This window comes from Loktanella sp. SALINAS62, from assembly GCF_018263905.1.
Lineage (GTDB): Bacteria > Pseudomonadota > Alphaproteobacteria > Rhodobacterales > Rhodobacteraceae > Loktanella.
This window is the reverse complement of record NZ_JAAFZU010000023.1, coordinates 1-54,855: the sequence shown is the minus strand read 5'-3', so window position 1 is coordinate 54,855 and position 54,855 is coordinate 1. Positions and strand designations below refer to the sequence as shown.

Below are 54,855 nucleotides of genomic sequence, written 5' to 3'. Positions count from 1 at the left end.
GTTCCACGGCTACGGCTGGCAGCCAATCTTTGTCGAAGGCGACGCGCCGGAACAGATGCATCGCGACATGGCCGCAGCGATGGACGCTTGCCTTGATGCCCACGCCCGCATTGTGCGCGATGGAGAAGGGCGGCCGCCAATGATCGTCCTGCGCAGCCCCAAGGGCTGGACCGGACCGCAAGATGTCGACGGCCAGCAGGTCGAGGGAACCTTTCGCGCCCATCAGGTCCCCTTGGATGTGCCGCGCGAAGAAGGGCCGCATCTGCGCCAGTTAGAGGAGTGGCTGCGCCGCTACCGCCCCGATGACTTGTTTCCAGAGGGTCGGCCCTCGCCGCAGGTCTTGACGCTGGTCCCCGAAGGCGGTCGCAGGCTCGGCGCGACACCCCATGCGGACGGTGGGCGGCTGACTGTGCCGTTGGACCTGCCGCGGGCAGAGGACCACGCCCTGACGTTCGATGCGCCGGGTGCCGTAAATGGCAGCGCCACGACCGTTCTGGGCCACTGGCTGGCCGACCTGATGCGGCGCAATCCGCGCAACTTCCGCCTGTTCGGGCCGGACGAGACCGAATCCAACAAGCTTAACGCCGTTTTTGACGCTTCGCCGCGTTTCGCACCCGGTCCGGTGCGCGATACGGACGCTGCGCTGTCGCCCCAAGGCCGGGTCATGGAAGTGCTGTCAGAACATCTGTGCCAAGGTTGGTTGGAAGGCTACCTGCTGACCGGGCGGCATGGCCTCTTTAACTCCTACGAGGCCTTTATCCATATCGTCGGTTCGATGGCCAACCAGCACATCAAGTGGATGCGTGAGGCAAAAGAGACGGGATGGCGGGCGCCGATCCCATCGCTGAACTGGCTACTATCGAGCCATGTGTGGCGGCAGGAGCATAATGGATTTACCCATCAGGACCCCGGATTCCTTGATCATCTTGCGACCAAGGGTGCCGAAATGGTTCGGCTCTACCTGCCGCCCGACGCGAATTCCCTGCTGGCCGTGGTGGAACAGGTCATGGCGACCACTGACCGCGCGAACTGCATCGTCGCTGGCAAGCAGCAAGAGCCGCAGTGGCTGCCGCTTGATGCCGCGCGTGCCCACCTGTCGGCAGGCTTTGGAATCTGGGACTGGGCTGCGAACGATCACAAGCCTGAGGCGGTTATAGCCGCAGCCGGAGACGTGCCGACGCTGGAGGCACTGGCGGCGGTGACACTCTTGCGGCGGTTCTTGCCGGATATGGCGCTGCGCTTCGTCAACGTCGTTGACCTGATGGCGCTTCAGCCGCCCAGTCAGAACCCTGATGGCGCGAGCGACGACCGCTTCGACGCTGTCTTTGGCACCGATGCGCCGGTGATCTTTAATCATCACGGCTATCCTGGGCTGATCCACGAGCTGACGTATCGCCGCGCTGGCCACCATCTGTTCCACGTCAACGGCTACCGCGAAAAGGGCACGACCACGACGCCGTTTAACATGACGGCGATGAACGGGATTGATCGCTTCACGATTGCCCTCGACGCTTTGGACAGAGCAGGGCGAAGCGGTCATGCGGCTGATGCTTTGCGCGGCTACGTGAACGAAATGCGGCAACGGCAGCATGACTGGAGCCATCGCACCGGCGAGGACCTTCCAGAGATCAAGGAGTGGCGCTGGAGTGATGACCGCTGAACTGTGCACCCCCTGAAAGGACCGCGCGTCTTGCCGAAGTTTGCCGTAAAATGTCGGCCCCCATGCTGGCCTATGCGGCAGCGACGTGGCCCGGATCAGGCGGGCCATGCTTGAAAACGCGCTTTTTATAACCAGATGAAAACCCAGATAGTTATGGAGGACCGCATCTTGAAATGCCCACTTGACGGAACCGAACTTGTCATGACGGACCGTTCCGGCGTCGAAATCGATTATTGTCCGCAATGCCGCGGTGTGTGGCTCGACCGGGGCGAACTTGACAAGATCATCGAGCGTGCCTCCGCCCAATCACGGCCTCCGGCTGCACCGCAAGAGGCGCCCCGGCGCGCCGAGGGTCGATACGACGATGATCGACGAAGTGAAGATGACAGGCGTCGCTATCAGGGCGGATACGGCCACGAGAAAAAGCGAAAGGGCTTTCTGGGCGAACTGTTCGACTTCTAAGCGTAAAGTGCGCGTTGCTTTTCATCAGCGCCCTGGCAGCGAAAGAGTGCTGGTTTTTCCAACCGTGTGCCTGACTTCCTTGGGTCGCGCCCATATCAGATCGCGGTAATCGAAGCGACGCTTGCAGTAACCCGGCCCGATCCCCCAAGGGTCGGGCTTTTTCAGGGTCACGGATTAGACGCGCGGTTGGCAACGTCATCGAGTCTCACACTTGGGTTCAAGATGGCTTTATGACCTTTGCAACAGTGCGCGTTGCGCGTGTCAGCGATCAATAACAGCCCTGTTGATGATTGCGTCGCTGCTCTGTGCGCCACCTTTCGCATGGCGGCGCGCGGACGAGGTCAGAAATTCACTGCGATAAGGCAAAGAAACGCATGATCCGCATATTCAACACCGTCCAGAACCGACTGCAGCCCGGCGATATTGACGAAACACCAGACTTTGACGCCACCTGGATTGATCTTGTGAGCCCGAGCCCTGAAGAGGTTGCTACGCTGGGCGACCGCCTTGGGATCACTATTCCGGACCGTGCCGACATGGAGGAGATCGAGGTTTCGTCACGTCTTTACCGGGAGAACGAGTCATCGTTCATGACGGCGATACTGCCGGCACAAACCGATGATGACGATCCCGAGATGGCCCCCGTTTCGTTCATCCTGTCCGGCAAGCAGTTGATCACAGTGCGCTATCACGATCCCCGCGCCTTTACGACATTTCCGACCCAGGCACGCAAGACCGCGATGAAGCTGCCGGATGCGGATACTGTTCTGGTTGGCCTGCTTGAGGTCATTATAGACAGGCTGGCCGATGTTCTGGAACGGGCGGGGCGTGATATCGACGCGATATCTGCGAGTATCTTTCGTAAGTCTGACACAACGTCTGTGCGTCGGAATTTCCAAGGCGTTCTAGAAAAGATCGGGCGCAAGGGGGATCTGAATTCGCACATCAGGGACAGCCTGATCACGCTTGAACGGTTGGCGGGGTTCCTTGGTCATGTCGCGTCGGAACGCGGACTTGGGCCAGATTTGCGTGAGCGTATCAAGACGCTTTCGCGGGACGCGCGCTCGCTTACCGATCATTCCGGCTTTTTATCGCAAAAAATCACCTTCATGCTCGACGCCAGCCTTGGCATGATCAACATCGAACAGAACGCGACGATCAAGATTTTTTCGGTTGTTGCCGTGATCTTCCTGCCGCCGACACTCATCGCTTCGATTTATGGCATGAACTTTGAATACATGCCTGAATTGTCTTGGCTGTTCGGCTATCCTTTTGCGATCGGGTTGATGATCGCGGCGGCCATCCTGCCCTATCTTTACTTCAAATATCGCGGCTGGCTGTAAAGGTTCATCGGTTAATTTCGGGCGATCGGATCAACACATCTGCATCCGTGCCAGATTGTCTGGCAAATCCTTGCGCCGTACGACCGGGCGGGCTGTCGGGCCAAAGGCCTGCACGGCCCCAAAGTTCAGTTCCGGAAACAGCGAAAATAATTCCAGTATTTCCGGCGTCTTCATCATGGCCAGCGCTTGTGGGCCGGGAAAAAAGCTTTCGGTCCAGATGCCGTTTGATTTAACAAGCTGATGGCGTTCGAACATGATATGGATATAGCTGACGTGCCGTTTCCCACGCGCGATACGGACAGTACCGCCGTCCATCCGGGCCAGATGGGTCGCGCGGACAAGCTGCTGATCGCCGCTATCTGCGGACCGTGTCAAAATGGCATGCTGTGGCGACACAATAAGCGGAGCGGTGTTTCCGAATGCGCCGTCTTGAATAAGGACAGGGCGCAGTTTCGGATTTTCTGTCAGGGCAGTGGCGTCCAGATCACGGCGACCGACCCAGATCAATGGTTTCGGTCCGTTGTCCATGGTGTCGACCAGATCACCGGGGCGTAATGTTTCGACGGGGACATGGCCGAGGGGCGTCATGATCAAGGTGCCAACGGTAAAGCAAGGTATGCCTGCCAGAAAGCGTTGCCCGGCGGTCGCCATCTGAGCGGGGGCCACCCCCTGCAAGACGATGGTTTCGCCCTCGGGAAAGACCAAAACCGCATTGCCGTTTCCGTCGTCCAACACAGTAACATCGAACGCGCTGACGGGGCTGCCATCCAGATTCCGTAGCGCTGATACGTCCAGTTGGTCGTTGTAAAACCCGTCACCGTCGGCGTCGCCCAGATCGAAATCGGTGACAACATCATCCCCGCCGGACCGGTCAAAGCCGAATGTGTCGTTGCCGGTGCCCCCGGTCAGTGTGTCGTTTCCCGACCCGCCAAAAAGCTTATCGTCGCCGCTGCCGCCGGTCAGCGTGTCGTTGCCGGTGCCCCCGTAAATCGTATCGTTCCCGCCGCCCGCGTCGACGGTATCGTCGCCGCCATTGGCAAAAATCAGATCGTTTTCTTCGGTGACCTTGTCGCCATCGGCATCCGTATAACCGACTGTCATGCTTTCGCCGATTTCCGCGCCATCGACCGGTGCCTTGAAATCGCCCGCGATCCGGTCGGCATCCATGTCGCCGGTGCTGGACCCGCCGACAAAATCACCGGTATAGCTGGCGACTGAAACCAGTTGCAGCGACATGATCGGCATGGCGGTCAGTGCCGCCTGATCGCTGTTAAGCGTCAGTTCCGGGGCAAGGTAGGTGTTTCCGTTGACGTCCTGAAATACCACGGCTGTGATATCGGCTGTCGTTCCGTCGATATATGTGATCGTCGCATTGTATATCGCGACCGCATCGAAAAGCTGTGCAGAGCCGCCGTCGATGCTAAAGCTGTCGTAACCACCCACGTTGTCGACATCGTATGAATCGTTGTCGTCTTCCAGCAGGCGTTCGGGTGTCAGCGTGCCGATCTGATTATACAGCGGATCGGTTTCTGATCCATAAATGGCAGTCGGCCCGGCAAGGGCGTCTGCGTTTTCCGCAGTCTCTTCGTTGTTCTGTTCGGAATCTATAATCGCCAGCTGGCCAAGATAGATGACTTCGAATGTTGTTGCCATGGAACGTGCTTTTTATAATTTGACGACCGGATGACTATGCGCAAGCGACCTTTGCTTATGCGTTAACGGTGGCCAAAATTGGCTGTTTATATGGCGATTTCTTCTAACGGCATGGGTTGCAGCGAAGGTGCGTGCTGTACGCTGCGACTTTGGGTCAGACACGCTCCTTGGCGTTGGTTTGCCGGTCCGGCTTTTCCCCCGCGACGCGATGGGCTAGGACAGCCATGCATTGTGCCAATCAGGGGACCGGATCCGTGAAATTTTCTTTGTCGTGGTTGAAAACCCATCTGGACACCGATGCCTCTGTCGAGGTGATCGCCGAGACGCTGACCGATCTCGGGCTCGAGGTTGAAGGTGTCGAAAATCCGGCAGAGCGTTTGCGCGATTTCACCATCGGCCATGTGCTGTCGGCGGAAAAACACCCTGACGCCGACAAGTTGCAGGTCTGTCAGGTGGACACCCGCGATGGCACCCAGCAGATCATCTGCGGCGCGCCCAATGCGCGGGCCGGGATCACGGTCGTGGTGGCCCATCCGGGCGTCTATGTGCCGGGCATCGATACGACCATCGGGGTCGGCAAAATCCGCGGGATCGAAAGCTTTGGCATGATGGCGTCAGAGCGCGAACTGGAGTTGTCCGAAGAACACGACGGCATCATCGAATTGGCAAGCGGCGATGTCGGCCAAAGCTTTGCCGACTGGCTGGCGCAGAACGACCCGGCCCGCGTCGATCCTGTCATCGAAATTGCGATTACGCCGAACCGTCCCGATGCGCTGGGCGTTCGCGGCGTGGCCCGCGATCTGGCGGCACGGGGGATTGGTACGCTGCGGCCCCTGCCGGAACTGCCTGTGCAGGGCAAGGGCACACCCGCGGTCGGCGTCATGATCGCAGAGGATACGTCTGATGGCTGTCCTGTGTTCTGCGGGCGTCTGATCGAAGGTGTTACGAACGGCCCGTCACCGGACTGGTTGCAGCAGCGCCTGAAATCCATCGGGCTGCGACCCATCAGCTTTTTAGTCGATGTGACGAATTTCTACACTTATGACCTGAATCGCCCGCTGCATGTCTTTGATGCCGATAAGCTGTCGGGCGATCTGCGCATCCATCGCGCAAAAGGTGGCGAAGAAATCCGTACGCTGGATGAAAAGACATATACGCTTGCGGCAGGCCAAATCGTCATTTCAGACGACAGCGGTCCCGTCAGCATCGCGGGGATCATGGGCGGCGACGCGACCGGCTGCACGCCAGAAACGACGCGTGTCTTTGTCGAAAGCGCCTATTGGGACCCGGTGCAAATCGCCTATGCCGGGCGCGCGCTCAAGATCAACTCTGACGCGCGTTACCGATTTGAACGCGGGATCGACCCGGTGTTCACACCCACCGGGCTGGATCATGCCTGTGCCATGATCATGGACCACGCAGGTGGGCAGGCCAGCGACATGGTGACCGCCGGTGCCGTGCCGGATGTGGCGCGCAGCTATACGCTGGACACCGACCGCGTCGTCAGTCTGGTCGGGATGGATATTCCGGCCGATACGCAACGTGCGACACTGACCGCGCTGGGCTTTGTCATCGACGGCGATCAGGCGCATGTACCAAGCTGGCGCCCTGACGTGCAGGGCGAAGCCGACCTTGTCGAAGAGGTCGCGCGCATCGCGTCCCTGACAAAATTGCAGGGTAAACCGTTGCCCCGGACGCAGCCCGGTGTTCCGAAACCTGTCCTGACACCGTCGCAGGTGCGCGCGCAGGCAGCACGACGCACGGCGGCGGCGCTGGGCTACAACGAATGCGTGACCTACAGTTTCATTGATGCGGCGTCTGCTGCGCTGTTCGGCGGTGGCGCGGATGCAACGCGGCTTGAAAACCCCATCAGTTCGGAAATGTCACATATGCGCCCTGCGCTGCTGCCGGGGCTGTTGCAGGCTGCAGCCCGCAATCAGGCGCGCGGCATTGCCGACATGGCCCTGTTCGAGGTCGGTGACATCTTCACCGGCGGTGAACCCGGTGAGCAGGCACCATGTGTTACCGGTGTTCTGATCGGACGGACTGGTCCCAAGGATGTGCATGGTGCTTCGCGACCCGTCGATCTGTTCGATGCCAAAGCCGACGCAGAGGCACTGTTGGCCGCAATCGGTGCCCCGGCCAAAACCCAAGTGATGCGCGATGGACCGGCGTGGTTCCATCCGGGACGTCACGGCCAGATCTGCCTTGGCCCGAAAAAGGTGCTGGGCGTCTTCGGTGAACTGCATCCCAAGGTGCTGACCGCGCTGGGCGTCAAGGGACCGGCGGTCGCCTTTACCTTGTTTCCGGCAGAGGTGCCGTTGCCGCGTGCCAAGACGAACACGCGCCCGGCGCTGCAGGCCAATGATTTGCAGGCGGTCGAACGCGACTTTGCTTTTGTGGTCGATGCCGACGTGCCTGCGCAGACACTGCTGAATGCCGCAGCTGGCGCGGACAAGTCCCTGATTGCCGACGTGCGTCTGTTCGACGAATTTATCGGCGGCAGTCTGGGCGAAGGCAAGAAATCGCTCGCCTTTACTGTCCGTTTGCAGCCCACGGACGCCACTTTGACCGACAAACAGATCGAAGCGGTCGTGGCCCAGATCGTGGCCAAGGTGACCAAAGCCACGAACGGCACCCTGCGCAGTTAAGGAAAGGTTCCGACGATGAAGGTTTATCTTTCAGGTGAAATCCATACCGACTGGCGCGACCAGATCATTGCGGCAGCGCAGGGTCTGGACGTGGACTTTGCCGGACCGGTGACAGATCATGCGGCGTCGGATGATTGTGGCGTTGCCATCATGGGGGCAGAGCCCAAGAAGTTTTGGCACGACCACAAAGGGGCCAAGCTGAACGCGATCCGTACCCGGCATGGGATCGAAACCGCTGATATCGTGGTCGTCAGGTTTGGGGACCAGTACAAACAGTGGAATGCGGCTTTTGATGCTGGCATGGCCGCTGCGCTGGGCAAGTCGCTGGTCGTGATGCATGGCGCGGATCATCAGCACGCGCTTAAGGAAATTGACGCGGCTGCGCTGGCGGTGGTGGAAACGCCGCAACAGGTGGCCGAAATCCTGCGCTATGTGCTGACGGGCACGCTGTCCAAACCCTAGCCCGTTGCGGGCATTCGTTTGATGCGGACCGGCCTCTCACAAAAACTTGTTTCTTTTGTAATGGAACGTGGCTAATCCTTTTGGCGATCGCAGAGGGGCCGATCACTTCATAGGAAAAATTTATAATGCTACAAGAATTCAAGGACTTCATTGCCAAGGGCAATGTCATGGACCTGGCGGTGGGTATCATCATCGGGGCGGCATTTACCGCAATCGTGACGTCGCTGGTCAGTGATCTGATCAATCCGATCATTGGGCTGGTATTGGGCGGTGTCGATTTTACGTCGATGTACGTCGTACTGTCCGGCGATGTTGCAACGGGGACAGGGCTGGATGCTGCGCGCGAAACGGGCGCTGCAATCTTTGCTTATGGCGCGTTCATCACAGCTTGCATCAATTTTTTGATCATTGCTTTCGTCGTGTTCATGCTGGTCAAATCGGTCAACCGCCTGAAGGCTGCAGCAGAACGGCCCGATGACATCGCACCGGATGTTGAAACCGGACCGTCGCAACTGGACGTGCTGTTGGACATCCGCGACAGTCTTCGCAAGTAAAACAATAGTGCCTGACGCAAACCAAAAGCCTGCCATTATGGCAGGCTTTTTTGGCTTCGGACGAAGGTCGTGACGATCAGTCCTGTCGCCGCACTGCAGGTTTTGCATCACGATCCGAACGAACCGAACTGTTGCGTGCTTCCGTTCCGTCCGGCGCTCTTGTCAGGACATAGATCAACATCGCTGCCAGTCCCACGGCAGCCATACTGGCTAGAAAAACTTCGATAGTCATGCTTTGCCTCTCGGTTCGATCCCGGTTCAACACGGTTTCGCCGGCATGGTTCCGGGCTAATCTAATTAAAGTTTACGTGATCGCGATTGCGCTATTTTTACAACTACAATCCTGTTGCGGGTTTTCGTTCAGTAATCCAGCGCGTCAGGCAAGTTTGTTGTCACGGCAAACGTCAGGCACACGGTTCTTATCCCGTCTGTCTGTGTAATTTCGATGGTATTGCCCAGTTGCATTGCAAATGCGCGCATCAACTGCTGCCCAATGGTGCTGTCCGTATCCCGCGTGTCGTCCGGCACGTCGCTGCACGAGCTGCGGCATAGGACCATGGCCATACCGGGTGCAACGATCTTGAGGCTTATGTGAAAGACGCCTGCTTCATCCGACGGATCAGGCATCTTGCGGATCGCCTGTGCGCCGGCTTCTCCGACGAACAAGGCAAGCGGGACGGCTTGATCGGGGATAAGGCTGAAACTGTCAGCTTCCAGTAATATATCGGCGCCGGGATGGGTTATTGCCAAGCGATCGAAGTGCACATTGCAGATTTCTTCCATCAGCGGCGCGGCGTCGGTCCGGCCCAGATTTTCGCTTTTGTATAAATACCGGTGCACTGTGGCGAGTCCGATAATTCTGGCCTGCAACCTTTTCAACGTATCCCGCGCAAAGCTGTCGTTGCTGGCCCGCACTTCCATGTTGATGATCGACGATATCATCTGAAGATTGTTTTTCACCCGATGGTGGATCTCTTTCAGCAACACATTCTTTTCGCGCAGCGAATCTTCCATACGGGCTTCGTCGTCGAGCAGGTCGTAAGCCATGTTGCTGAACGTCTGTTCCAGTTCAAACAGTTCGGTGGGCAAGCGTTCTGTCTGGGCCGTTCCGGTCAGCGATCTGTTCACAGCGAACAGGCGCATCCGCTTTTGCAGATCCTGAACTGGCGCCACGACAAGTCGGTGAACGGCAAAATAGGCGACCAGCAGACTGGCCAGCCACATCAGGGCAGGCAAAAAGAACGTCGGGAACATGGATGCGCTTGATCCAAGGCCGCTGTTGCTTTCAGACCAGCTTCCGACAGCATAGGCCACACCGGGCACAAGCGACGTCGTCGTTAAAAGCTGGGCCCTGTCGTTCGCTGTGCGGTGCCTGATTACACGTCGTTGGGGATCAAAAATTGATCCGGTCTGATCAGGCGTAACAAGTGACTGGATCACATCGGGCGCAATGGGTTCACCCTGGGCAGAGATAATCTCTCCACCTTGGTTGTAGATGACCATCGAACGCGGTTCGCGGTCAAAGATCATGTCGCGTTGTTGGGACAGGACGTCGGCTGGCATGGCAATGGCAACCTGACCGATAACGGTGTCTTCGACGAATATCGGTTGCAGTAACACCGCATATTGGGATGGTTCCGCGTCCGGGATGACGACCGGCAAAAATGACTGCACGGTGGATTCCGTCAGCGCCATGACCCTTTGATCGAGAAAAGAATTTTCAAGTTCGGACCGTTGTGACGAACAGACGATCGAACCGCTTACAGGGATGAACCCGACGAAACGATAAATCGAACTGTGATCAACCAGATTACCCAGTGCCGCCCGACAACGTTCAGGATCATCCATCAGTGTTTCATACATTGCCGCTTGGGTGCGGGCCGATCCGACGGCGGCCTGAATAGCGCGCCGTTCGCCCGATGCGGCCAATTCCGTCAGCGCCACAAGGCTAAGTTCGGTGCGTTCCCGAAGCGTTTCGTCCAACCCCTTGGTTTGCCAGACGGCCAGCATACCGATCGGCAGCAATGCAAGCGACAGGAACGCTACGACCCTGAACGGCAGCCCGCGCAGAAACCGAAAGGTTTCTTCGTTATCGGGCTGACGATCCGGCATCAGAATGCAGAATTACCGTTGTTACTGACGACGGCGACCGTGGCTTTGTCGGTCAGCTCAACAGGTCCGTCTGAATCAAGATTCATCAGCTCTGCCAGTCGCTTGCGGCCACGATTGGCGCGGCTTTTGATCGTTCCGACGGCGACCTTGCACATTTCGGCGGCCTCTTCGTACGAAAACCCGGATGCACCGACCAGAATAAGGGTTTCACGCTGTTCGTCAGGCAGCTTTGCGAATGCTGTCTGAAAATCGGTCATCTGCAGGTGGCCATCGTGGGCTGGCTTTTCCGCCATATTCTCTGTGAAGATGCCGTCGACGTCCGCCACCTCGCGCTTTGCCTTGCGCCGGCTGGAATAAAACGTGTTCCGCAAGATCGTAAAAAGCCAGGCCCGCATGTTCGTGCCGGGCTCGAACTTTTCGATATTCGTCCAGGCCTTGACGACCGTATCTTGCACCATGTCATCCGCAGTCGACCCGTTTCGGGTCAGCGAAATAGCAAATGCCCGCAAGGCGGGCAAATGTTCGACCAGTTCGTCACGTGGATCAGCCGTCATTATTGACCCCCCGCAGCGTTATCTTGGGCCTTCAGTTTCTCTAGCAATTGTTTCAAACGATCGGGCAGCTCAGCCTGCTCTTGAGCTTGAAAGACGCGTTTGAGGTTGGCATCAATCTGCTGACGCGCCTTGTCGCTCGGTGGATCGTTGGACATTAAGGGGCCCGCTATTAATTAAGGTTCAGACATATTGTATGAGGAACCCAAACGCTTCAATCGGCGTTAGGTTCCAAAGACAGGGACATGACAGGAAAAAAACTTATGGCAACTTCGAATGCCGACCAGGACGTCACCACCGCCATTGGCACTTATCTTCCGTTTTTGCGGCGCTACGCACGGGCGCTGACCGGATCGCAGGCGAGCGGTGACGCCTATGCCGCTGCCACGCTCGAGGCGATTTTGGAGGATCGCAGCATTTTTGACACACAGATTTCTCCAAAATCTGCGTTATTCAAAACGCTACATATGATGTGGTCCAGCACAGACACGTCAGAACCCGGCGAAAGCCCGGTTGGCATAGAAGGTGCCGCGCAACGACATCTTGCAAAGCTGACGACCAACACCCGCGAAGCGCTGCTGCTGAACACCATCGAAGAATTTTCGTATCCTGAAATTGCAGACATCATGTCCATCGACGAGTCAGAGGTCGCGCATCTGGTCGGCGTCGCCCACCGCGAAATGGCGGACAGCATCGCCGGGCGCATCCTGATCATCGAGGATGAAGCGATCATTGCCATGGACCTCGAAGCGCTGGTGTCCGACATGGGGCACAAGGTGACGGGCATAGCCCGCACCCACGAAGGTGCGATCAAACTGGGTATTTCCGAACAGCCCGATCTGATCCTTGCCGACATTCAATTGGCCGATAACTCTTCGGGTATCGATGCGGTCAATGAACTGCTGGGCGCGTTTGGTGATATGCCGGTTATCTTTATCACGGCGTTCCCAGAACGTTTGCTGACGGGCGACAAACCGGAACCTGCGTTCTTGATCGCCAAACCCTATACCGAAGAACAGGTCAGGTCCGCCGTGGCACAGGCCATGTTCTTTTCGTCGACCGAAACGCTGAACGTCGGTTGATCAGATCGGCAGGGCGGTCGTCGCCCTGACCTTTCGCAACGCGAAACTGGATTGCATCTGCGCGACGCCGGGTAGGCGCGCCAGATGCTTTCTATGTATCCTGGCAAAATCTTCGGTGTCTTTTGCCAGAACCTTTAACAGATAATCGGCAGATCCTGCCATAAGGTGACATTCCAGCACGTCCGGAATCAGCCGCACAGCCCGTTCAAAGGCATCCAGCACCTCGTCCGCTTGGGCGGATAGCGTGATTTCGACAAAGACCGTTGTCGAAAGCCCGATCTTGCGCGCGTTGACCAGTGCTACGTAGCCATCAATCACCCCGATTTTTTCAAGACGCTGCACCCTGCGGTGGCAGGCGCTGGCCGACAGGTTCACCTTGTCCGCCAGTTCGGCATTGGTCATGCGGCCATCGCGTTGCAAAGCCGCCATCAGGCGGCGATCTGTGTCGTCAATTTCGATCATGCACGATATTTTCCCAGTAACTGCCCACCCGGTGCAATAATTGTGATCCTTGTCCGATCGCGATGGTAAAACAATCGAAAACTTACCACAGGCAAGACGCGATAGTGGATGAAACCGCAACACAGGAGCGTTCCATGCACATCGGCTGTCCAAAAGAAATCAAACCTCAGGAATTTCGCGTCGGCCTGACACCGAATGCCGTGCGAGAGGCCATTCTGCACGGTCACACCGTCACGGTGGAAACCGACGCCGGTCTGGGCGCTGGTTTTCCTGACGCCGATTATATTGCTGCTGGCGCCGCCATTGCAGGCACAGCGGCAGAGGTGTTCGCCAGCGCCGACATGATCGTCAAGGTCAAGGAACCGCAGGCGGTCGAACGCAAGATGCTGCGTGAAGGTCAGATTCTGTTCACCTATCTGCACCTCGCACCGGACCCCGATCAGACTCGTGACCTGATTGCGTCCGGGGCCACCTGTATTGCCTATGAAACTGTGACGGATCGTTTTGGCGGCCTGCCTTTGCTTGCGCCGATGTCCGAAGTTGCGGGACGTCTGGCACCGCAGGTCGGGGCGTGGACCTTGCAAAAAGCGAATGGCGGTCGCGGTGTTCTGATGGGTGGCGTGCCCGGTGTCGGCCCCGCGCATGTCGTGGTCATCGGTGGCGGTGTCGTCGGCACGCAAGCGGCCCGGATTGCTGCGGGCATGGGTGCCGATGTGACGGTTCTGGATCGGTCGCTGACCCGACTGCGTTATCTGGATGACGTGTTTGCCGGGGTGTTCAAGACCAGCTTTGCCAGTGCAGGCAACACGATGGAACTGGCGGTGCAGGCCGACATGATCATCGGTGCTGTCCTGATCCCCGGTGCCGCCGCGCCAAAACTGATCAGCCGCGCCCAACTGGCAGAGCTGAAGCCGGGCGCAGCGCTGGTCGATGTGGCCATCGACCAAGGCGGCTGTTTCGAAACCTCGCGCGCCACTACGCATCAAGATCCGATCTATGACGTCGACGGCATCATGCATTACTGCGTGGCGAACATGCCGGGGGCGGTTGCCCGGACCAGCACCATCGCGCTGGGCAATGCGACCATGCCGTTCATGCTGGCGCTGGCTGACAAGGGCTGGCGACAGGCCTGCGCCGACGATCCGCATCTGCTGGCCGGGCTGAACGTGCACGCCGGGCATGTGACCTATGCCGCAGTGGGCGCAGCACTGGGTCTGGACACGCTGGACCCGCAGGCCGCCATTCAAGCCTGATGTCTAGTCCGGCTGGTCAAGTTGCCTGACCAGCCGTTCCAGCCGTTCCGTCTGCGGGTGGTCGCGTCCGGCATCGTTGACCAGCGATCGGGCCAGCATCAGGTGCCGTGTGCGGGCCATGCGGTCGGTCACGGTATAGGCCGCACAGTTTTCAAACGGTGTCAGCAGATCCCCGAAATCGGTAAAGCGGATTGTCACGCGCTGCGTTGTCAGGGGCTTCAGGCCACCTTTGTAATGGATCGCTTCCATTAAACCTGCGTGTAGCCAATTCAAACAATTCATGGCGGTAAATGGGTCGTTGAACCCCGGCGAAAGTGCGCGGGCCACCATTTCACACAATTGGTCCCCGATATATGGGGTGGCTTGATCTTCTGTCCGGGCGTTCCCGGTCGCAATCGCGTCGCGCAGCGTGCCGATCTGGGTTTCGGTTAAAACGCCGTTGGAATGGACCGTCATCAACGGCACGTGCGGGCTGATGAAGGTGCCTGGATTATGGTGCACCTTGATCAGCCAGTCCTGCCTGCGCGCACAGTCAAACAGGGTGTCCCTGTCCATCTGTTGAATATATCCCGGATGGGCTGCGTAGATGTCTGTGGTGAGGCTGCGCTGTTGAAAGGGAAGGTCTTCGACCAAGATCGAGCCGCGTGCGTCGATCAACTGGCGGATATCAAGGCTGAACCGATGCCCAAGATCTGACGCGATATTCGATACGTTGATCGTTTCGGGCACATGGTGCACGTAGAAAATCATCGTAAAGACCGACACGACCATCAGCCCCATTGCCAACAGCAATGACATCTGCGGGACAAACGGGGCAACGTCATCCGTGGGACCATGAATCGCGCGCAAAACAAAGACGGCGTAAACAAAAGTCGCCATCAAAAGCCCAAAGCTGATTTGCGTGCCACGATCACGCATGAAATTCCCGATCAAACGGGGGCCAAAATTGCCTGCCGCAAAGCTGACTGCCACCAAGGTCATCGAAAACATGACACCTGCGACGCCGATGACGGCAGTGGCAATTGTCGTCAACGTCTGCCGTGCGCCATCACCCTGACGATCAATCCAGGTGTCCGGCAGGGTGAATGGCAAAACGTCCGGGTTGCGGTCTAACCAGATGAACAACTGCGCCAGCATCATGGCTGCGACGACAAAACCGGACGGCACGGCCCAATAGCTGGCCCGCACATCAACCACGATCTTGCGCATGAACGCGCCGCCCATCATCGCCATGACAACTGCCTTTTTTCCTAGGTCTGCACAGAACATAGCCCGGAACACGCACGGGGAATTGAAAATGTGCCGCGCGACGTGGAACCGGACGGGGCGATACGCGTTCAGTCATCATCAAGGCGCTGTCCCCCGCCGATTGATATGCGACCGGACCTGAACCTCCTCCCCGAAAGTGAGGGTCCGGTCGCGCCATTCCCTCTTAAGTTACTGGCCACCCGCGCCGCGTGCCCCGCAGTGGGATGCGCCACAGTGGGTGCCACAACACACAGGAGCGAGACATGTCCAGCATCAACGAAGGCGACCGCGTCAAATGGAATTGGGGGTCCGGCACCGGCACCGGAAAAGTGACCCAGAAGTATACGCAGAAGCGGACCCTGAAAATCAGCGGTACAGAGATCACGCGTGACGCAAGCGCGGAAGAACCGTCATTCCGGATCGAACAGGACGACGGCGACGAAGTGTTCAAGTCGATCACGGAAATAGAGAAAGCCTGATGGCCTACGCCGATCTTCAGGGGCGATCCGACCTGATATATTACCCTGACAGCGAACCCGGCATCCGGCGCAAACGCGCCGGGCGCGGTTTCAGTTACATTGCACCAGACGGCACACGGATTGATGACAAGGCAGAACGGGCGCGTCTGAAATCCTTGGGCGTGCCGCCAGCCTATACCGATGTCTGGATTTGCCCGATGCCACTGGGTCATCTTCAGGCGACGGGTTTCGATGAACGCGAACGCAAGCAATATCGATATCATCCCGATTGGACAAAGCTGCATGCACAGCTGAAATACGACAACCTGATCCAACTGTCCGATCATTTACCCAGCCTGCGCCGATGGATTGCAATGCGACTGCGCGGGGATGCGGGCACATTCGATACCGCGTTGGCCGCGACTTTGGTGCTGATCGACAGGGCATCAATGCGGGTCGGAAATGCCGCCTATACCGATGAAAACGGCAGCTATGGCGTCACGACCCTGTTGAACAAACACGTCGACATCGACGGCGGCCATCTGGCGCTGGCCTATGTTGGCAAGGGTGGCAAACAGGTGGAAAAGGATTTCTACGCCCCCCGGTTGGCGCATGTGCTGCACGATTCACAGGATCTGCCGGGTGCAGAGCTTATCAGTTATGTCGACGATCGCGGCGACACGCATGGCATCCGGTCCGACCACATCAATGACGCGCTGCACGACATTTGTGGTGCAGACGTCACGGCCAAAACGTTGCGCACGTGGAACGGGACGCATGCGGCGTTCTGCTATGCCTGCAATAACGACGCACCGACGATCAAGGCGATGTGCGAAGCGGCGGCGCTGCGGCTTCACAATACTGCGGCCGTATCGCGAACCAGCTACATTCACCCGGCCGTCATCGATTTGGCCGATCTTCATGCCGATGAACGCGCAGTATTGTTCAACCGTTTGGCAAAGACAAAACCCGTCAGTGGCCTGCGCAAAGGTGAGGCGGAACTAGCAGCCTATCTGCGTGGCGGCTGATCACATCAGCGGACGGCGCGGCACCAATCCGGTTTCGACGCCGGCGACAGCTGCCAGCTTTTCGGTGTCATTGATGGTCAACTGACCGTCCGACCAGTTTGCCAGCTGCGAATCGCGCAGCTGGCTCAGGGTCTTGTTCGTGTGGACCAGCGACAGCCCCAGTGCATCGGCCAGATCCTGCTGGCGGAATGGCAATTTCATGCTGCGATTATTTGTCAGGCCAATCATGCTGCCGCGTTCGAATATCCGTACCAAGGCCCAGGCCAGCGCCTGTTTTGCGGTGCGCTGACCTATTGATGTCAGGGCTTCGCCCAGGAAATGTTCTTCGACGGCGGCAAGCCATGTGATGTCGAACGCGCGTTCAGGGTGGGACCGGAAAAAGCTGTAAAGTTCTGATCGGTTGAACACGCACAGGGTCATGCGTGATCGTGCTTCGACGGAATGCGCCATCTCTTTCATCAAACCGGCCTGCAATCCGATGAAATCGCCGGGGAAGACAAAATTCACGACCTGTCTGCGACCATCAATCGTCGTCTTGTATCTGATCCCCATACCCCGCAGGGCTGTGAACAGTTGCGGGCTGTTCGACCCTTCGATCAACAAGGGCGTACCGGCATCGACGGTCAGTTCGCCCACCTTGAACCTTTGCATCGCCTGCACATTGTCGTCGGACATGTCGGTGAACAGGTCATGCCGACGCAACGGACACTTTTGGCACGGCGTGGTCATGGCGGCTATATCCTTGTGATGTGCACAAACCCAACATTTGCGATCACCGGACTAAAGCACACATTTGGCGCGGAAGCATGTGAATGCGCCGAAATACACGCAAAAACCCCCGCCTGTTAACAGACGGGGGCTTTCTTTCAGTCGAAAAGAGTCTGCTTTACAGCATACCTTCGCGCTGGGCCTTTTTCCGTGCCAGCTTGCGCTGACGGCGGATCGCTTCGGCCTTCTCGCGTGCTTTCTTGACGGAGGGCTTCTCGAAATGTTGCTTGAGCTTCATTTCACGAAACACACCTTCACGCTGAAGTTTTTTCTTCAGAGCACGGAGCGCTTGATCGACGTTGTTATCACGAACACTAACCTGCATGTGGTTTTCACCACCTTTCTAGTCAGATTTGCAAAAATTTGCAGGAATTGGTCCTATAGCCGCGCTGCTCTAACTTGTCTAGTCTGCTGACATGCAAGGAGGCCCCATGACTTATACAGACCCCGCAAAACTGGAACTGCTGGACGCGATCCTGCCACAAGTCGCATTCGATGGCTGGTCGGAAGAAGCGTTCAAGGCCGCGATTGCGTCAACGGATATACCTGCCGCACGGGCGCGCAGCCTGTGTCCACGGGGGGCCACTGATCTGGCGGTTCTTTATCACCGCGAAGGCGACCGTCGGATGGTTGAGGCCATCGCAGCGGATGACATGTCAGGGTTGCGATTTAGCGAAAAGGTGGCTCGCGCGATCCGGTTACGGCTGGATGCATCGCCCAACAAAGAAGCGGTGCGGCGCGGCACCACCCTGTTTGCGCTGCCCCATCTGGCCGCCGAAGGGGCAAAGTTGATGTGGGGCACTGCCGATGCCATCTGGACCGCGCTGGGTGATACGTCACGTGATGCCAACTGGTACACGAAACGCGCGACCCTGTCGGGGGTATGGGCGTCCGTCGTGTTGTATTGGCTAGGGGACCAGTCGGTTGATCACAGCGCCACGGATGATTTCATCGACCGCCGGATCGCAGAGGTAATGCAGTTCGAAAAGTTCAAGGCGCGGGTCAACGCGAACCCGTTGCTGAAACCGCTGACCATCCCGCTTGGAAAGCTCGCTGGTATGGTCCGGGCACCGTCTGCGATGCGTGACGTCGAGGTTCCGGGGCAATGGCGCAAGACAGGACGCGAATCGTGAAGGCCGTTGAAATCACCAAACCGGGTGGACCGGACGTTTTGCAGGTGACGGATCGGCCGATGCCGCAGGCCGGCGTGGGGCAGGTCGTGATAAAGGTCGCTTTTGCCGGGGTGAACCGGCCCGATGCGCTGCAGCGGGCAGGGGCCTATGATCCGCCGGCAGGGGCGTCCGATCTGCCGGGACTGGAATGCGCTGGCCATGTACATGCGGTCGGCCCGGGCGTCAGCGGTCTGTCAGTGGGCGATCAGGTTTGCGCACTGCTGCCGGGTGGCGGATATGCGGAATACGTGATGACGCCTGCGGCCCATTGTCTGCCGGTGCCGGACGGCATGTCGTTGCAAAAGGCGGCTTGCCTGCCGGAAACCTATTTCACGGTCTGGTCCAACGTGTTCATGCGCGGCGGTTTGCAAGCGGGTGAACGCCTGTTGGTGCATGGCGGGTCGTCAGGCATCGGCACGACGGCGATCCAGCTGGCGCATGTATTCGGGGCGCGCGTCTTCACGACGGCTAGCACCGACGACAAACTGGCCGTCTGCCGTGATCTGGGCGCGGAACTGGCGATCAACTACAAGCGTGATGATTTCGTAAAGGCTGTAAAACAACAAGGTGGCGCCGATGTGATCCTCGATATGGTGGGGGGCAGCTATATTCAGCGTAACATCAACGCACTGGCTGACGACGGCAGGTTGGTCCAGATCGCGTTTCTGGGTGGCATGAAGGCAGAGGTGAATTTCATCCAGATGATGACCCGACGTCTGACCCTGACTGGCAGCACCCTGCGCCCACAAAGCGATCTGGCCAAGGCGCGCATCGCGGACCAATTGCGCGCCCATGTCTGGCCCCTGCTGGCGACAGGGCGGGTTGCACCGGTCATGGATCAGGAATTTGCGCTGGAAGATGCCAGCGCGGCCCATGCGCGGATGGAAGCAGGCGATCACATCGGCAAGATCGTCCTCAAAGTTGTCTGACGGCGTCGCCTACTGGCGGGGTGGAAAGCTTTTGTAGACAGGCAGTCGCCAGCCACGGGCGACGCTTCCCGCGCGCAGTGCAAAGGTGGTCACAGCACACACCGCAAGCGGTGCAGCACCTGTCAGACCGAACCATTGGCACAGCACTGCCGCCGCGGCCCCCGCAAGGGCGCAGGTCACGTAAAGTTCGCCCTGCTGCAGGACCAGTGGCACCTCGTTACAGACCACGTCGCGCATCAACCCGCCGAAACAGCCTGTTGAAATCCCCATGATCAGCACGATGGGCCAGTCCATGCCCATTGCCTGCGCCACGCCGACGCCTGCGGGGACGGCCACAGCCAGCGCCAGCGCGTCAAACCACAAAATGCTGCGATACCGGCTTTCCAGTTTGTGCGCGAACAAAAACACCAGCACGGCGGCCACGCTGGCGACCGCGATATAGGTCGGGTTGGCGACCCAGAACACCATGTCGCGGTTCAGCAGCACGTCCCGCACGGTGCCACCGCCGGTCGCCGTCACAGCCGCGACAAACACAAAGCCAACAATATCCAGCTGTGCGCGGCTGGCGACCAGCGCGCCTGTGATCGCGAAAATGAACACCGACGCGTAATCCAGCGCGGCCAGCAGGGGCACAAAGCCGTCGATTTGGCCAGCGATCATGGCTTGAACGGGGCCATTCCGGCCCGCGCCAGCGCGTCGGCGCGTTCGTTTTCCGGGTGGCCCGCATGTCCTTTGACCCATTGCCACGATACGTCGTGTTCCCGCGTCGCGGCATCCAGCCGTTTCCACAGTGCCTCGTTTTTGACGGGCTTGTTGGCGGCGGTTTTCCAGCCGCGCTTTTTCCAGCCAAAGATCCAGCTGGTGATCCCGTCCTTGACGTAGGAACTGTCGGTCACGATCGTGATCGCGCTGCGTTTGGTCAGGGATTCCAGTGCGCTGATCGCGGCCAACAACTCCATCTGGTTGTTGGTTGTCTGGGCTTCGCCGCCGCTCAATTCCTTTTCCTTGATGACGGTGCCGCCCTCACGGGCGATCATCAGGCAGCCCCAACCACCGGGGCCGGGATTGCCGGAACAGGCACCGTCGGTATAGGCAAACAGGTCAGGCATCGTGTCAGGTCTTCCGCGCGAGGGTTACAAGAAAGGCGTCATCTGTTCCGGCGCAGCCTTTGTCCACCCCTTCACGCGACGCAATCAGGCTGAATCCTGCATCATCCAGCATCACAGCCCATTCCGACGGCGTCACATACGTATAGCGTCGATCAAGCGCGTCGCGTGCTTCACCCTGACCGGTTTTCATGCCGGCGTAAAACACGCCGCCCGGTCGCAGCGCGGTGGCGATGGCCGACAGGTGACGTGGCAGGTCATGGCGGGCTGCGTGCAGCAAACTGAAATTTGCCCAGACGCCGTCATAGGCCGCGACAGCGTTCAGATCGTCAAAGCTTGCCAGCCGCGCAGGCAGCGCGTGCGTGTCCTGTGCAAATGCGACCATGGCGCTGGACGCATCAACCGGGTCTGGCGTGAACCCGGCAGCGCGCAGATGATACGATGCGCGTCCCGGCCCGCAGCCCAGGTCCAGAACGGACCCGCCCGGCGGCAAAAGTTTCATAAAAGCGCAAAGCGCTGCGCTGGCTTTGTCGGTATGGTTCAGGGTCGCGTAGCGGCTGGCCGCCGTGTCGTAAAACCCGATGGTCCGGTGATCCACGCTCACAGGATCAGCGGCAGGAAACTGGCCACGACGATGGCGGTCAGTAGGGTCCGCAGTTGCATCCACCATGCGGGCGCCAGACCCGCCTTTGCGAATTGCCAGTCCAGAAGAAGCAGACCCAGAAAGCCCGCGCACAGGTTGATCCCCGCAGCGGTCGGGCCGCCGCCCACCATAAAGAACGCCCAAAGCGCGGGAATGACGGATAGCGCATATGGCAGCAAACCACCCTGCCGCGTGGCAAAGCCCCATAGCACGCCGGACATGAACGACAGGATGATTGCGCCATAAGACAGTTGGACAAAGGGCGCGGTAAACCGGCCCCCCAGCGTCAGCATGGCCCATTCCCCCAACGACGGGACCAAGGCGGTCAGTGCCCCCCATAAAAACGGCAACAACCCCGCAAGGCCAAGAACAAGGGGTCCAGTCGGGATGCGGAACATGGGCACAGGCCTTTTGCAAACAGGGTCGGTTGGGTCACAGATAGAATAACTGTGCTGTCTTGCACAACGCGACGCGTCAAATTGCGACAACACATTGTCGGAAAGGAAACGGACACGCCAGCCGGATCAGTTGCATGGTGCCAGCGCAATCAGGGCGGAGGAGGCGCTGGCATGGATATCTTGAATAAAGCGATGGTCACTGTGGCCAATGCCGACCACGCGCCATTGGAGGGATTCGACGATCCCAGCCACGGCACCGTGCAGTGGCGCACATTATTTTCGGGTGACCGTACGCAGACCGCCAGCCTGACATTGGGTGTGGCGGAATTCGGCCCGCAGGGCACCTTGCATTCGCACCGTCATTCCCCGTGCGAATTTTATTTTTGTCTGGCGGGCCAAGGTATTGTCACGATTGACGGCATTGATCACGATCTGCGTCCGGGCATCGCGCTGTATATCCCGGCGGACGCAGAACATTGCGTTGTCGCGGGCGAAGACGGGCTACGGTTTCTGTACGGATTCCCGCAGGATCGGTTTTCGGATATCGAATATCGCTTTTCGGCCGGACCCGTCCCGGTCATGCAGGCCGAAGTCGCGATGTAGCGGCTTGCCGCGTCAGGCCGGTTCGCGCAGGACGCGGGGCACCTTGAATTCGACGTTTTCGACAGCGGTTTCGACCATGTGGATCGTCACGTCGTAGCGGTCGCGAAACGCTTGAACGACCTCTTCGATCAATACTTCGGGGGCTGATGCCCCTGCCGTGATGCCCATTGACCCAATGCCATCCAGCGCCCGCCAGTCAATGTCATCGGCCCGCTGGACCAACTGGCTATAAGGGCAACCAGCTTTCGTGCCGACTTCAACCAGACGGCGCGAATTCGAAGAATTGGGTGCGCCCACGACCAGCATGGCGTCGCACAGCGGGGCCATCGCCTTTACCGCTTCTTGGCGGTTGGTGGTCGCATAACAAATGTCTTCCTTGTGCGGCCCGATGATCGCTGGAAACCGCGTCTTTAGCGCCTGCACGATATCGACGGTGTCATCGACCGACAGCGTGGTCTGCGTCACGAAGGCCAGTTTTTCTGGGTCACGCACCTGCACATGGGCGACATCCGCCACTGTTTCGACCAGTAGCACGTCACCATCGGGCAATTGGCCCATCGTGCCGATGGTTTCCGGATGGCCCGCATGACCGATCATGATCATCTGCAGGCCATTGTCGGCGTGGCGCTGTGCTTCGATATGCACCTTGCTGACCAGTGGGCAGGTGGCATCGACATAGATCATTTCGCGCTTTGCTGCGGCGGCAGGGACTGCCTTTGGTACACCATGTGCTGAAAAGATAACGGGGCGGTCGTCAGGACATTCATCCAGCGTTTCCACGAACACCGCGCCTTTGTCACGCAGACCATCGACCACGAATTTATTGTGAACGATCTCGTGCCGGACAAAAACGGGCGATCCCCATTTTTCCAACGCCATTTCGACGATCTTGATTGCGCGGTCGACGCCTGCGCAAAACCCGCGTGGGGCTGCAAGATACAGGTTCAGGGCGGGATTGGACATATTGCGCCTTTCGGTACGGGTCGGTGCAACTGATAGGGCCGAACCGGGATCGGGTCCAGTGTCGCGGAATCTCAAAACCGTGTCAGACCATGGTTGAACAGATCAACACACGCGTTAGTTCCAAACGCTAAGCGTTGGCCTGCTGTCGCGCTGTACCGACCAGATAGGATGCTGCTATGAACCGTTCAACCGACCCGATCCACCCCGCTGCCCGCCGCTATGCCGACGAAGTCACGCATGGTAGTCTGTCACGCCGCGAATTCATGACCCGCGCCACGTCGCTGGGGGTGACGGCGACCGCGGCTTATGGATTGCTTGGACTGGCGACGCCTGCCCGCGCCCAGACCAGCATGCAGGACGGCGGAACGCTTCGCATTCAGATGGAAGTGCGCGCATTAAAAGATCCGCGCAGTTACGATTGGCCGCAGATGTCAAATTATACACGCGGCTGGCTGGAATATCTGACCGAATACCAGCGCGACGGTTCGATCAAGCCGATGCTGCTGGAAAGCTGGGACGTCAACGAGGATGCGACCCAATACACGCTGAACATCCGTCCGGGTGTCACATGGAACGACGGTACCCCGTTCACGGCGCAGGACGTGGCGTTCAACATCGAACGCTGGTGTGATTCGTCCTTTGATGGAAATTCGATGGCGTCGCGGATGACGTCGCTGATTGATGAAGATACGGGAAATATCACTGAGGGTGCGATCACCGTTGTGGATGATACGACCATCGTGCTGGACCTGTCCCAGTCGGATATCACGCTTATTTCCAATTTTGCCGATTTCCCGGCGGCGATCGTGCCGCAGGACTTTTCGGGCGATCCGTTGCTCGACCCCAAAGGCACCGGCGCCTATCTGCCCGATGGTTACGAGGTCGGCGTGCGCGCCGCATTGGTCCGGAACGAAGGCCATACATGGTGGGGCGAAGGTGCCGCGCTGGAACGGGTCGAATTTATCGACCTAGGTACCGATCAGGCCGCAATCGTTTCTGGTGCATTGTCCGACGAATTCGACATGAATTACGAAACCATCGGTGAATTCAAAGACATCATGGACGGCGCTGGCTGGACCCAAAGCGAGGCGGTCACATCTTCCACCGTGGTCATCCGCCCGAACCAAAAAGCAGAAGTCGATGGCACGACCCCCTATGCCGACGTTCGGGTGCGTCGGGCGCTGGCGCTGGCTGTCGATAACGCGACACTGTTGGAACTGGGCTTTTCCAATGATGGTGTGGTCGCGGCCAACCACCACGTTGCACCGATCCATCCCGAATATGCCGACATCGGACCAGCAGAGTATGACCCAGAGGCGGCAATGGCATTGCTGGAAGAAGCCGGGATGCAGGATTTCGAACACGAACTGATCTCGATCGACGACACATGGCGCAAGAACACATGTGATGCGGTCGCGGCCCAGTTGCGGGACGCTGGCATTCAGGTCAAGCGGACGGTCATTCCGGGTAGTACGTTCTGGAATGGGTGGACCACCTATCCCTATTCAGCAACGGATTGGGGGCATCGTCCGCTGGCTGTGCAGATTCTGGCGCTGGCGTATCGGTCGGGTGAAACCTGGAACGAATCTGGTTACAGCAACCCCGAATTCGACAGTGCATTGGCAGAAGCGCTAAGCCTTGCGGATGCTGACGCCCGGACCGAAGTGACGGCCCGACTGGAAACCATGCTGCGCGACGATGGCGTTGTCGTCCAGCCGTACTGGCGTTCGATCTACCGTCATTTCAAGCCCGAAGTCGTCGGCGCGGAACAGCATCCAGCGTTTGAAATCAACGTGGCACAGCTTGGCTTTGCCGCGAACTGATACACAAGAAAGGCCCGCAGGCGAAAACCTGCGGGCCTTTGATGCCGATACTGGGGTGCAGCTTACTCGGCGTCGGACATCGACGCAGATGTTTCCTGCATCTCGCGCGGCTCACGGGGCGGACGCCCCACGACATCGCGCAGCTCGTCCAGTTCTATGAAATTGTCGCACTGTCGGCGCAGTTCGTCGGCAATCATCGGCGGCTGGCTGCGGATCGTCGATACCACCGACACCCGTACGCCCTGACGCTGAAGCGATTCGACTAGCGGACGAAAATCACCGTCGCCGGAAAACAGAACGATATGATCGACCTTTGGCGCCAGTTCCATAGCGTCTACGGCCAATTCGATATCCATGTTTCCTTTGATTTTGCGACGGCCCATGGAATCGGTGAATTCCTTGGCCGGTTTCGTCACCATGGAAAAACCGTTGTAATTCAGCCAGTCAACCAATGGGCGAATGGGAGAGTATTCGTCGTTTTCCAGAAGTGCCGTGTAGTAAAACGCGCGCAACAGCTTGCCACGGCGCATGAACTCCTGCCTTAAAAGCTTATAATCGATATCGAAACCCAACGCTTTTGCTGCGGCGTAAAGGTTCGACCCGTCAATAAACAGGGCCAGACGTTCGTCTCGGTAAAACATATGTTGGTGACCTTTGCGAAGTCGGATGTCGTCAATCACAGATACATAATCATCCAAGTCGGATAGGTATCTTACGGATTGGCCCTATATGAGGGTTGGAATAGACGGTGCAAGTTTGGCTATGTCAGAGACAGGCAAGTTAACGCTCATAGCGATCGGCGGGAACGCTGTGCAACCTAGAGCTGATCGTGCGGAAATTGTTGCAACTTTTGCGGAAAAAGCGGCAGCGGCACTGGCGCATGATGGGGATTTTTCAATGTCGCATTTATACGCGACGCCAGCCTACCCCGTTGGAATCGGAAACGAATTCGTTAACGCGGCAATCGCACTACATAGCCTGATGGACCCGGATGATATCCTGCAGGTGCTACACGATCTTGAACGCCACGCAGGGCGCATTCGCACAAAGCGATGGGGGCCACGGCCAATAGATCTTGATCTGGTTTCACTCGGAAATGTGATATTACCTGACGTCACAACTTTTAATTTTTGGCGGGACATGCCGCTTGCTGATCAGCAAACGACATGGCCGACAGAAACGATCCTGCCGCATCCACGGGTGCAGGATCGCGGTTTCGTTCTGATTCCCCTGTCAGATGTGGCGCCGGATTGGGTGCATCCGGTGTCTGGATTGACCGTCCGGCAGATGCGGGATGCGCTTCGACCTGACCAGTTGGACGGTATCAAGCGGATCGACGTCGAAACCTCTTGACAGGTTGGGAAACCTGCTTGTGTTTTTTGCGGTCGCGTGCCAGAAGCGGGGCTTGCTATCCAGCCCGGACAACAACAGGAGTGTGCCGATGGCCCGCGTTACCGTCGAAGATTGTGTCGACAAGGTCCCCAACCGGTTTGAACTCGTCATGCTGGCCGCACATCGTGCGCGCGAAATTGCAGCGGGTTCGCCTGTCACGGTAAACCGCGACAACGACAAGAACCCCGTCGTGTCGCTGCGTGAAATCGCAGACGAAACCCAGCAGGCCGATGATTTGCGCGAGCGCATGATCGAAGCCAACCAGACCCAAATCGAAGTCGACGAACCCGAAGAAGACCAGATGGCTCTTCTGATGGGCGCCGAATCGGACAAACCCGTCGAAGACGATATGTCCGAAGAAAAGTTGTTGCGCGCCCTGATGGAAGCGCAAGGTCAACGCTGACGGCCATCACCGGCCCAATCCACGAAAGCGCCGGATCAAGATGACGACAGCCGACGATCTGATCGCTCTGGTCCGCAGCTATAATCCACGTACCAATGCCGCACTGATCGCCGACGCCTTTGCGTTCGGCGATCAGATGCACGAGGGGCAGTACCGCCATTCCGGCGAGAAATATTTTACCCATCCCGTCGCCGTGGCCGAATCCCTGGCCAAGATGCAGATGGATGACGCGACCGTCATTACCGCACTGCTGCATGACACCATCGAAGACACCCCTGCCAGTTTCGCAATCGTAAAGGATCGGTTTGGCACCGAAATCGCGGAACTTGTGGACGGCGTCACAAAGCTGACGAACCTGCAACTGAACAGTCGCGAAACAAAAGAAGCCGAAAACTTCCGCAAGCTGTTCATGGCGACCAGCCGCGACCTGCGCGTCACCTTGGTGAAGCTGGCTGACCGTCTGCACAACATGCGGACGATCAGATCCATGCGACCGGAAAAGCAGGCCCAGAAAGCGCGCGAAACGATGGACATCTATGCGCCGCTTGCCGGACGTATGGGGATGCAATGGATGCGCGAAGAGCTGGAGGATCTGGCCTTTCGCGTCCTGAATTCCGAAGCGCGCAATTCCATTATCCGCCGATTTATCGTGCTGCAGCGGGAATCGGGCGACGTGCTGAACCGGATCTCTTCGGATATCCGGGTCGAACTGGAACGTGCCGATATCGACGCCGAAGTCATGGGACGGGCCAAAAAACCCTATTCTGTCTGGCGCAAGATGCAGGAAAAGGACCAAGGTTTCAGCCGGTTGTCTGATATCTATGGTTTTCGCATCGTGACTGCGACCGAAGGCGATTGCTATCGCATCCTTGGCGCGATCCATCAGCGGTGGCGTGCCGTGCCGGGCCGGTTCAAGGACTACATCAGTCAGCCCAAAACGAACGGCTATCGGTCGATTCACACGACCGTATCGGGCCGCGACGGGCGCCGTGTCGAAGTGCAGATCCGCACCCGCGAAATGCACGAAGTCGCGGAAACCGGCGTTGCTGCGCATTGGTCTTATAAAAACGGCGAACGGGTCGAAAACCGCTTTGCCGTCGATCCGGTAAAATGGATCAGCGCCCTGACCGAACGGCTGGAAGACGACGAAGACCACGATGCCTTTCTCGAAGCGGTCAAGCTGGAAATGTACACCGATCAGGTGTTTTGCTTCACTCCAAAAGGAGAGGTCATCAAGCTGCCGCGGGGCGCAACGCCGATTGATTTTGCCTATGCAATTCACACGCGGATCGGCACAACCTGTCAGGGCGCCAAGGTCGACGGGCTGCGGGTGCCGCTGTGGACGCGACTGAAAAACGGCCAATCGGTCGAAATTATCACCGCCGCTGGTCAGACACCGCAATCGACATGGATCGACATTGCCGTCACCGGGCGCGCCAAGACCGCCATTCGCAAGTTCCTGCGCGAAGAAGATCGCGACCGCTATATCAGGCTGGGCCGCGAATTACTGCGTGTCGCCTTTGAAAACGCGGGCAAGAACATGACGGAAAAAGCGATTCGCACCGCTGCCAAAACGATGGCGATGGGGGCGGCGAACGATATGCTGGCCCGTCTTGGCAGTGCGGAAGTGTCGGCGCGCGAAATTGTCCGCGCGATTTATCCCGACCTTGATCAGCGGCCCGGTGGCGAGGTGGACGCAAATCATGCTGTTGTCGGGCTGCGTGACGATCAGAAGTTTCAGCGCGCTGCCTGCTGCCAGCCAGTTCCGGGCGAACGGATCGTTGGCATTACCTACCGGGGGCAGGGCGTAAAGGTGCATGCCATCGATTGTCAGGCGCTGGCCGATTTCGAGGATCAGTTGGATCGCTGGATCGATCTGCGGTGGGAAGACGGGCAGCACAAGCCGGTTCATGCGGTGACGCTGGATATCTCGATCACCAACGATGCGGGGGTGCTTGGGCGGATCTGCACATTGATCGGTGAGCAGGATGCCAATATTTCAGACCTGAAATTCATCGACCGCAAGCCCGATTACTTTCGGTTGTTGATTGACGTCGACCTGCGGGACGCGGACCATCTGCACCGCGTCATCACGGCAATCGAAGCAGACAGCAACGTGTCGGACCTGTCGCGCCAACGCGATCCGGGTCAATCTGGCACCTGAACAGGTCATCAAGGGGAACGCAGCGGTGTTCAAACGCAGGGACAGGCGACCAGCGTGGCGGGTGATGGCTTCGGCCGTGTATCCCGAAGGCGGGTGGCGTCGTGCGTTCTGGTATGTCCAGCGCCGTTTGCAGCGTCTGCCCGACACCCCCGAAAAAATCGGACGCGGCATCTGGGCGGGTGTGTTCACCACATTCACCCCATTCTACGGGCTGCATTTCGTGGTCGCCGCCATGATCGCGAAACTGATGCGCGGAAATATCCTTGCGGCACTGATGGCGACGTTCTTTGGCAATCCGCTGACCTATCTTCCGATCGCTGCGGCATCGCTGGGTGTGGGCCACTGGGTTCTTGGCCGGGGTCCCCACGAAGATATCGGGTCGGTGGGCGGCAAGTTTGCCAGCGCCGGCCGCGAACTTGCACAGAACATCTGGGCGTTGTTCACGCCGGGCCGCGCCGATTGGCACGGATTGTCGATCTTTTATCACGACATCTTTTTCCCCTATCTGATTGGTGGGCTGCTTCCCGGTGTGGTCTGCGCAACCGTGGCATATTTTCTGGCCGTGCCCGTGCTGCGGGTGCAGCAGAACCGTCGCCGCAAAGTGTTGCGCGCCAAGCTCGAAAAGCTTTCTCCAGTGCCGCGGGGGGATGGCGAAGGACCAAAAGCGGATTAAGTTGCCGTCTCTATAGCAAGGAATGGCCAATGACAGACAAGCTGCGACTGGGCGTGAACATCGATCACGTGGCGACCGTGCGGAACGCGCGGGGCGGTGACAATCCCGATCCGCTGCGCGCGGCCTTGCTGGCCCAAGAGGCCGGGGCTGACGGTATCACCGCACACCTGCGCGAAGACCGCCGCCATATCCGCGATGCAGACATGGCCGCGCTAAAGGAGAAGCTGTCGATCCCGCTGAACTTTGAAATGGCGGCGACCGCTGAAATGCGTGATCTGGCCCTGCGCACGACGCCCCATGCGGTTTGCCTTGTTCCTGAGAAACGCGAAGAACGCACCACCGAAGGCGGATTGGACGTGGCCCGTCAGGCACACGAACTGGCCGATTACATCGCCCCTTTGCGCGACGCGGGGTGCCGCATTTCGCTGTTTGTCACCCCCGACCGTGATCAGGTCGAAGCAGCCCACCGTATCGGCGCACCCGTGATCGAATTGCACGCTGGGGCCTATGCTGATGCCTGGGCCGAAGGGCGCTGGGCTGATCGCGATGTCGAACAGGGACGTCTTGTCGATATGGCGGCCTATGGCCATTCGCTGGGGCTGGAAATTCATGTGGGCCACGGTCTGACGTATGACAGTGTCGGGCCCATTGCCGCCCTGCCGCATGTGCGTGAATTGAATATCGGTCACTTCCTGATCGGTGAATCGATCTTTCTTGGGCTCGACGGGGCCATTCGCAAAATGCGCGCCGCGATGGACGCGGCCCGGCCATGACACCGACCGACACAGAACGCGCCGCGATGCGCGACGTCGCCGATCACGCGCTGGCGCTGCATGCCAAAGGTCACGATATCGTATTCACCGCTGCGGTTGTGCGGGACGGCCAAGTCATCGCGACGGCCCGGAACGAAGTCGGTGACACCAACGATGTTTCCCGCCATGCCGAGGTGGTCGCAATGGCCCGCGCCGCCGACGTGCTGGGTGACCGCAGCCTGAAGGGTTGCACCCTGCTTGCGTCTTGCCAGCCTTGCGAAATGTGTTTGTCCGCGATGCGTTGGGCGGAAATTGACCGGGTTATCTTTGGTGCCCAACAAGCCAATAGTGACGCATCTTTTTTCCGCTTTCCCAAGCTGGGGATCGCGGATTTCCATGCTGCTTGCGACGGTGCGTTTACGTATCTGGGTGGAGTCGAGGAAGAGCGGCTTCACGTCATTTATGCGCCGGAGGATCAATCTTGATCCTGGGAATTGGCACAGATCTTGCGAAAATCGACCGGATCGCAGGCACATTGGACCGGTTTGGCGACAGGTTTCGCAACCGGGTGTTTACGGACATCGAACAGGCAAAGGCAGAGCGCCGTCGCGACACCCCCGGCACATATGCAAAGCGCTGGGCCGCCAAAGAGGCGTGTTCAAAAGCGCTGGGCACTGGTTTGCGCATGGGAATTGCATGGAAAGACATGGCTGTCAGCAATCTGCATACCGGTCAGCCAGTCATGCAGGTTACCGGCTGGGCCAAGGACCGATTGGACCAGATGACCCCGTCTGGACACGAGGCGATCATTCACGTCACCCTGACCGACGATCACCCCTGGGCACAGGCTTTCGTTCTTATCGAAGCGCGTCCGATCCCCGCAGACCCATTGGCTTGACAGATCGGGACCGGAGGATCATTTAGCCGTTCATAATAAGGACGGGATAGATTACATGGCCGAAAAAACTGGCGTCGTCGCGGGCGTGGTCGAAACCGTCAAGACGATTGTCTACGCGCTGTTGATCGCTGGCGTTTTCCGCACCCTGTTCTTTCAACCGTTCTGGATTCCGTCCGGTTCGATGAAAGACACGCTGCTAATCGGTGACTTTCTGTTCGTGAACAAGATGGCATACGGCTACTCTTACGCGTCATGTCCCTCTATCCTGATACCGGCGCTTGGTATCGACATCGGTGCCGATGATTTCTGCGGCATGTTCGAAGACGCGGACGAACGGCTGTTCGGGTCCGATCCTGAACGCGGCGATGTCGTGGTGTTCCGGCACCCGGTCACTGGACGCGATTTCATCAAACGTGTCGTGGGTATGCCCGGTGACCGCATCCAGATGCGTGATGGCCAACTGATTATCAATGACGAACCGGCCCCGCAGACAGAAGACGGTATCTTTTCCGAACGGATGGAACCGCAGGGGTCAGGCGGTCAGCGGCCACAGTGTTTCAACGGCGCGGTCGGTGATGGTGCAGAATGTATCAAGCAACGTTTCGTTGAAACGCTGCCGAATGGCGTCAGCCACGATATCCTGAACATCGGCAACAGGTCATTGGACAACACGGGTGTCTTTACCGTGCCGGCTGACCATTTCTTTTTTGTCGGTGACAACCGCGATAATTCCACCGACAGCCGTGTGGCCCAGACCGCTGGCGGCGTCGGTTTCGTCCCGCGCAAGGATATCGTCGGCCGTGCAGACCGGGTGATCTTTTCTTCGGCGGGGCGGTCGATGCTGGCGTTTTGGACATGGCGCAGCGACCGCTTCTTCAAGGCGATCGAGTGAAGGTTTCAGCCCAACTTGAAGCGTTCCAGCGACGATTGGGGCACAGCTTTGCCGATGTGCGGCATCTTTTGCGGGCGGTGACGCATCCATCGATGGCCAGTCCGCACCGTGACGACAACCAGCGGCTTGAATTTCTGGGCGACCGTGTGCTGGGCCTGACCATCGCCGAAGCACTTCTTACGGCTGATCCGGGTGCTGCCGAAGGCACGCTCGCGCCGCGCTACAACGCGCTGGTGCGCCGTGAAACATGCGCCGAAGTTGCACGCCAGATTGATCTGGGCGAAGTGATGAAACTGGGTCGGTCCGAAATGAAATCCGGTGGCCGCCGCAAGGATGCGTTGCTGGCGGACGCGATGGAGGCCGTGATTGCCGCCGTCTATCTGGACGCCGGGTTCGAAACCGCACGCGACACCGTTCTGGCCCTGTGGGGTGCGCGCGTCACCACGGTGGCCAAGGATGCACGCGACGCTAAATCTGCATTGCAAGAATGGGCGCAGGCCCGCGGCGAACCGCCCCCCGTCTATACAGAAGTTGCCCGTTCCGGCCCCGATCATCAGCCCGATTTCACGATAGAGGCGCGGCTGGCTAACGGCGAAACCGCCCGCGCCACGGCCCGTGCAAAACGACAAGCAGAACAAGCGGCAGCCGCCGCATTGCTGGAAAAGGTATCCCCATGACCGAAGACACGCGCGCCGGATTCGTCGCCCTGATCGGTGAACCGAATGCCGGAAAATCCACCCTTCTGAACCGCATGGTGGGGGCGAAAGTCAGCATCGTCACGCATAAGGTGCAGACGACACGCGCACGTATTCGCGGTGTCATGCAGGCTGGTCAATCGCAGCTGGTGTTCGTTGACACGCCCGGCCTGTTTGCGCCACGTCGCAGGTTGGACCGCGCGATGGTTGCTGCCGCGTGGTCGGGCGCGGGCGATGCGGATGTCGTCGTCCTGTTGATCGAAGCGAACCGTGGTTTGACCCCCGGTGTGCAGGCGATTCTGGATGTGCTGGCGGAACGGGTCGGCAAGGCGCGCGTGGCATTGGCCATCAACAAGATCGACCGGGTAAAATCGGAAACCTTGCTGGAACTGACCGCCAAAATGAACGCGGCCTATGATTTTGCCGAAACCTTCATGATTTCTGCCGAACGCGGGCATGGCTGCGACGCGCTGCGTGACTGGTTGGCAACGCAGGTTCCGGCTGGGCCTTGGCTGTATCCCGACGATCAGATTGCCGACGCGCCGCTGCGCAACATCGCAGCCGAAATCACCCGCGAAAAGCTGACGCTGCGCCTGCATCAGGAATTGCCCTATCAGTTGACGGTCGAAACCGAAAACTGGGAAGAACGCAAAGACGGTTCCGCCAAGATCGACCAGTTGGTCTATGTTATCCGCGACGGCCACAAGGGGATCGTGCTGGGCAACAAGGGCGAAACGATCAAGGCGGTGGGTCAGGCGGCCCGCGTCGAGATCGAAGAACTGCTGGGGCGCAAGGTCCACCTGTTCTTGCAGGTCAAGGTCCGGGCCAACTGGCTGGAAGACAAGGAACGCTATTCCGAAATGGGCCTTGATTTCAAAGACGGCGATGCCTGACCGATGCGCCTGACCGCCGACTTTTGGGTCGCGGCGTATCTGGCGCGACTGCGCGTGGCTGATATTCCGGCTTTCGTGGTGGCACGGGGGGACGCGACGGCGGGCGCTGTTCTGGTAAAGCTTAACACGTTGGATGGACAGGCACAGGCGTTCCAGCGCAGTTTCGATCTGGCGACAGGCGACAGGATCTGGGTCACGCTCGCATCGGGTCCCGAACTGGATATCGACGCGTCCATTGCGCGCCAGCGCGGTTTCGATGCCGACCTGTGGGTCATAGAAGTCGAGGACCGGCAGGGGCGACACATGCTGGACGCACCCGGATTGGAATAGGGGCAGGCCGATGATCGATTGGCGTGACGAAGGCATCCTTTTGGCCGTCCGCCCGTTCGGGGAAACATCGGCCATCATCGAGGTGTTTACCCCCGACATGGGGCGGCACGCGGGCGTCGTGCGGGGTGGGGTCAGTCGCAAGATCGCCCCGATCCTGCAACCCGGCGCGCAACTGTCCGTGGCATGGAAGGCCCGGCTTGGTGAACATCTGGGGGCTTTTACCGTCGAACCGGTTCGCAGCCGCACCATCGCCGCCATGTCGGACCGTCTGTCGCTGGCCGGGCTGAATGCTGTCTGTGCGCTGTTGGCTCGGGTGTTGCCCGAACGCGAACCGCACCGACCACTGTATGATCGCACCGCGCAGTTGCTGGACCTTTTGGGCCAGTCCGAAGTCTGGCCGCTGGCCTATCTACGCTGGGAACAGGCGCTACTGACGGAAATGGGGTTCGGCCTTGATCTGAGCGCTTGCGCGGTGCGCGGCACGAACGAAGATCTGGCGTTCGTGTCCCCGCGCACGGGCAGGGCCGTCAGCCGTCAGGCGGCGGGCGAATGGATCGACCGGTTGCTGCCCTTGCCGCCGGTGCTGGCGGGGCAGGGGGACGCCACGGATGACCAGATCCTGATCGCGCTGTCGACAACCGGCTATTTCATCGCGCATCGGCTGTTACAATCGCTTGGCAATGCCTCCCTGCCACCGGCCCGGGACCGGCTGCTGGATGTCCTGCGACGCGACGCACGGATCAACTGACAAGGGGGTGGCGGAACTGTTGGGGTCGCCCCGATGTTGGGATCGAAACCGACGGGGACACGTCATGGCCGATTTCATCAATATCCTGCTGCGCTGCGTCATCATGGTGCCGTTCGTGATTGTTCTGACACGGCTTGCGGGCTTGCGATCCTTTTCCAAGATGTCGTCGTTTGATTTTGTCATCACACTGGCCACGGGATCGATACTGGCGTCCACCGTCATGTCACCATCGACCCCGTTGCTGCATGGGGTGGCGGCGCTGGTGGGGCTGTTCGTCGTGCAGATCGGCATCGCACGATTACGTACAGGCACGACACAGGTGGCTGACCTGATCGACAACGCGCCCCTGCTGATCATGCGCGACGGTCAATTCCTGATGGACAACATCCGCAAGGCCAATATGACCAAGGCGGATGTCATCGGAAAACTGCGCGAAGCGAACGCGCTGGACCTGTCAAAGGTGCGGGCCGTAATCTTTGAACAAACGGGCGATGTCAGCGTCCTGCATGGCGACAAGCTGGATCAGACGCTTTTGCAGGGCGTTCAGTCGAAAGCCTGATCAATCCAGCAGTCGTCGCGCGATGACCTGCGCCTGAATTTCGGCGGCCCCTTCAAAGATGTTCAGGATGCGTGCGTCGCACAGGATACGGCTGATCTTGTATTCCAGTGCAAAGCCATTCCCACCGTGAATTTGCAACGCGTTATCCGCACAGGCCCAAGCGACACGTGCACCCAGCAGTTTCGCCATCCCGGCCTCCAGATCGCAGCGACGATCGGCGTCTTTTTCGCGGGCGCTGAAATAGGTCAACTGCCGCGCCACCATGATTTCGACCGCCATCATCGCGAGCTTGCCTGATACACGCGGAAAATCGATCAGCGCTTTGCCGAACTGTTTGCGGTCCTGCGCATATTTCAGGCCTTCGTCCAATGCGGACTGGGCGACGCCGATGGCGCGCGCAGCGGTCTGGATGCGGGCCGATTCAAAGGTCTGCATCAGTTGTTTGAAGCCCCGCCCCGTTTCGCCGCCCAGCAGGTTTTCACCGCTTACCTTGAAACCGTCAAACGCCAGTTCGTATTCTTTCATCCCGCGATAGCCCAGCACCTCGATCTCTCCGCCGGTGATTCCGTCGTCGGGAAAGGGGTGCGCGTCTGTTCCGGGTGTCTTTTCCGCCAGAAACATCGACAGGCCGCGGTAATCGTCGGATTCGGGTTCGGTCCGTGCGAGTATGGTCATCACTTGGGTGCGGGCGGCGTGGGTGATCCAGGTTTTATTGCCGGTGATTTGCCAGTCGTCACCATCGCGCACGGCACGCGTCCGCAGCGCACCCAGGTCCGAGCCGGTGTTGGGTTCGGTAAACACGGCGGTCGGCAGGATTTCCCCGCTGGCCAGCCCCGGCAGCCATTTCGATTTCTGTTCGTCCGTGCCGCCGCACAGGATCAATTCTGCCGCGATTTCAGACCGTGTCCCCAATGATCCGACGCCGATGTAGCCGCGCGACAATTCTTCGGACACAACGCACATGGCGGATTTCGACAGGCCGAAGCCACCCAGATTTTCCGGGATTGTCAGGCCAAAGACACCCATTTCCGCCATCTCGTCGATGATTTCCATCGGGATCAGGTCATCGTTCAGGTGCCAGTCGTGCGCATGGGGTTCAACCCGTTCCCGGCTGAAACGTCGGAACTGGTCACGGATCATCTCCAGTTCTTCATCCAGACCTGCCCTACCCACGGTCAGATCAGCGCTGCGTTCCTGCATTTCAAGCGCAAGCGCAGTGCGGGCCGACTGCGTATTGCCGTGGCGCATAAGCTGCTGCACGGGATCGGTTGCAAAGTCTGCGGCGTCATCGGTCGACAGTCCAAAATCGGACAGACGCACCACCTCTGTCTGGTTCATCTGGATTCCGCCGGCGATCTGCGACAGATATTCCCCGAATGCGATCTGGTGGATCAGCTGTTCGACTGTGTTGAACTGGCCGTCGGCTGATAGACGTTCGGCCCAATCCTGCATTTGGTGCAGCGCTTGTGCATATGTCGCAAGCCATGCAAGGCCATGCGTCGCTGTTTGTTGTGCTTCGATCAGCTTGGACGATACCCGCCCGTCTTGCGTGACGGCGTCACTGACCGCAGCCTTTGCTTTCGCCAGAATGCTGTCCACGGCTGTCAGCGCCTGTTCTGTGGTGTTCACAAGATCAGCCAGCACAGGGGCGGCGGCATATGTAAGGGCTTGTCCATCGTGCGGCATGGTCGACTCCGTCTTTTGTGCAGTTGCAGCAGTAACGACTTTGCATCCGCAGCGCAATATTGATGCGTAATATAAATTTATTGCGTACGATTATGTCGCATCCGATTCCCGCTGGTGCCTGCGACAGTCGTGGCGCAATGTGCGCGCATGAGTACATTAGCCGAATTTTTGCCGCTTGGCGTGATCATGTTTGCGTGTGGGGTCACGTTTCTGGGTGGCTTTGTGAAGGGTGCTGTCGGCTTTGCCATGCCGCTGATCATGATTTCCGGCATGGGAATATTGATTGACCCCAAGTTGGTGGTGGCGGGGATCATCTTTCCGATCGTTGTTAGTAATTTCTGGCAGGTACTGCATGCCGGATTGGTGCCAGCAGGCGAAGCGATCAAAGAACATTGGCGCTATGTGCTGGTGGTCTGCGTCATGATCCTGATTTCCGCGCAATTCCTGACGCTTATCCCAACCGATGCGATGTTCGTGATACTGGGCGTCCCGGTTGTGGCGTTGTGTTTGATCCAGCTTTTGGGGTGGCGACCCCGCATTGCGCCGCGTTTTCGACGAATGTTCGAATGGGGCGCTGGATTTCTTGCCGGGACGCTGGGCGGGCTGGCGGGCACCTGGGGGCCGCCGACAGTTCTGTATCTGCTGGCGCTGGATACCCCGCGGGCCCGACAGATGGCGGTGCAGGGCGTCATTTATGGGTCAGGTTCGGTGATGTTGCTGCTGGGTCATTTGCAGTCAGGCATTCTGAACGCCCAGACTTGGAAACTGTCCGCGCTGCTGGTTCTGCCTGCGCTAATGGGGATGTGGTTGGGTTTCAAGCTGGGTGACCGGTTCGATCAAGACCGGTTCAGACGGATGACGCTGCTGGTTTTGGTCGTGGCCGGTGCCAATTTGGTCCGCCGCGGGCTGATGGGCTGACGTCAGGATAACAGGTTTTCGAACCCGCAGATGCGTGCAAGCTCCGGCATCGCTTCGGGGGCGACAACCTCGAACGTGGTGCGATACAGGATGTCACCGTCCTGTGACGCTTCGATCTGCCAGATCCCCTGCACCAGTTCATAGTCGAAATCGAACTGGTAAAACGTCAGCGATGGTTCGACCGCGTCGATACGCGACAGAAATGTCTGTTGCACCGTCTTGTCCGGGCCCATCGGCGGGTGGCTCACGGTGATCTTCACGTCGGACAGGCCGAACATGTCGGATGTCATGGCCTTGGCCCCGAAACCGATCCCCAGAACTGCCGGAACGCGCCTTGCGTTGGATATGAACGGCGGTTCCACGTCGATCAGATGGGTTGTGCCTGCCACCGTGCCGGGGGCCGGTGCTTGACCCGTGGATGGCGGCGGGCAAATCACGCCTGTTTCAAGATAGGACAGCCGTGGGCTGGTCTTGTCCGGCGATTGCGCGGCCAAGGGTGTCGCAAATATCAGCAAAAGCAAAAGGGTCAGACGCATGCCTGACCCTTATCGCAAATCGTCTGTCGCGTCACCCGTTAGCCGATGGCTGCGGCCTTCACATCATCGTCGATGTAAGGGACGTATTTGGCGAAATTGTCCGAAAACATCTCGACCAGCTTCTTGGCCTGCGCGTCGTAAGCTGCCGGGTCGGACCACGTGCGGCGCGGATCAAGCAGGGTGCTGTCCACACCGTCGGCGGACATCGGCACGTCGAAACCAAAGTTGGAATCCTTGCGAAAGCTGCTGTCGATCAACGTCCCGTCCAGTGCTGCGGACAGCAACGCGCGGGTCGCCTTGATCGGCATCCGCGAACCGGTGCCATAGGCGCCGCCTGTCCAGCCGGTATTCACCAGCCAGCAGGTTGCACCATGGCTGGCGATCTTGTCGCGCAACAGGGCACCGTACGCTTCTGGCCGGCGTGGCATGAATGGCGCGCCGAAACAGGTGGAAAACGTGGGTTCCGGTTCGGTCACGCCGCGTTCCGTACCCGCTACCTTGGACGTGAAGCCCGACAGGAAATGATACATCGCCTGCGCGGGCGTCAGTCGAGAGATCGGTGGCAGCACGCCGAAAGCATCGCAGGTCAGCATGATGATGTTCTTGGGGTGCCCGCCCAATGCGGTATCGGATGCATTCGGGATGTAATGCAACGGGTAGGCACAGCGCATATTCGCGGTCAGACTGTCGTCGTTGAAATCCAGTTCCAGTGTGTCGGGATCATGGACCATGTTTTCAATGACGGTATTGGGCATGGCGCAGGTCGCATAAATCTCTGGCTCTGCCTTGGGGTCCAGACCGATGGTCTTGGCGTAGCATCCACCTTCGAAATTGAACACGCCGCGATCCGACCAGCCGTGTTCGTCGTCACCGATCAGCGTACGCGTCGGGTCGGCTGATAGTGTCGTTTTGCCTGTGCCGGACAAACCAAAGAACACGGCGGTATCGACGGGATTGCCGGTTGCGTGGTTGGCCGAGCAATGCATCGGCATGATGCCTTTTTCGGGCAGCATGTAGTTCAGCAGGGTAAAGACCGATTTCTTGTTTTCACCGGCGTATTCGGTGCCGCCGATCAGGACCAGCTTTTTGGTAAAGTTCAGCGCGATCACAGTATCGCTGCGGCAGCCGTGCCGTGCCGGATCAGCCTTGAAGCTGGGGCAGTTGATAATCGTGAAATCGGGGGCAAAGCTGTCCAGCTCTGCCGCATCGGGCCTGCGCAACAGGTGCCGGATGAACAGGCCGTGCCATGCCAGTTCCGTGACGACACGCACATCCAGGCGGTGATCTGGATCGGCACCGCCGAACAGGTCCTGCACAAAAGCTGTGCCATCGGCCATATGCGCGACCATGTCGTCATACAGAACGTCGAAATGCGCAGGGTCCATCGGCGGATTATTGTCCCACCAGATCGTGTCTTCGACGTCCGGTGTGCGAACCACGAACTTGTCCTTTGGGGACCGTCCCGTGTGTTTGCCCGTGGTCACCAGAAAGGTGCCGCCCTTGCCGGTGATGCCTTCGTTCCGCTTTACGGCGGCACTGTGCAGGGCGTCGGCATCGTCATTATAATAGACCGCTGCCAGTCCGCTGATGCCTTGATCTTCAAGCTTCATCCTGGGGTTGACCGTGCCATGGTCCATTGCGACGTCTCCTCTGACTGCCTGATATGGCTACGCCCAACTATCACCACCGGTTCCGGGCCGCCTAGCCCATGCGGGCCTCGTTAGCGCAATCAAACGCATGTTAACGCAATCAGGGCAGGGTCGGGCGTACGATTGTTGCCCTGTAAACCATTCCTTGTGGGTTAGGGGCGCAAATAAGGCACACTCTAATTCCGATTCGCTAGTGGGGGTTGATTCGATATGCGAAGCAAGAGAATGATTTCTAAAAAATCAGGCAATAATAACATAGAGCAGTAGGGGAATAACCCATGTCCAAAATCGCACTGGTGGACGACGACAGGAATATCCTGACGTCCGTGTCCATGACTCTCGAAGCCGAAGGTTTCGAGGTTGAAACCTATAACGATGGGCAATCTGCCCTTGATGCGTTCAACCGCAGCATGCCCGATATGGCCGTTCTGGACATCAAGATGCCGCGCATGGATGGCATGGATTTGCTACAGCGTCTGCGGCAGAAAACATCCATGCCCGTCATTTTTCTGACGTCCAAGGATGATGAAATCGACGAAGTGCTTGGTCTGCGGATGGGCGCCGACGATTACGTCAAGAAGCCATTCAGCCAGCGCCTGCTTGTCGAACGCATCCGAGCGCTGCTCCGCCGTCAAGACGCGATTGGCGGCGAAGTCATGGAAGATACCGAAGAAAACAAGGTCATGGTTCGCGGCGAACTGACCATGGACCCGCTGCGTCATGCCGTGAAATGGAAAGGTCAGGACGTATCCCTGACTGTCACTGAATTCTTGCTGCTTCAGGCGCTTGCGCAGCGTCCGGGTTTCGTGAAATCCCGCGATCAGTTGATGGATGTGGCCTACGACGATCAGGTCTATGTGGACGACCGTACCATCGACAGCCACATCAAGCGCTTGCGTAAAAAGATGCGTATGGCAGACGATGCGTTTTCGGCGATCGAAACGCTCTACGGCATCGGTTATCGCTATAACGAAGACTGATCCCATGACGGATGCGGCTGGCCATATTGATGTACGCGACCTGAATTCGGTGCGGCATGCGGCGACCCAGCAACCCCGGTTGTTGCTGGGTGACGACTGGGTTGCGCCGCAGTCCATCACGGAACGGGAAATGCTGGCCCGTCGCAGGGGTCGGCATCTGCTGAACCTGCGGCATTCGCCGATCGCGCGAAAGATCATCACGTTCAATCTGCTGGCGATGATCCTGTTGGTCGCGGGTGTTCTATATCTTAATCCGTCGCGGGATAATCTGGCGCTGCAACGCGCCAGCGGCCTGCTGAACGAAGCAGAATTGATCGCAGACGTGCTGGAAGCACGTATGCCGTCATCTGCCCCCGTCGATCTGGTCAGCGGTGACGGTATTGATGTGGCCCGCACGCTGGCGGAACTTGACCTGCGGGGCGGCATCGAAGTGAACGTCTACAGCGCCAGCGGCGTGATTGTGGGCCAAACCGCCGGCGACTCGACCGCTGGATCGGTTGAAGGTGGAACCGCCATCATTGATCTGTTCAGCGGTATCTGGGGTAAGGTGCACCGCATGTTTGCGCCGCCCACAGCGCCCGAACCAGACCAGACGCTTAGTGCGAACGATATCGCAAACGTCATGCAAAATGGGACCGATGTCCGGACGCTTCAGGCGGCAGCTGGGACCAATTTCCTGGTCGTGACACCTGTTGAACATAACGGACTGGCGGTCGGCGTCGTATCCGTGTCCAGCGCGCCCGGCGAACTGGACGCGTTGGTACGGAACGAACGCGAACAGGTCCTGCGGTTGTTCATTGTCAGTATCCTGATCAGCATTCCCGTTAGCCTTGTGCTGGCGTCCACGATCGCAAATCCACTGGCCGATCTGGCTGCCGCTGCTGAACTGGGACGCGACAAGAACGCACGCAAGATGGCACCGACACGGATCCGAATTCCGGACCTGACGGCACGGCCTGACGAAATCGGGCGTCTGTCCGGCGCCCTGCGGGGCATGGTTCAGGCACTGTACGAACGGATCGAAGGCAACGAACAATTCGCCGCAGATGTTGCGCATGAAATAAAAAATCCGCTGGCGTCGCTGCGGTCTGCCGTGGGCACCATGCGTGTGGCCAAACGCGAAGATCAGCGTGAAACGCTACTGCAGGTGATCGAACATGACGTGAACCGACTTGACCGTCTGGTCAGCGACATTGCCGGTGCGTCACGTCTGGATGCAGAACTGGTCAAAGAAGAAGAAGAATCGTTCAATCTTTTGAAGATGCTGGGCAACCTTAACGAATTTTTAGCCAAAGAAGCGGCTGACAAGAAGGTTGATTATATCTCAGACCTGCCGGATCAACCGATCATGGTGCAGGGTCTGGAAGGCAGGCTTGCGCAGGTTTTTGTCAACCTGATCACAAATGCGATTTCGTTCTGCGAAGACGGTGACGCGATCCGGGTTTGGGTGCGACGCCGTGAAAATCGCGTGCTCGTCGTGGTCGAAGACACGGGCCCCGGTATTCCCGACAACGCCCTTAAAAAGATATTCACCCGGTTCTATTCTGAACGGCCCGCAGGTCAGTTCGGGAACAACTCTGGTCTGGGGCTGGCAATCAGCAAGCAAATCGTCGAAGCGCACAACGGTGTCATCTGGGCCGAAAACATCCGCCCGACAGAGGCGGACATCACGTCCGAACCACTTGGCGCACGTTTCGTCGTTGGTTTGCCGATCTAATGCGCGCGACATTGTGTCGCTGAACGCGGATGGCTGACGACATTGTTCACGCCAGTTGCGTCGCAGCGCACGGGCGCGCGATTTTGATAATCGGGCCATCGGGCAGCGGGAAATCTGCGCTTGCACTGCAACTGATGGCGCTTGGCGCCATGCTTGTTGCCGATGACCGCACCATTTTGTCAAAGCGGGGCGGTGTTTTGACAGCATCCTGCCCGGATACGTTGTCCGGCCTGATCGAGGCGCGGGGGATCGGTATCCTGACCGCTGTTGTAGCACAGCCGACCCCCGTGGCCTACATCGTGGATATGGAAACAGCAGAACCGGATCGCCTGCCGCCAGTTCGGCATTATACCCTCATGGGCTTGCCGATCCCCTTGATCTACCGCAGTGACGGCGTAGGGTTTGCAAGCTCGTTAATGCTTCTTCTGCAAGGCGGTCGACATGCCTGATCCAGCCCCTGCGCGCCGCACCGAACGCGGTATCGAAACATTGTTGGTGACCGGGCCATCTGGTGCGGGGCGATCCACGACGATTAATGCCCTGGAAGACATCGGGTTCGAGGTGATCGACAACCTGCCGCTGTCATTGTTGCCGACGTTGCTGGACCGCAAAACGGCCGTTCCGTTGGCGCTGGTTCTGGATGTGCGCAACCGTGATTTCAGCGTGGATGCACTGATCGGGGCGATTGATCGGCTGACAACCGACCGGGGCGACGCGGGTCAGGTGCTGTATCTGGATGCAAGCGATGACATCTTGCAGCGCCGCTATTCGGAAACCCGTCGCAATCACCCGATGGCACCTGCTGGGCCGCCGCTTGCCGGGATCACTGCAGAAAAACGTCTATTGGGTCCGATCCGCGCACGCGCAGACCTTTTGATCGATACCACAACGCTTAGCCCGCACGAATTGCGTGCGGAAATTGAACATCATTTCGCCCCCAATGACGGTAAAGTGCTGGGCGTTTCGGTGCATTCATTTTCCTATAAACGGGGGCTGCCGCGCGGGTTGGATATGGTGTTGGACTGCCGATTTCTGCGCAATCCGCACTGGGACCCGGTGCTGCGCCCGCTGGATGGCCGCGATCCTGGTGTTGGCGTCTATATCGACGCCGACCCGCGTGCCCAGCCGTTCTTTGATCGGGTGAACAGCCTTGTCGAATTGCTGCTGCCAGCGCACAAGGACGAAGGCCGCGCGCATCTGGCTATCGGCTTTGGCTGCACCGGCGGGCAACACAGGTCCGTGGTCATGGCCGAAAGGCTTGCGGCATCCCTTGCGAAAACAGGCTGGCCCGTGTCTATTCGCCACCGAGAATTAGAGCGCCGCGCCCACGTGGACGCCGGGGCAAATCAGGGACCGTAAGCTTGATCGGAATCGTGATCGTCGCACATGGCAACTTGTCGAAAGAGTACCTTTCGGCTGTCGAACACGTTGTCGGTGTTCAGGACGGGATGGTTGCCGTGACCATCGGTGCCGAAGACGACCGCGTCGCCAAGCAACAGGAAATCTGTCAGGCAGCCGATTCTGTCGATACAGGCAACGGCGTGGTGATTGTGACCGACATGTTCGGCGGATCGCCCAGCAATCTGTCACTGCGGGCCTGTAGCAAAGTGAACCGTCAGATCATTTACGGTGCGAACCTGCCGATGCTGATCAAACTGGCGAAATCGCGTCAGAAATCCGTGCCCGAAGCGGTAAGCGCCGCAATCGAAGCGGCACATCGTTATATCAACGCGTTAAGCGTGGGACCAAGCTGATATGCCAAGCAGGCGACTTGAGATTACCAATATCAAAGGGCTTCACGCCCGTGCCTCTGCAAAGCTGGTCGAGGTCGTTGAAAACCACGACGCGTCGGCCGTGGTCCGCAAGGACGGGCTGAATGCAGGCGGCGACAGCATCATGGGCCTTCTGATGCTGGCCGCCACGATCGGTAGCTGGATCGAAGTCGAGACCAGCGGACCAGAGGCCGAGCGCCTGTTGGATGCGATTGCGGCACTGGTCGATGACAAGTTCGGCGAAGGTGACTGATATCCCGCAGGACCGGCTTCGCGGTAAAGCACCTGTCGTCTATGATCGCCGGGCGCTTAGCTATGCGACATCGTTCGATAGCCCGGCGCGGCAGGCTTTCATTCGGTCTGTCGAATGGATGACCGGCAAGGCGACGATCCTGCGCATGGTGCGGGCTTACGAACGCAAAGGCCGCGCAACCGGACAGGCGTTCTGGTCGGAAACGCTAAACGTGCAGGGCATCACTGTCGGGACGCCCGCAGCGCAGATCGCCCGAATTCCGAAAACCGGCCCGGTGGTTTTGGTCGCCAATCATCCGCACGGCATGGTTGACGGGATGGTTCTGGCGGACCTGATTGGGCGGCGACGCCCTGATTATCGTATCCTGACGCGGTCGCTGCTGACGTCGCTTGATCCTGAGGCCGGTCGCTACATGATCCCCGTGCCATTCCCGGACCAGCCCGATGCACAGGCCCGAATGATCGACATGCGCCGTGCCGCGATGGCACATTTGGCCGATGGCGGCATGGTGGCGCTTTTTCCGTCAGGGGTGGTTGCCACATCCGACACAATGTTTGGCCCGGCTGTCGAATCCGAATGGAACGTGTTCACGGCCAAGATGATCCGGGTGTCGGGTGCAGCGGTCGTGCCGTGCTTTTTTCCGGGTGCGAATTCGCGTGCCTATATGATTGCAAATCGCATTTCGCCACTGTTGCGGCAAAGCCTGCTGTTGCACGAGGTGGCGCGCACCCGAAACAGCGTGATCTCTCCGGTGATCGGGCAGGCTATTGCGAATGCGGACCTCGCTGACAAAATGGACAATCCACGCGCGCTGATGGCGTGGTTGCGGGCGCAGACCTTGGCGCTTGGTCAGCGGGTCGGCACCGGCACGTCGCCGCGGTAATCGTAGAAACCGCGCTGTGTCTTGCGACCCAGCCATCCGGCTTCGACGTATTTTGTCAAAAGGGGGCAGGGACGGTATTTCGTATCGGCAAGCCCGTCGTGCAGGACATTCATGATTGCAAGGCAGGTGTCCAAACCGATGAAATCGGCCAGTTCCAGGGGGCCCATGGGGTGGTTGGCCCCCAGTTTCAGCGATGTGTCTATCGACTGCACCGATCCCACGCCTTCGTACAGCGTATAGATCGCTTCGTTGATCATCGGCATCAGGATGCGGTTCACGATGAAAGCTGGAAAATCCTCTGACGCGGTCGAGGTTTTGCCCAATCGTTCAACCACGCTTTCGCATGCGGCAAAGGTTTCCTGATCCGTGGCGATTCCCCGGATCAATTCGACAAGCTGCATGATCGGGACAGGGTTCATGAAATGGAAACCCATGAATTTCTCCGGACGATCCGTGCGGCTCGCAAGACGCGTTATCGAAATAGAAGACGTGTTCGACGTCAGGATCGTGTCGGGTTTCAGGTGTGGGATCAGATCTTCGAAAATTGCTTGCTTGATTGTTTCACGTTCTGTCGCGGCTTCGATGATCAGGTCCGCGCGGCCAAGGTTGGTCAACGTCGGCGTCGTGGAAATGCGTTTCATGGCGGCGTTCTTGTCCGCTTCTGAAATCATGTCGCGGCTCACCTGCCGCATCAGGTTCTTGTCGATCACGGCGATTGCGCGGGTCAACGCGTCTTCGCTGACATCGGTCAACAACACGTCGTAACCGGCGACGGCAAAGACATGCGCGATGCCATTGCCCATCTGCCCGGCACCCACGATTCCGACCTGTTCGATTGACATGACCTTACCCCTGCTGGTTTCGCCCACCATAGGCCGTGCGCCGCGCGGCCTTCAAGAGAGCATGGCGGACCTTAGGGTTTTGGCAACGCCTATGACCGAAAGTGGCGAGGGTGTTTTCCGCTAGTCAGGGCGTCACAAATGAAACAGGAACAATTCGACGCGCTGGATCTGCACTACAGCCCGTGCCGCTACGGGATGTCACGGCAGTACTTCCGGGGTCCGAAAAAATCGCTTGATGGCGCCTATGTCGCCTGTGTCGGTGGCACGGCGACCTACGGTAAATTTATCGATCAACCGTTTCCAGCACGACTTGAACGCGCCTTGGGGCGTGTTTGCGTCAATTTTGGCAGCGTCAACGGCGGGGTCGATGCCTTTATCAACGACCCCACGATCATGAAGGCCTGCGCGCAGGCGCAGATGACCGTGGTGCAGGTAATGGGGGCGAATTTTCTGTCGAACCGATTTTACTCTGTTCATCCGCGCCGCAATGACCGGTTCTTGCGCGCGTCTAGCGTGATGCAGGCTGTCTTTCCGGAAGTCGACTTTTCGGATTTCACCTTTACGCGGCATATGCTGGGCTCGCTGTTTGAAAAATCCCCTGCGCGTTTCGACATCGTCGTATCGGAATTGCGGGACGCATGGGTTGCGCGGATGCGGAATATGTTGGGGCAGATCGGGCCGAATGCCGTTCTGCTGTGGTTTTCGTCCGAACGGCTGGACAACACGCCATGGGATCAGCGCGATGCGGGGCTGGCCGCTGATCCACTGTTCATTTCTGCCGCGATGATCGACAACCTGCGGCCACTGGTCCGTGATGTCGTCGTCGTTCGGCCATCGCTGGCCGCGCGCAATCGGGGAACCCACGGTATGTTCTTTTCCAGTCATCAGCGACAGGCGGCATCTGAAATGCTGGGCCTTGCCTCTCACAAAGAAGCGACAGACGCACTTTTGTCCGCGCTGCGCCCGCTGTTACCACCCGTCACCTGACGCCACATAAAGGGGCGCACCATCGCAGGTGCGCCCCCATTGCCGTGAATCGTGTTGGGCCGAATTCAAAGTTTTTCGGTCAACTCTGGCAGGGCTGTGAACAGGTCAGCGACCAGACCGTAATCGGCCACCTGAAAGATCGGGGCTTCTTCGTCTTTGTTGATGGCGACGATGATCTTGCTGTCCTTCATGCCGGCAAGATGCTGGATCGCACCGGAAATACCAACGGCAACATACAGATCAGGTGCCACGACCTTACCCGTCTGGCCGACCTGCCAATCGTTCGGTGCGTAACCCGAATCGACGGCGGCCCGGCTGGCGCCAACGGCGGCACCCAGCTTATCGGCCAGTTTTTCGATCATGGCGAAATCTTCTTCGGACCCGATACCACGACCGCCGGACACGACGATCCCGGCACTGGTCAGTTCGGGGCGGTCGCTTTCGGCGACCTTGTCCTCGATCCATTCGGACAGACCGGGGTTACCTGCGGCGTCGATGTTTTCGACGCTGGCCGATCCGGTCATCGCGGCGGCGTCAAAGCCTGCTGTGCGGATCGTCATCACCTTGATGCTGTCGGACGATTTGACCGTTTGCACCGCGTTACCGGCATAAATCGGACGCTCAAAGGTATCGGCATCGATGACGCCGGTAACTTCTGACAGGATCTGCGTATCAAGCAGCGCCGCAACGCGCGGCATCACGTTTTTGGAATCCGTCGTGCCCGGTGCTGCGATATGCGAATAATCACCTGCCAACTTGACGATCAGGTCGGCGGTCGGCTCAGCCAGACGGTGACCCAGTGCCGCGTCTTCGGCGCAAAGCACACGCGCGACGCCGTCGATCTTGGCGGCTTCGGCTGCGGCGTCGGCGGCGGATGCGCCCGCGCACAATACCGTCACGTCGCCCAGCGATGCGACGGCGGACACGGCTTTGGATGTCGCATCTACGTTCAATGCACCATCAGTGACTTCGCCAATCAGAAGAACAGCCATTACACAGCCCCCGCTTCTTTGAGTTTCTCGACAAGTTCGTCGACCGATTTCACGATGATCCCGGCGGCACGTTCCGCGGGTTCAGTTGTCTTGATGATATTCAGGCGCGGGGTGACATCGACACCGTAGTCAGCGGGCGTCTTTTCATCCAACGGCTTTTTCTTCGCCTTCATGATGTTCGGCAGCGATGCGTAACGTGGTTCGTTCAGACGCAGATCAACAGTCACGATGGTGGGCATCTTGACCTTGATGGTCTGCAAGCCGCCATCAACTTCACGTGTGACCGTCGCATGTTCACCGTCGATATCGACCTTGGATGCGAACGTCGCCTGTGACCATCCCAGAAGGGCCGCCAGCATTTGGCCCGTGGCGTTCATGTCGTTATCGATCGCCTGTTTGCCACACATCACCAGACCGGGCTGTTCTTCGTCCACGATCGCCTTGAGGATCTTTGCAACGGACAGTGGTTCGATGTCGTTGTGAACATCGTCGGTCGCCACCACAAGAATCGCGCGGTCGGCCCCCATGGCGAGCGCGGTGCGCAGTGTTTCCTGACACTGCTTGACGCCGATGGACACGGCGATCACTTCTTCGACCTTGCCCGCTTCGCGCAGGCGAATCGCCTCTTCGACGGCGATTTCGTCGAATGGATTCATCGACATTTTTACGTTGGCCAGATCGACACCCGAACCGTCCGCTTTGACGCGGACCTTCACGTTATAGTCGATGACGCGTTTGACCGGTACCAGCACCTTCATCGCGGATCACTCCCATGGTTTTCATAGTCTTGCCTTTGAAATAACGACGGTCGGCAAATTACAATAGGACAAAAGCGGCGTTTCACCCCAGAGGACGCGACGTTGCGAACAGCTGGGCAGGCCGTGCTCAGCGGTTTGCGCCGGGCACCCACAGCACATCGGCACGGCCATCGTCGTTGGCGATCCGGCTGGCCTGAAAGAACCAGTCCGACAGACGGTTCAGATACTTTGTCGCCGCCGGGTTCACGTCATCGGACGCTGCCAGCGCCACGCACAGCCGTTCAGCCCGGCGACTGACAGTGCGGCACAGATGCAGATGTGCTGACAAGGCTGATCCGCCCGGCAACACGAAACTGCGCAGCGGTTCGACGGCTTGGGTCATGGCGTCGATTTCGGATTCCAGTCGTGCCACCTGCGCATCGGTCATCCGCAGTGGCGGATATTCCGCATCGGCGTCAGATGCCATGTCGGGGCGGCACAGGTCCGCGCCCAGATCGAACAGGTCGTTCTGGATCATGGCGAGTTGGCCATTCATCTCTCCGTCGGCATGCAGGCGTGCCAGTCCGACGGTGGCGTTGACCTCGTCCACGGTGCCGTAGGCGTTGACCCTGTCGTCATATTTCGCAACGCGCGTGCCGTTGCCAAGTGCGGTGTCGCCGCCGTCGCCGGTGCGGGTGTAAATCTTGTTCAGTACGACCATGGGTCAGATGCCTCCACGTATAAAGACGAACAGCAAGATCAGCAGCACGGCGACAAACTGTGCACCGATCCGCCAGCGCATGATCCTGTTCGCGTTGCGTTTGTTGAATTCGCCGCCCTTACCAAATGCGCCGACACCCAGAATAAGGATGCCCAGCACAATCAGACAAGACAGGGCGACGATGATGAAAAGGGGATCACTGGCCATGGCTGCTCCTATCGTTGGGGGATGGACATAACAGCACCGACAGCAAAGGCCAGCGGCTTAACCGCGCGAAATCACCGCATCCAGCAGACGTGTTGACAGCACGCGGCGCATCGCACCGGCCAGATATGTCGGCGTCGTGATGTAATAGCGCGGCTTGGGGCGCGGGTGTTCCAGTGCCCGCCGCAGTTTCGCTGTCACGGCGCTGGCGGGTAGCTGGAATTTATCGTCGCCGCCTTTGTACAACCGCTTTTTCAGGTCGTCATACTGATCGCGCCGGGCCGAATTTTCGGTATCGAACCAGCGTTCGAAATGCGGGATCGCATTTTCACGGATACGGCTGGCGATGGGGCCCGGTTCCAGCAAGATGACCTTTATCCCGGTGTCGGCCATTTCCATGCGCAACACGTCGGTCAATCCTTCAAGCGCGAATTTGGTTGCCACATAGGCGCCGCGCCATTTGTAACCGACCAGCCCCAGCACGGACGAACAATTCACGATGCGGCCATGGCCCTGCGCCCGCATGACGGGGATGACCTGCACCGTCAGGTCATGCACGCCAAAAAGGTTGGTCTGAAAGATGGATTCCAATCCACCGCGCGGCAGGTCTTCGACCGCGCCAGGGCAGGCAAAGGCGCCATTGTTGTAAAGCGCGTCCAGCGTCCCACCCGTGGCCAGCAACACCTCTGCCAGTCCATCGCGGATTGTGTGCGGGTCAGCATAATCAATGCGCGGAGAGTCGAACCCAAGCGCGTGCATCCGGTCGCAGTCGGCCTGTTTGCGGCAGGACGCAAAGACGCGCCAGCCCGCATCACGCAGGCCGTGCGCCGCATCGTAGCCGATGCCTGATGAACAGCCGGTGATCAAAATGTTTTTCTGCGTCATGCCACGTGATGCCGCGCACCTTGTGTCAACGCAAGACGGTCATTCGTCTGACAACAACCGTTCAGCCATCCAGCCGGTCTGGCCTGTGCCCGGAATGAACACGCGCACCCAGCCGGTGCCGTCGCTGTCCATGATTTCGGCCTGCGTACCCTGCGGCAGTGTGTCAATCACATCAAACGACGTGCTGGGCCCGTTGCGCATGTTCACAGCGCGTGCCGCGACCTCGCGGAATGGGTTGGTGGGGGCCAGCGCCGCATTGTCAGCACCGGACAGCGATGCGAAAACGGGCGTGTTGTCGATGCCGATCACATCGGTTGCACTGCCGGCGGTCTGTGGCGCTGGCACAGGTTCGACGTCTGGCAATGCGGCGACGTCTTGAACCTGGGGCGGGGCCGGCTCTGCTGCGACATCTGAAAGTGTCCCTGTATCGGCCCGCGTCGTCGTCGGTTCCGGCGCCACCGCCACGGGTTCTGTCACGTCCGGCGTCGCGGCGGCCATCCGTTCCTGCGGCACAAAATCCGCACCGCCCGACATTTCATAGAACGCCCAAGCAAGAATCGCGAACGTTCCGATAATGAACTTGCCCATAAAAACATCCCCTGTTTCGTGAGTGCTGCCAGCGGTGCGGCAGATGCGGCTATAACGCCGTATCGTGATTCTATGTTCCGAGTCGCGATTAAACGATGCCGTCGCGGTGCTGCGTTGCCTTTACGCACCGCAAGCGGTTCGCTAGACGATGCGCATGACTGATCAGCCCGACGACACATTAGGCCCCAACGACGCTGTGGAAACCCTGCGGACCGCCATCGGTGACCGCTATCTGACCTATGCGCTGTCGACGATCATGAACCGGGCGCTGCCCGATGCGCGTGACGGGCTGAAACCCGTGCACCGCCGCATCCTGTATGCGATGCGCGAACTGCGTCTGTCCGCAACGGGCGGGTTCCGCAAATCGGCCAAGATTTCCGGCGACGTGATGGGCAACTATCACCCGCATGGCGATGCTGCGATCTATGACGCGATGGCGCGTCTCGCGCAGGATTTCAACGTCCGCTATCCGTTGGTGGACGGACAGGGCAATTTCGGCAACATCGACGGCGATAACCCCGCCGCCGCGCGGTATACCGAGGCGCGGATGACCGCCGCGGCAGAGGCGCTGATGGAAGGGCTGGCCGAAAACGCGGTCGATTATCGCCCGAACTACGACGGTACGCTGGAAGAGCCCGTGGTCTTTCCGGCAGCCTTTCCGAACCTTTTGGCGAATGGGTCGTCGGGTATCGCCGTCGGCATGGCCACGAACATTCCGCCGCACAATCTGCATGAATTGATCGACGCCTGCCTGCATCTGATCAAATCGCCAAACGCGGGCGACGACACCCTGCTGCAATATATCCCCGGCCCGGATTTCCCGACCGGCGGCGTGATCGTCGAATCGCCTGAAAATATCGCCAATGCCTATCGGACCGGGCGCGGATCGATCCGCCTGCGTGCCCGCCACGAGATCGAGGATCTGGGCCGTGGCCAGTGGCAGATCGTCGTCACTGAAATCCCCTATCAGGTGCAGAAATCAAAGCTGATTGAAAAGCTGGCAGAGGTGATCCAGACGAAAAAGGTGCCGCTGCTGGCCGATGTGCGCGACGAATCCGCCGAAGACGTGCGGATCGTGCTGGAACCCCGTGCAAAAACGGTCGATCCCGACATGCTGATGGGCATGCTGTTTCGCAATTCCGATCTGGAAACGCGGTTCAGCCTGAACATGAACGTGCTGATCGACGGGCTGACACCCAAGGTGTGTAGCGTGAAGGAAGTGCTGCGCGCCTTCCTTGATCACCGCCAGGACGTGCTGTTGCGCCGCTCGCGGCACCGCTTGGCCAAGATCGACCACCGCCTGGAAGTGCTCGAAGGCTTTATCATCGCCTTTCTCAATCTGGACCGCGTGATCGACATCATCCGCTATGACGACGATCCTAAACGTGCCCTGATGGTCGAAGACTGGGCGCAGGACCACACCCGCGCAATGTCGGAAAAGGATTACGTCTCGCCTTTGGTTGATGGGGCCGATCCCGAAATCAGCCTGTCCGAAGTGCAGGCCGAAGCCATCCTGAACATGCGGCTGCGGTCGTTGCGCCGTCTCGAAGAACTGGAACTGATCGCCGAACGCAATGCCCTGATGGAAGAACGCGCCGGGATAGAGGATCTGCTGGACGACGAAGGCTTGCAATGGAAACGCATCGCCGAACAACTGCGCGATACCCGCAAGCAATTCGGCAAGGACAGCCCCGGCGGCGCGCGCCGCACCACATTCGGTGAAGCCGGAGAGGTCGCCGACGTCCCGCTGGAAGCCATGATCGCCCGCGAACCGATCACCGTGGTGTGTTCGCAGATGGGCTGGATCAGGGCGCTGACCGGTCACGTTCCGCTGGACCGGGATCTGAAATTCAAGGATGGCGACGGGCCGCGTTTCGCGTTCCACGCAGAAACGACCGACCGTTTGCTGGTGTTCGGCTCACTGGGGCGCATCTATACCTTGCAAGCCAGCCAGTTGCCCGGCGGGCGCGGTATGGGCGAACCGCTGCGTCTGATGATCGACCTGCCCAACGAAGCTGCGATCGTCGACATTCTGACCTATCGTCCGGGCGGCAAATTACTGGTCGCCTCGACCGAAGGCGACGGTTTTATCGTGCCCGAAGACGATGTGATCGCCCAGACGCGCGCCGGTAAACAGGTGCTGAACGTCAAAGAAGGTGCCGCAAAGGTCATTCGCCGTGTGCAGGGCGACACGGTCGCAGTCGTGTCCGAAAATGGCCGTTTCCTGGTGTTTCCGGTGGACGAGCTTCCTGAAATGGGACGTGGCAAGGGTGTCCGCCTGCAAAAATACAAACGCGTCTTTGGCAAACAGGGCACGCTGGAACTGGACGGCGGGCTTGGTGACGTAACAACCTTTGACTGGAACGCTGGCTTGTCTTGGACGATGGGCGGCGGAAAAACCCGGACCCAAGAAGACATGTCCGACTGGAAAGCCGCGCGCGGGTCCGTCGGAAAACGTGCCCCGCACGGTTTCCCGAAATCCAACAGGTTCGACTGATGCCCGGTTCTCGTTCGCGTTCCCTTGGGGGGACCGGTTCGTAAATCATATGCTTGATTTCCACTGCGATCCACAATACATCGCCCGCGATGTTCAAAACGGGCCGCGTGCGGCCCCGCAAATCAAAGGGTGCCCGGCATGGCTAAGGCAAAGTTCGAACGTAACAAACCGCACGTTAACATCGGCACGATCGGCCACGTTGACCATGGCAAGACGACGCTGACG

General features: G+C 58.9%; 62 protein-coding genes (1 of these 62 only partly in view). 38 read left to right on the top strand and 24 right to left on the bottom strand.

Annotation, left to right across the window (positions count from 1 at the left end):
- The 3 genes from GZH79_RS07795 to corA form a co-directional block, all read left to right on the top strand.
- Positions 1–1,660: the 3' portion of a phosphoketolase family protein gene (locus tag GZH79_RS07795; protein WP_211643226.1), read on the top strand. The gene continues 656 nt to the left of window position 1, outside the view; 1,660 of the gene's 2,316 nt are visible here — the last part of the coding sequence; its start codon lies off the left edge, out of view; it ends in the stop codon at positions 1,658–1,660.
- Between the two features lie 168 nt (positions 1,661–1,828).
- Positions 1,829–2,122 carry a zf-TFIIB domain-containing protein gene (locus GZH79_RS07790; RefSeq protein WP_211643485.1) on the top strand — a complete coding sequence of 98 codons (294 nt, stop codon included), beginning with the start codon at positions 1,829–1,831 and terminating at the stop codon, positions 2,120–2,122.
- A gap of 374 nt (positions 2,123–2,496) precedes the next feature.
- Positions 2,497–3,465, top strand: a complete 969-nt coding sequence (gene corA, locus GZH79_RS07785; RefSeq protein WP_211643225.1) for a magnesium/cobalt transporter CorA — start codon at positions 2,497–2,499, stop codon at positions 3,463–3,465.
- A 30-nt stretch (positions 3,466–3,495) separates the two neighbouring features.
- Here the strand turns inward: corA and GZH79_RS19210 are convergent, their stop codons facing one another.
- Positions 3,496–5,118, bottom strand: coding sequence for a Hint domain-containing protein (locus GZH79_RS19210; RefSeq protein ID WP_211643224.1), 1,623 nt, complete (start codon positions 5,116–5,118; stop codon positions 3,496–3,498).
- A gap of 254 nt (positions 5,119–5,372) precedes the next feature.
- On the opposite strand from GZH79_RS19210, the gene pheT reads away from it, so the two are divergent.
- The 3 genes from pheT to mscL all read left to right on the top strand — a co-directional run bounded on the left by pheT (position 5,373) and on the right by mscL (position 8,785).
- Positions 5,373–7,769, top strand: a complete 2,397-nt coding sequence (gene pheT, locus GZH79_RS07775) for a phenylalanine--tRNA ligase subunit beta (RefSeq protein ID WP_211643223.1) — start codon at positions 5,373–5,375, stop codon at positions 7,767–7,769.
- 15 nt (positions 7,770–7,784) lie between these two features.
- The gene (locus GZH79_RS07770; protein WP_211643222.1) at positions 7,785–8,231 is read left to right on the top strand and encodes a YtoQ family protein; all 447 of its coding nucleotides are present in this window, start codon (positions 7,785–7,787) and stop codon (positions 8,229–8,231) included.
- A 125-nt stretch (positions 8,232–8,356) separates the two neighbouring features.
- Positions 8,357–8,785, top strand: a complete 429-nt coding sequence (gene mscL, locus GZH79_RS07765) for a large conductance mechanosensitive channel protein MscL (RefSeq protein WP_211643221.1) — start codon at positions 8,357–8,359, stop codon at positions 8,783–8,785.
- Positions 8,786–9,145: 360 nt separating this feature from the next.
- On the opposite strand, the gene GZH79_RS07760 is transcribed toward mscL, so the two are convergent.
- From GZH79_RS07760 to GZH79_RS07750, 3 genes are read right to left on the bottom strand one after another with little or no spacing between them, the layout of a single operon-like run.
- On the bottom strand, positions 9,146–10,897 hold the full coding sequence (locus GZH79_RS07760) for a sensor histidine kinase (protein ID WP_211643220.1): 1,752 nt from the start codon (positions 10,895–10,897) through the stop codon (positions 9,146–9,148).
- Positions 10,897–11,451 (bottom strand): RNA polymerase sigma factor, encoded by a 555-nt coding sequence (locus tag GZH79_RS07755; RefSeq protein ID WP_211643219.1) that lies wholly within the window; start codon positions 11,449–11,451, stop codon positions 10,897–10,899. Before GZH79_RS07755 ends, GZH79_RS07760 begins: the two co-directional genes overlap by 1 nt.
- Entirely contained in the window at positions 11,451–11,606 is a 156-nt protein-coding gene (locus GZH79_RS07750; protein ID WP_211643218.1) for a NepR family anti-sigma factor, read from the bottom strand. The genes GZH79_RS07755 and GZH79_RS07750 overlap by 1 nt, the downstream gene beginning before the upstream one ends.
- Before the next feature lie 105 nt (positions 11,607–11,711).
- On the opposite strand from GZH79_RS07750, the gene GZH79_RS07745 reads away from it, so the two are divergent.
- Positions 11,712–12,530 carry a response regulator gene (locus GZH79_RS07745; protein WP_211643217.1) on the top strand — a complete coding sequence of 273 codons (819 nt, stop codon included), beginning with the start codon at positions 11,712–11,714 and terminating at the stop codon, positions 12,528–12,530.
- Here the strand turns inward: GZH79_RS07745 and GZH79_RS07740 are convergent, their stop codons facing one another.
- The gene (locus GZH79_RS07740) at positions 12,531–12,992 is read right to left on the bottom strand and encodes an Lrp/AsnC family transcriptional regulator (protein ID WP_211643216.1); all 462 of its coding nucleotides are present in this window, start codon (positions 12,990–12,992) and stop codon (positions 12,531–12,533) included.
- Positions 12,993–13,126: 134 nt separating this feature from the next.
- Here GZH79_RS07740 and ald point away from each other — a divergent pair, with 134 nt between their 5' ends.
- On the top strand, positions 13,127–14,245 hold the full coding sequence (gene ald / locus GZH79_RS07735; protein ID WP_211643215.1) for an alanine dehydrogenase: 1,119 nt from the start codon (positions 13,127–13,129) through the stop codon (positions 14,243–14,245).
- A gap of 3 nt (positions 14,246–14,248) precedes the next feature.
- On the opposite strand, the gene GZH79_RS07730 is transcribed toward ald, so the two are convergent.
- Entirely contained in the window at positions 14,249–15,478 is a 1,230-nt protein-coding gene (locus GZH79_RS07730) for a DUF2254 domain-containing protein (protein WP_211643214.1), read from the bottom strand.
- Between the two features lie 278 nt (positions 15,479–15,756).
- Here GZH79_RS07730 and GZH79_RS07725 point away from each other — a divergent pair, with 278 nt between their 5' ends.
- Both GZH79_RS07725 and GZH79_RS07720 read left to right on the top strand, forming a co-directional pair.
- The gene (locus tag GZH79_RS07725) at positions 15,757–15,972 is read left to right on the top strand and encodes a DUF2945 domain-containing protein (RefSeq protein ID WP_211643213.1); all 216 of its coding nucleotides are present in this window, start codon (positions 15,757–15,759) and stop codon (positions 15,970–15,972) included.
- Positions 15,972–16,979, top strand: coding sequence for a DNA topoisomerase IB (locus GZH79_RS07720; protein ID WP_211643212.1), 1,008 nt, complete (start codon positions 15,972–15,974; stop codon positions 16,977–16,979). The genes GZH79_RS07725 and GZH79_RS07720 overlap by 1 nt, the downstream gene beginning before the upstream one ends.
- Here GZH79_RS07720 and GZH79_RS07715 read toward each other — a convergent pair whose 3' ends face one another.
- A complete protein-coding gene (locus GZH79_RS07715; RefSeq protein ID WP_211643211.1) occupies positions 16,980–17,708 on the bottom strand; it encodes a Crp/Fnr family transcriptional regulator in 729 nt (242 codons plus the stop codon).
- A 157-nt stretch (positions 17,709–17,865) separates the two neighbouring features.
- Positions 17,866–18,072: a 30S ribosomal protein S21 gene (gene rpsU / locus GZH79_RS07710; RefSeq protein WP_211643210.1), complete on the bottom strand. Its 207-nt coding sequence runs from the start codon at positions 18,070–18,072 to the stop codon at positions 17,866–17,868.
- Positions 18,073–18,178: 106 nt separating this feature from the next.
- On the opposite strand from rpsU, the gene GZH79_RS07705 reads away from it, so the two are divergent.
- A complete protein-coding gene (locus GZH79_RS07705; RefSeq protein WP_211643209.1) occupies positions 18,179–18,880 on the top strand; it encodes a COQ9 family protein in 702 nt (233 codons plus the stop codon).
- Positions 18,853–19,848 (top strand): NAD(P)H-quinone oxidoreductase, encoded by a 996-nt coding sequence (locus GZH79_RS07700; RefSeq protein ID WP_211643208.1) that lies wholly within the window; start codon positions 18,853–18,855, stop codon positions 19,846–19,848. The genes GZH79_RS07705 and GZH79_RS07700 overlap by 28 nt, the downstream gene beginning before the upstream one ends.
- A gap of 9 nt (positions 19,849–19,857) precedes the next feature.
- Here GZH79_RS07700 and GZH79_RS07695 read toward each other — a convergent pair whose 3' ends face one another.
- Genes GZH79_RS07695 through GZH79_RS07680 form a run of 4 tightly spaced genes read right to left on the bottom strand, consistent with a single transcriptional unit; the run spans position 19,858 to position 21,995 of the window.
- On the bottom strand, positions 19,858–20,508 hold the full coding sequence (locus GZH79_RS07695) for a trimeric intracellular cation channel family protein (protein ID WP_249219038.1): 651 nt from the start codon (positions 20,506–20,508) through the stop codon (positions 19,858–19,860).
- Positions 20,505–20,957: a ribonuclease HI gene (gene rnhA, locus GZH79_RS07690; RefSeq protein WP_211643207.1), complete on the bottom strand. Its 453-nt coding sequence runs from the start codon at positions 20,955–20,957 to the stop codon at positions 20,505–20,507. Before rnhA ends, GZH79_RS07695 begins: the two co-directional genes overlap by 4 nt.
- 4 nt (positions 20,958–20,961) lie before the next feature.
- Positions 20,962–21,558 carry a class I SAM-dependent methyltransferase gene (locus GZH79_RS07685; protein ID WP_349291175.1) on the bottom strand — a complete coding sequence of 199 codons (597 nt, stop codon included), beginning with the start codon at positions 21,556–21,558 and terminating at the stop codon, positions 20,962–20,964.
- Positions 21,555–21,995, bottom strand: coding sequence for a DUF3429 domain-containing protein (locus GZH79_RS07680; RefSeq protein WP_211643205.1), 441 nt, complete (start codon positions 21,993–21,995; stop codon positions 21,555–21,557). Before GZH79_RS07680 ends, GZH79_RS07685 begins: the two co-directional genes overlap by 4 nt.
- A 171-nt stretch (positions 21,996–22,166) precedes the next feature.
- On the opposite strand from GZH79_RS07680, the gene GZH79_RS07675 reads away from it, so the two are divergent.
- Positions 22,167–22,598: a cupin domain-containing protein gene (locus GZH79_RS07675; protein WP_211643204.1), complete on the top strand. Its 432-nt coding sequence runs from the start codon at positions 22,167–22,169 to the stop codon at positions 22,596–22,598.
- A gap of 12 nt (positions 22,599–22,610) precedes the next feature.
- Here GZH79_RS07675 and ispH read toward each other — a convergent pair whose 3' ends face one another.
- Positions 22,611–23,561, bottom strand: a complete 951-nt coding sequence (gene ispH / locus GZH79_RS07670) for a 4-hydroxy-3-methylbut-2-enyl diphosphate reductase (protein WP_211643203.1) — start codon at positions 23,559–23,561, stop codon at positions 22,611–22,613.
- A 176-nt stretch (positions 23,562–23,737) separates the two neighbouring features.
- Here ispH and GZH79_RS07665 point away from each other — a divergent pair, with 176 nt between their 5' ends.
- The gene (locus GZH79_RS07665) at positions 23,738–25,384 is read left to right on the top strand and encodes an ABC transporter substrate-binding protein (protein WP_211643202.1); all 1,647 of its coding nucleotides are present in this window, start codon (positions 23,738–23,740) and stop codon (positions 25,382–25,384) included.
- Positions 25,385–25,446: 62 nt separating this feature from the next.
- Here the strand turns inward: GZH79_RS07665 and GZH79_RS07660 are convergent, their stop codons facing one another.
- On the bottom strand, positions 25,447–26,025 hold the full coding sequence (locus tag GZH79_RS07660) for an NYN domain-containing protein (protein WP_211643201.1): 579 nt from the start codon (positions 26,023–26,025) through the stop codon (positions 25,447–25,449).
- An 88-nt stretch (positions 26,026–26,113) separates the two neighbouring features.
- On the opposite strand from GZH79_RS07660, the gene folK reads away from it, so the two are divergent.
- The 13 genes from folK to GZH79_RS07595 all read left to right on the top strand — a co-directional run bounded on the left by folK (position 26,114) and on the right by GZH79_RS07595 (position 35,783).
- A complete protein-coding gene (folK, locus tag GZH79_RS07655; RefSeq protein WP_349291174.1) occupies positions 26,114–26,737 on the top strand; it encodes a 2-amino-4-hydroxy-6-hydroxymethyldihydropteridine diphosphokinase in 624 nt (207 codons plus the stop codon).
- An 88-nt stretch (positions 26,738–26,825) separates the two neighbouring features.
- Entirely contained in the window at positions 26,826–27,179 is a 354-nt protein-coding gene (rpoZ, locus tag GZH79_RS07650) for a DNA-directed RNA polymerase subunit omega (protein ID WP_211643199.1), read from the top strand.
- A gap of 40 nt (positions 27,180–27,219) precedes the next feature.
- Complete coding sequence (locus tag GZH79_RS07645; protein WP_211643198.1) at positions 27,220–29,343, top strand: bifunctional (p)ppGpp synthetase/guanosine-3',5'-bis(diphosphate) 3'-pyrophosphohydrolase; 2,124 nt, start codon at positions 27,220–27,222, stop codon at positions 29,341–29,343.
- 64 nt (positions 29,344–29,407) lie between these two features.
- Positions 29,408–30,016, top strand: coding sequence for a DUF2062 domain-containing protein (locus tag GZH79_RS07640; RefSeq protein WP_211643197.1), 609 nt, complete (start codon positions 29,408–29,410; stop codon positions 30,014–30,016).
- Between the two features lie 29 nt (positions 30,017–30,045).
- Positions 30,046–30,789, top strand: coding sequence for a pyridoxine 5'-phosphate synthase (locus tag GZH79_RS07635; protein WP_211643196.1), 744 nt, complete (start codon positions 30,046–30,048; stop codon positions 30,787–30,789).
- Entirely contained in the window at positions 30,786–31,253 is a 468-nt protein-coding gene (locus GZH79_RS07630) for a nucleoside deaminase (RefSeq protein ID WP_211643195.1), read from the top strand. The genes GZH79_RS07635 and GZH79_RS07630 overlap by 4 nt, the downstream gene beginning before the upstream one ends.
- Positions 31,250–31,666, top strand: a complete 417-nt coding sequence (gene acpS, locus GZH79_RS07625) for a holo-ACP synthase (RefSeq protein ID WP_211643194.1) — start codon at positions 31,250–31,252, stop codon at positions 31,664–31,666. The genes GZH79_RS07630 and acpS overlap by 4 nt, the downstream gene beginning before the upstream one ends.
- Positions 31,667–31,721: 55 nt before the next feature.
- On the top strand, positions 31,722–32,558 hold the full coding sequence (gene lepB, locus GZH79_RS07620; protein ID WP_211643193.1) for a signal peptidase I: 837 nt from the start codon (positions 31,722–31,724) through the stop codon (positions 32,556–32,558).
- Positions 32,555–33,235 (top strand): ribonuclease III, encoded by a 681-nt coding sequence (gene rnc, locus GZH79_RS07615; protein WP_211643192.1) that lies wholly within the window; start codon positions 32,555–32,557, stop codon positions 33,233–33,235. Before lepB ends, rnc begins: the two co-directional genes overlap by 4 nt.
- Positions 33,232–34,146, top strand: coding sequence for a GTPase Era (gene era / locus GZH79_RS07610; RefSeq protein ID WP_211643191.1), 915 nt, complete (start codon positions 33,232–33,234; stop codon positions 34,144–34,146). Before rnc ends, era begins: the two co-directional genes overlap by 4 nt.
- Positions 34,147–34,149: 3 nt before the next feature.
- Complete coding sequence (locus GZH79_RS07605; RefSeq protein ID WP_211643190.1) at positions 34,150–34,476, top strand: DUF1491 family protein; 327 nt, start codon at positions 34,150–34,152, stop codon at positions 34,474–34,476.
- A 10-nt stretch (positions 34,477–34,486) separates the two neighbouring features.
- On the top strand, positions 34,487–35,224 hold the full coding sequence (recO, locus tag GZH79_RS07600; RefSeq protein WP_211643189.1) for a DNA repair protein RecO: 738 nt from the start codon (positions 34,487–34,489) through the stop codon (positions 35,222–35,224).
- 64 nt (positions 35,225–35,288) lie between these two features.
- A complete protein-coding gene (locus tag GZH79_RS07595; RefSeq protein WP_211643188.1) occupies positions 35,289–35,783 on the top strand; it encodes a YetF domain-containing protein in 495 nt (164 codons plus the stop codon).
- Here the strand turns inward: GZH79_RS07595 and GZH79_RS07590 are convergent, their stop codons facing one another.
- Complete coding sequence (locus tag GZH79_RS07590) at positions 35,784–37,469, bottom strand: acyl-CoA dehydrogenase family protein (protein WP_211643187.1); 1,686 nt, start codon at positions 37,467–37,469, stop codon at positions 35,784–35,786. It lies immediately after the preceding gene.
- Between the two features lie 147 nt (positions 37,470–37,616).
- Here GZH79_RS07590 and GZH79_RS07585 point away from each other — a divergent pair, with 147 nt between their 5' ends.
- Positions 37,617–38,387, top strand: a complete 771-nt coding sequence (locus GZH79_RS07585; RefSeq protein WP_211643186.1) for a sulfite exporter TauE/SafE family protein — start codon at positions 37,617–37,619, stop codon at positions 38,385–38,387.
- A 2-nt stretch (positions 38,388–38,389) separates the two neighbouring features.
- Here GZH79_RS07585 and GZH79_RS07580 read toward each other — a convergent pair whose 3' ends face one another.
- Together GZH79_RS07580 and GZH79_RS07575 are read right to left on the bottom strand one after the other, a co-directional pair.
- Positions 38,390–38,923, bottom strand: a complete 534-nt coding sequence (locus tag GZH79_RS07580; RefSeq protein WP_211643185.1) for a DUF3859 domain-containing protein — start codon at positions 38,921–38,923, stop codon at positions 38,390–38,392.
- A 38-nt stretch (positions 38,924–38,961) separates the two neighbouring features.
- Positions 38,962–40,560: a phosphoenolpyruvate carboxykinase gene (locus GZH79_RS07575; protein ID WP_211643184.1), complete on the bottom strand. Its 1,599-nt coding sequence runs from the start codon at positions 40,558–40,560 to the stop codon at positions 38,962–38,964.
- Positions 40,561–40,850: 290 nt separating this feature from the next.
- On the opposite strand from GZH79_RS07575, the gene GZH79_RS07570 reads away from it, so the two are divergent.
- The 7 genes from GZH79_RS07570 to GZH79_RS07540 are packed head-to-tail and all read left to right on the top strand — an operon-like array spanning position 40,851 to position 46,177.
- Positions 40,851–41,552, top strand: a complete 702-nt coding sequence (locus tag GZH79_RS07570; protein WP_211643183.1) for a response regulator transcription factor — start codon at positions 40,851–40,853, stop codon at positions 41,550–41,552.
- A gap of 4 nt (positions 41,553–41,556) precedes the next feature.
- The gene (locus tag GZH79_RS07565) at positions 41,557–43,269 is read left to right on the top strand and encodes a sensor histidine kinase (protein ID WP_211643182.1); all 1,713 of its coding nucleotides are present in this window, start codon (positions 41,557–41,559) and stop codon (positions 43,267–43,269) included.
- A 29-nt stretch (positions 43,270–43,298) separates the two neighbouring features.
- Positions 43,299–43,718, top strand: a complete 420-nt coding sequence (locus tag GZH79_RS07560; RefSeq protein ID WP_211643181.1) for an HPr kinase/phosphatase C-terminal domain-containing protein — start codon at positions 43,299–43,301, stop codon at positions 43,716–43,718.
- Entirely contained in the window at positions 43,711–44,628 is a 918-nt protein-coding gene (gene rapZ / locus GZH79_RS07555) for an RNase adapter RapZ (protein ID WP_211643180.1), read from the top strand. Before GZH79_RS07560 ends, rapZ begins: the two co-directional genes overlap by 8 nt.
- A 2-nt stretch (positions 44,629–44,630) precedes the next feature.
- Positions 44,631–45,023, top strand: coding sequence for a PTS fructose transporter subunit IIA (locus GZH79_RS07550; RefSeq protein ID WP_211643179.1), 393 nt, complete (start codon positions 44,631–44,633; stop codon positions 45,021–45,023).
- A gap of 1 nt (position 45,024) precedes the next feature.
- Positions 45,025–45,294, top strand: a complete 270-nt coding sequence (locus GZH79_RS07545) for an HPr family phosphocarrier protein (protein ID WP_211643178.1) — start codon at positions 45,025–45,027, stop codon at positions 45,292–45,294.
- Positions 45,269–46,177, top strand: coding sequence for a lysophospholipid acyltransferase family protein (locus tag GZH79_RS07540; RefSeq protein ID WP_211643177.1), 909 nt, complete (start codon positions 45,269–45,271; stop codon positions 46,175–46,177). Before GZH79_RS07545 ends, GZH79_RS07540 begins: the two co-directional genes overlap by 26 nt.
- On the opposite strand, the gene GZH79_RS07535 is transcribed toward GZH79_RS07540, so the two are convergent.
- Positions 46,144–47,019, bottom strand: coding sequence for a 3-hydroxybutyryl-CoA dehydrogenase (locus GZH79_RS07535; protein WP_211643176.1), 876 nt, complete (start codon positions 47,017–47,019; stop codon positions 46,144–46,146). The genes GZH79_RS07540 and GZH79_RS07535 overlap by 34 nt on opposite strands.
- Positions 47,020–47,157: 138 nt before the next feature.
- Between GZH79_RS07535 and GZH79_RS07530 the strand changes: the two genes are divergently transcribed.
- On the top strand, positions 47,158–48,006 hold the full coding sequence (locus GZH79_RS07530; RefSeq protein ID WP_211643175.1) for a DUF6473 family protein: 849 nt from the start codon (positions 47,158–47,160) through the stop codon (positions 48,004–48,006).
- 65 nt (positions 48,007–48,071) lie between these two features.
- Here GZH79_RS07530 and GZH79_RS07525 read toward each other — a convergent pair whose 3' ends face one another.
- The 6 genes from GZH79_RS07525 to GZH79_RS07500 form a co-directional block, all read right to left on the bottom strand.
- Positions 48,072–48,998: an FAD-binding protein gene (locus GZH79_RS07525; protein ID WP_211643174.1), complete on the bottom strand. Its 927-nt coding sequence runs from the start codon at positions 48,996–48,998 to the stop codon at positions 48,072–48,074.
- On the bottom strand, positions 48,998–49,756 hold the full coding sequence (locus tag GZH79_RS07520; protein WP_211643173.1) for an electron transfer flavoprotein subunit beta/FixA family protein: 759 nt from the start codon (positions 49,754–49,756) through the stop codon (positions 48,998–49,000). Before GZH79_RS07520 ends, GZH79_RS07525 begins: the two co-directional genes overlap by 1 nt.
- A 127-nt stretch (positions 49,757–49,883) precedes the next feature.
- Entirely contained in the window at positions 49,884–50,456 is a 573-nt protein-coding gene (locus GZH79_RS07515; RefSeq protein ID WP_211643172.1) for a cob(I)yrinic acid a,c-diamide adenosyltransferase, read from the bottom strand.
- A 3-nt stretch (positions 50,457–50,459) separates the two neighbouring features.
- Positions 50,460–50,663: a twin transmembrane helix small protein gene (locus GZH79_RS07510; protein WP_211643171.1), complete on the bottom strand. Its 204-nt coding sequence runs from the start codon at positions 50,661–50,663 to the stop codon at positions 50,460–50,462.
- 57 nt (positions 50,664–50,720) lie between these two features.
- Positions 50,721–51,545 carry an SDR family NAD(P)-dependent oxidoreductase gene (locus GZH79_RS07505; RefSeq protein ID WP_211643170.1) on the bottom strand — a complete coding sequence of 275 codons (825 nt, stop codon included), beginning with the start codon at positions 51,543–51,545 and terminating at the stop codon, positions 50,721–50,723.
- 39 nt (positions 51,546–51,584) lie between these two features.
- Positions 51,585–52,133, bottom strand: a complete 549-nt coding sequence (locus GZH79_RS07500; RefSeq protein WP_211643169.1) for an SH3 domain-containing protein — start codon at positions 52,131–52,133, stop codon at positions 51,585–51,587.
- 154 nt (positions 52,134–52,287) lie between these two features.
- Here GZH79_RS07500 and GZH79_RS07495 point away from each other — a divergent pair, with 154 nt between their 5' ends.
- Both GZH79_RS07495 and GZH79_RS07490 read left to right on the top strand, forming a co-directional pair.
- Positions 52,288–54,630: a DNA topoisomerase IV subunit A gene (locus tag GZH79_RS07495; RefSeq protein WP_211643168.1), complete on the top strand. Its 2,343-nt coding sequence runs from the start codon at positions 52,288–52,290 to the stop codon at positions 54,628–54,630.
- 138 nt (positions 54,631–54,768) lie between these two features.
- Positions 54,769–54,855 (top strand): GTP-binding protein (locus GZH79_RS07490; RefSeq protein WP_211643483.1); only part of this gene is annotated, 87 nt, incomplete at its 3' end.

Excerpts from the sequence above, each read along its gene's own strand:
- GZH79_RS07525 (WP_211643174.1), bottom strand. The coding sequence starts at position 48,998 with ATGGCTGTTCTTCTGATTGGCGAAGTCACTGATGGTGCATTGAACGTA.
- GZH79_RS07510 (WP_211643171.1), bottom strand. The coding sequence starts at position 50,663 with ATGGCCAGTGATCCCCTTTTCATCATCGTCGCCCTGTCTTGTCTGATT.
- GZH79_RS07500 (WP_211643169.1), bottom strand. The coding sequence starts at position 52,133 with ATGGGCAAGTTCATTATCGGAACGTTCGCGATTCTTGCTTGGGCGTTC.
- GZH79_RS07715 (WP_211643211.1), bottom strand. The coding sequence starts at position 17,708 with ATGACCACGCCGTGCCAAAAGTGTCCGTTGCGTCGGCATGACCTGTTC.
- GZH79_RS07725 (WP_211643213.1), top strand. The coding sequence starts at position 15,757 with ATGTCCAGCATCAACGAAGGCGACCGCGTCAAATGGAATTGGGGGTCC.
- GZH79_RS07535 (WP_211643176.1), bottom strand. The coding sequence starts at position 47,019 with ATGTCAATCGAACAGGTCGGAATCGTGGGTGCCGGGCAGATGGGCAAT.
- GZH79_RS07700 (WP_211643208.1), top strand. The coding sequence starts at position 18,853 with ATGGCGCAAGACAGGACGCGAATCGTGAAGGCCGTTGAAATCACCAAA.
- GZH79_RS07545 (WP_211643178.1), top strand. The coding sequence starts at position 45,025 with ATGCCAAGCAGGCGACTTGAGATTACCAATATCAAAGGGCTTCACGCC.
- GZH79_RS19210 (WP_211643224.1), bottom strand. The coding sequence starts at position 5,118 with ATGGCAACAACATTCGAAGTCATCTATCTTGGCCAGCTGGCGATTATA.
- GZH79_RS07635 (WP_211643196.1), top strand. The coding sequence starts at position 30,046 with ATGACAGACAAGCTGCGACTGGGCGTGAACATCGATCACGTGGCGACC.
- GZH79_RS07675 (WP_211643204.1), top strand. The coding sequence starts at position 22,167 with ATGGATATCTTGAATAAAGCGATGGTCACTGTGGCCAATGCCGACCAC.
- GZH79_RS07665 (WP_211643202.1), top strand. The coding sequence starts at position 23,738 with ATGAACCGTTCAACCGACCCGATCCACCCCGCTGCCCGCCGCTATGCC.
- GZH79_RS07570 (WP_211643183.1), top strand. The coding sequence starts at position 40,851 with ATGTCCAAAATCGCACTGGTGGACGACGACAGGAATATCCTGACGTCC.
- GZH79_RS07505 (WP_211643170.1), bottom strand. The coding sequence starts at position 51,545 with ATGACGCAGAAAAACATTTTGATCACCGGCTGTTCATCAGGCATCGGC.
- GZH79_RS07630 (WP_211643195.1), top strand. The coding sequence starts at position 30,786 with ATGACACCGACCGACACAGAACGCGCCGCGATGCGCGACGTCGCCGAT.
- GZH79_RS07520 (WP_211643173.1), bottom strand. The coding sequence starts at position 49,756 with ATGAAGGTGCTGGTACCGGTCAAACGCGTCATCGACTATAACGTGAAG.
- GZH79_RS07590 (WP_211643187.1), bottom strand. The coding sequence starts at position 37,469 with ATGCCGCACGATGGACAAGCCCTTACATATGCCGCCGCCCCTGTGCTG.
- GZH79_RS07730 (WP_211643214.1), bottom strand. The coding sequence starts at position 15,478 with ATGGCGATGATGGGCGGCGCGTTCATGCGCAAGATCGTGGTTGATGTG.
- era (WP_211643191.1), top strand. The coding sequence starts at position 33,232 with ATGACCGAAGACACGCGCGCCGGATTCGTCGCCCTGATCGGTGAACCG.
- GZH79_RS07565 (WP_211643182.1), top strand. The coding sequence starts at position 41,557 with ATGACGGATGCGGCTGGCCATATTGATGTACGCGACCTGAATTCGGTG.
- lepB (WP_211643193.1), top strand. The coding sequence starts at position 31,722 with ATGGCCGAAAAAACTGGCGTCGTCGCGGGCGTGGTCGAAACCGTCAAG.
- ald (WP_211643215.1), top strand. The coding sequence starts at position 13,127 with ATGCACATCGGCTGTCCAAAAGAAATCAAACCTCAGGAATTTCGCGTC.
- GZH79_RS07495 (WP_211643168.1), top strand. The coding sequence starts at position 52,288 with ATGACTGATCAGCCCGACGACACATTAGGCCCCAACGACGCTGTGGAA.
- mscL (WP_211643221.1), top strand. The coding sequence starts at position 8,357 with ATGCTACAAGAATTCAAGGACTTCATTGCCAAGGGCAATGTCATGGAC.
- GZH79_RS07745 (WP_211643217.1), top strand. The coding sequence starts at position 11,712 with ATGGCAACTTCGAATGCCGACCAGGACGTCACCACCGCCATTGGCACT.
- GZH79_RS07770 (WP_211643222.1), top strand. The coding sequence starts at position 7,785 with ATGAAGGTTTATCTTTCAGGTGAAATCCATACCGACTGGCGCGACCAG.
- GZH79_RS07645 (WP_211643198.1), top strand. The coding sequence starts at position 27,220 with ATGACGACAGCCGACGATCTGATCGCTCTGGTCCGCAGCTATAATCCA.
- GZH79_RS07750 (WP_211643218.1), bottom strand. The coding sequence starts at position 11,606 with ATGTCCAACGATCCACCGAGCGACAAGGCGCGTCAGCAGATTGATGCC.
- GZH79_RS07540 (WP_211643177.1), top strand. The coding sequence starts at position 45,269 with ATGACAAGTTCGGCGAAGGTGACTGATATCCCGCAGGACCGGCTTCGC.
- GZH79_RS07755 (WP_211643219.1), bottom strand. The coding sequence starts at position 11,451 with ATGACGGCTGATCCACGTGACGAACTGGTCGAACATTTGCCCGCCTTG.
- GZH79_RS07575 (WP_211643184.1), bottom strand. The coding sequence starts at position 40,560 with ATGGACCATGGCACGGTCAACCCCAGGATGAAGCTTGAAGATCAAGGC.
- GZH79_RS07595 (WP_211643188.1), top strand. The coding sequence starts at position 35,289 with ATGGCCGATTTCATCAATATCCTGCTGCGCTGCGTCATCATGGTGCCG.
- GZH79_RS07515 (WP_211643172.1), bottom strand. The coding sequence starts at position 50,456 with ATGGTCGTACTGAACAAGATTTACACCCGCACCGGCGACGGCGGCGAC.
- GZH79_RS07585 (WP_211643186.1), top strand. The coding sequence starts at position 37,617 with ATGAGTACATTAGCCGAATTTTTGCCGCTTGGCGTGATCATGTTTGCG.
- rpoZ (WP_211643199.1), top strand. The coding sequence starts at position 26,826 with ATGGCCCGCGTTACCGTCGAAGATTGTGTCGACAAGGTCCCCAACCGG.
- GZH79_RS07720 (WP_211643212.1), top strand. The coding sequence starts at position 15,972 with ATGGCCTACGCCGATCTTCAGGGGCGATCCGACCTGATATATTACCCT.
- GZH79_RS07760 (WP_211643220.1), bottom strand. The coding sequence starts at position 10,897 with ATGCCGGATCGTCAGCCCGATAACGAAGAAACCTTTCGGTTTCTGCGC.
- GZH79_RS07605 (WP_211643190.1), top strand. The coding sequence starts at position 34,150 with ATGCGCCTGACCGCCGACTTTTGGGTCGCGGCGTATCTGGCGCGACTG.
- GZH79_RS07705 (WP_211643209.1), top strand. The coding sequence starts at position 18,179 with ATGACTTATACAGACCCCGCAAAACTGGAACTGCTGGACGCGATCCTG.
- GZH79_RS07695 (WP_249219038.1), bottom strand. The coding sequence starts at position 20,508 with ATGATCGCTGGCCAAATCGACGGCTTTGTGCCCCTGCTGGCCGCGCTG.
- ispH (WP_211643203.1), bottom strand. The coding sequence starts at position 23,561 with ATGTCCAATCCCGCCCTGAACCTGTATCTTGCAGCCCCACGCGGGTTT.
- GZH79_RS07530 (WP_211643175.1), top strand. The coding sequence starts at position 47,158 with ATGAAACAGGAACAATTCGACGCGCTGGATCTGCACTACAGCCCGTGC.
- GZH79_RS07560 (WP_211643181.1), top strand. The coding sequence starts at position 43,299 with ATGGCTGACGACATTGTTCACGCCAGTTGCGTCGCAGCGCACGGGCGC.
- GZH79_RS07660 (WP_211643201.1), bottom strand. The coding sequence starts at position 26,025 with ATGTTTTACCGAGACGAACGTCTGGCCCTGTTTATTGACGGGTCGAAC.
- folK (WP_349291174.1), top strand. The coding sequence starts at position 26,114 with ATGAGGGTTGGAATAGACGGTGCAAGTTTGGCTATGTCAGAGACAGGC.
- GZH79_RS07680 (WP_211643205.1), bottom strand. The coding sequence starts at position 21,995 with ATGTTCCGCATCCCGACTGGACCCCTTGTTCTTGGCCTTGCGGGGTTG.
- recO (WP_211643189.1), top strand. The coding sequence starts at position 34,487 with ATGATCGATTGGCGTGACGAAGGCATCCTTTTGGCCGTCCGCCCGTTC.
- rnhA (WP_211643207.1), bottom strand. The coding sequence starts at position 20,957 with ATGCCTGACCTGTTTGCCTATACCGACGGTGCCTGTTCCGGCAATCCC.
- GZH79_RS07640 (WP_211643197.1), top strand. The coding sequence starts at position 29,408 with ATGGCTTCGGCCGTGTATCCCGAAGGCGGGTGGCGTCGTGCGTTCTGG.
- rapZ (WP_211643180.1), top strand. The coding sequence starts at position 43,711 with ATGCCTGATCCAGCCCCTGCGCGCCGCACCGAACGCGGTATCGAAACA.
- rpsU (WP_211643210.1), bottom strand. The coding sequence starts at position 18,072 with ATGCAGGTTAGTGTTCGTGATAACAACGTCGATCAAGCGCTCCGTGCT.
- GZH79_RS07740 (WP_211643216.1), bottom strand. The coding sequence starts at position 12,992 with ATGATCGAAATTGACGACACAGATCGCCGCCTGATGGCGGCTTTGCAA.
- corA (WP_211643225.1), top strand. The coding sequence starts at position 2,497 with ATGATCCGCATATTCAACACCGTCCAGAACCGACTGCAGCCCGGCGAT.
- GZH79_RS07580 (WP_211643185.1), bottom strand. The coding sequence starts at position 38,923 with ATGCGTCTGACCCTTTTGCTTTTGCTGATATTTGCGACACCCTTGGCC.